The sequence below is a fragment of the Mesorhizobium sp. WSM4935 genome (assembly GCF_029625735.1).
GTDB lineage: Bacteria > Pseudomonadota > Alphaproteobacteria > Rhizobiales > Rhizobiaceae > Mesorhizobium.
On sequence record NZ_JARTVR010000001.1, the window covers coordinates 157142 to 213504 of the forward strand.

Annotated in this window: 52 protein-coding genes and 2 pseudogenes (1 of these 54 cut by a window edge); 34 read left to right on the forward strand and 20 right to left on the reverse strand. The window is 63.7% G+C overall.

Annotation, left to right across the window (positions count from 1 at the left end):
• From P9273_RS00715 to P9273_RS00745, 7 genes and pseudogenes are all read left to right on the forward strand, one after another.
• Positions 1-960, forward strand: partial view of a mandelate racemase/muconate lactonizing enzyme family protein gene (locus P9273_RS00715; protein WP_278047190.1) — the 3' portion only. Its footprint begins 153 nt before the window's first position; 960 of the gene's 1113 nt are visible here — the last part of the coding sequence; the start codon falls outside the window, past its left edge; it ends in the stop codon at positions 958-960.
• An 11-nt stretch (positions 961-971) separates the two neighbouring features.
• Positions 972-1301 (forward strand): L-rhamnose mutarotase, encoded by a 330-nt coding sequence (locus tag P9273_RS00720; protein ID WP_040994407.1) that lies wholly within the window; start codon positions 972-974, stop codon positions 1299-1301.
• Positions 1294-2367: a Gfo/Idh/MocA family protein gene (locus P9273_RS00725; RefSeq protein WP_278047191.1), complete on the forward strand. Its 1074-nt coding sequence runs from the start codon at positions 1294-1296 to the stop codon at positions 2365-2367. The genes P9273_RS00720 and P9273_RS00725 overlap by 8 nt, the downstream gene beginning before the upstream one ends.
• 8 nt (positions 2368-2375) lie before the next feature.
• A complete protein-coding gene (locus P9273_RS00730) occupies positions 2376-2822 on the forward strand; it encodes a MaoC/PaaZ C-terminal domain-containing protein (RefSeq protein WP_040993608.1) in 447 nt (148 codons plus the stop codon).
• A gap of 16 nt (positions 2823-2838) precedes the next feature.
• Positions 2839-3570: an SDR family oxidoreductase gene (locus tag P9273_RS00735; protein WP_278047192.1), complete on the forward strand. Its 732-nt coding sequence runs from the start codon at positions 2839-2841 to the stop codon at positions 3568-3570.
• A 65-nt stretch (positions 3571-3635) separates the two neighbouring features.
• Positions 3636-3848 (forward strand): annotated as a pseudogene (locus tag P9273_RS00740) (fuconate dehydratase); the annotation flags it as partial.
• Positions 3849-3925: 77 nt separating this feature from the next.
• On the forward strand, positions 3926-4585 hold the full coding sequence (locus tag P9273_RS00745; RefSeq protein WP_278047193.1) for a DUF2161 domain-containing phosphodiesterase: 660 nt from the start codon (positions 3926-3928) through the stop codon (positions 4583-4585).
• Between the two features lie 279 nt (positions 4586-4864).
• Here P9273_RS00745 and P9273_RS00750 read toward each other — a convergent pair whose 3' ends face one another.
• Entirely contained in the window at positions 4865-5812 is a 948-nt protein-coding gene (locus tag P9273_RS00750; protein ID WP_278047194.1) for a GlxA family transcriptional regulator, read from the reverse strand.
• A gap of 88 nt (positions 5813-5900) precedes the next feature.
• On the opposite strand from P9273_RS00750, the gene P9273_RS00755 reads away from it, so the two are divergent.
• The 10 genes from P9273_RS00755 (at position 5901) to P9273_RS00800 (ending at position 15891) form a co-directional block, all read left to right on the forward strand.
• Complete coding sequence (locus P9273_RS00755) at positions 5901-6605, forward strand: DJ-1/PfpI family protein (RefSeq protein ID WP_278047195.1); 705 nt, start codon at positions 5901-5903, stop codon at positions 6603-6605.
• Positions 6606-6725: 120 nt separating this feature from the next.
• Positions 6726-7457: a FadR/GntR family transcriptional regulator gene (locus tag P9273_RS00760; RefSeq protein ID WP_040993618.1), complete on the forward strand. Its 732-nt coding sequence runs from the start codon at positions 6726-6728 to the stop codon at positions 7455-7457.
• On the forward strand, positions 7454-8656 hold the full coding sequence (locus P9273_RS00765) for a PLP-dependent transferase (RefSeq protein WP_278047196.1): 1203 nt from the start codon (positions 7454-7456) through the stop codon (positions 8654-8656). Before P9273_RS00760 ends, P9273_RS00765 begins: the two co-directional genes overlap by 4 nt.
• A 25-nt stretch (positions 8657-8681) precedes the next feature.
• Positions 8682-9959: an ABC transporter substrate-binding protein gene (locus tag P9273_RS00770; RefSeq protein WP_278047197.1), complete on the forward strand. Its 1278-nt coding sequence runs from the start codon at positions 8682-8684 to the stop codon at positions 9957-9959.
• 282 nt (positions 9960-10241) lie between these two features.
• Positions 10242-11165 (forward strand): carbohydrate ABC transporter permease, encoded by a 924-nt coding sequence (locus P9273_RS00775; RefSeq protein ID WP_278047198.1) that lies wholly within the window; start codon positions 10242-10244, stop codon positions 11163-11165.
• Positions 11165-12013: a carbohydrate ABC transporter permease gene (locus P9273_RS00780; protein ID WP_040993624.1), complete on the forward strand. Its 849-nt coding sequence runs from the start codon at positions 11165-11167 to the stop codon at positions 12011-12013. The genes P9273_RS00775 and P9273_RS00780 overlap by 1 nt, the downstream gene beginning before the upstream one ends.
• 3 nt (positions 12014-12016) lie before the next feature.
• Entirely contained in the window at positions 12017-13084 is a 1068-nt protein-coding gene (locus tag P9273_RS00785; RefSeq protein WP_278047199.1) for an ABC transporter ATP-binding protein, read from the forward strand.
• A gap of 68 nt (positions 13085-13152) precedes the next feature.
• The gene (locus P9273_RS00790; protein WP_278047200.1) at positions 13153-13638 is read left to right on the forward strand and encodes a hypothetical protein; all 486 of its coding nucleotides are present in this window, start codon (positions 13153-13155) and stop codon (positions 13636-13638) included.
• A gap of 217 nt (positions 13639-13855) precedes the next feature.
• Positions 13856-15295, forward strand: a complete 1440-nt coding sequence (locus tag P9273_RS00795) for an aldehyde dehydrogenase family protein (protein ID WP_278047201.1) — start codon at positions 13856-13858, stop codon at positions 15293-15295.
• Between the two features lie 20 nt (positions 15296-15315).
• Entirely contained in the window at positions 15316-15891 is a 576-nt protein-coding gene (locus P9273_RS00800) for a DUF1349 domain-containing protein (RefSeq protein WP_278047202.1), read from the forward strand.
• Positions 15892-15896: 5 nt separating this feature from the next.
• On the opposite strand, the gene P9273_RS00805 is transcribed toward P9273_RS00800, so the two are convergent.
• Positions 15897-16658: a helix-turn-helix domain-containing protein gene (locus P9273_RS00805; protein ID WP_278047203.1), complete on the reverse strand. Its 762-nt coding sequence runs from the start codon at positions 16656-16658 to the stop codon at positions 15897-15899.
• Between P9273_RS00805 and P9273_RS00810 the strand changes: the two are divergent.
• Positions 16657-16905: pseudogene (locus P9273_RS00810) on the forward strand (ABC transporter permease); the annotation flags it as partial. The gene P9273_RS00805 and the pseudogene P9273_RS00810 sit on opposite strands and share 2 nt — an antisense overlap.
• On the opposite strand, the gene P9273_RS00815 reads toward P9273_RS00810, so the two are convergent.
• The 4 genes from P9273_RS00815 to P9273_RS00830 all read right to left on the reverse strand — a co-directional run bounded on the left by P9273_RS00815 (position 16906) and on the right by P9273_RS00830 (position 21591).
• Positions 16906-18189: an O-antigen ligase family protein gene (locus tag P9273_RS00815; protein ID WP_278047204.1), complete on the reverse strand. Its 1284-nt coding sequence runs from the start codon at positions 18187-18189 to the stop codon at positions 16906-16908.
• 42 nt (positions 18190-18231) lie between these two features.
• On the reverse strand, positions 18232-19323 hold the full coding sequence (locus P9273_RS00820; protein ID WP_278047205.1) for an acyltransferase family protein: 1092 nt from the start codon (positions 19321-19323) through the stop codon (positions 18232-18234).
• A gap of 225 nt (positions 19324-19548) precedes the next feature.
• Positions 19549-20727 carry a polysaccharide biosynthesis/export family protein gene (locus tag P9273_RS00825; protein ID WP_040994414.1) on the reverse strand — a complete coding sequence of 393 codons (1179 nt, stop codon included), beginning with the start codon at positions 20725-20727 and terminating at the stop codon, positions 19549-19551.
• A gap of 186 nt (positions 20728-20913) precedes the next feature.
• On the reverse strand, positions 20914-21591 hold the full coding sequence (locus P9273_RS00830; protein ID WP_040993636.1) for a sugar transferase: 678 nt from the start codon (positions 21589-21591) through the stop codon (positions 20914-20916).
• Positions 21592-22198: 607 nt separating this feature from the next.
• On the opposite strand from P9273_RS00830, the gene P9273_RS00835 reads away from it, so the two are divergent.
• On the forward strand, positions 22199-22471 hold the full coding sequence (locus P9273_RS00835) for an exopolysaccharide production repressor exox (protein WP_278047206.1): 273 nt from the start codon (positions 22199-22201) through the stop codon (positions 22469-22471).
• Here P9273_RS00835 and P9273_RS00840 read toward each other — a convergent pair.
• The 7 genes from P9273_RS00840 to P9273_RS00870 form a co-directional block, all read right to left on the reverse strand.
• Complete coding sequence (locus P9273_RS00840; RefSeq protein ID WP_278047207.1) at positions 22445-24340, reverse strand: ABC transporter ATP-binding protein; 1896 nt, start codon at positions 24338-24340, stop codon at positions 22445-22447. The genes P9273_RS00835 and P9273_RS00840 overlap by 27 nt on opposite strands.
• A gap of 8 nt (positions 24341-24348) precedes the next feature.
• Positions 24349-25329 carry a serine kinase gene (locus P9273_RS00845; RefSeq protein WP_278047208.1) on the reverse strand — a complete coding sequence of 327 codons (981 nt, stop codon included), beginning with the start codon at positions 25327-25329 and terminating at the stop codon, positions 24349-24351.
• Positions 25326-27239: a lasso peptide isopeptide bond-forming cyclase gene (locus tag P9273_RS00850; protein WP_278047209.1), complete on the reverse strand. Its 1914-nt coding sequence runs from the start codon at positions 27237-27239 to the stop codon at positions 25326-25328. Before P9273_RS00850 ends, P9273_RS00845 begins: the two co-directional genes overlap by 4 nt.
• 3 nt (positions 27240-27242) lie before the next feature.
• Positions 27243-27659: a lasso peptide biosynthesis B2 protein gene (locus P9273_RS00855; RefSeq protein ID WP_278047210.1), complete on the reverse strand. Its 417-nt coding sequence runs from the start codon at positions 27657-27659 to the stop codon at positions 27243-27245.
• On the reverse strand, positions 27643-27942 hold the full coding sequence (locus P9273_RS00860) for a PqqD family protein (protein ID WP_278047211.1): 300 nt from the start codon (positions 27940-27942) through the stop codon (positions 27643-27645). The genes P9273_RS00855 and P9273_RS00860 overlap by 17 nt, the downstream gene beginning before the upstream one ends.
• A 153-nt stretch (positions 27943-28095) precedes the next feature.
• Positions 28096-28248, reverse strand: coding sequence for a lasso RiPP family leader peptide-containing protein (locus P9273_RS00865; RefSeq protein WP_278047212.1), 153 nt, complete (start codon positions 28246-28248; stop codon positions 28096-28098).
• A gap of 104 nt (positions 28249-28352) precedes the next feature.
• Positions 28353-28565: a hypothetical protein gene (locus P9273_RS00870; RefSeq protein WP_278047213.1), complete on the reverse strand. Its 213-nt coding sequence runs from the start codon at positions 28563-28565 to the stop codon at positions 28353-28355.
• 183 nt (positions 28566-28748) lie between these two features.
• On the opposite strand from P9273_RS00870, the gene P9273_RS00875 reads away from it, so the two are divergent.
• The 9 genes from P9273_RS00875 (at position 28749) to P9273_RS00915 (ending at position 38459) form a co-directional block, all read left to right on the forward strand.
• On the forward strand, positions 28749-29999 hold the full coding sequence (locus P9273_RS00875; protein ID WP_278047214.1) for a nucleotidyltransferase family protein: 1251 nt from the start codon (positions 28749-28751) through the stop codon (positions 29997-29999).
• Positions 29983-31044 carry a glycosyltransferase family 2 protein gene (locus P9273_RS00880; RefSeq protein ID WP_442920176.1) on the forward strand — a complete coding sequence of 354 codons (1062 nt, stop codon included), beginning with the start codon at positions 29983-29985 and terminating at the stop codon, positions 31042-31044. The genes P9273_RS00875 and P9273_RS00880 overlap by 17 nt, the downstream gene beginning before the upstream one ends.
• Before the next feature lie 124 nt (positions 31045-31168).
• Positions 31169-31546, forward strand: coding sequence for a hypothetical protein (locus P9273_RS00885; protein ID WP_278047215.1), 378 nt, complete (start codon positions 31169-31171; stop codon positions 31544-31546).
• A gap of 127 nt (positions 31547-31673) precedes the next feature.
• A complete protein-coding gene (locus P9273_RS00890; protein WP_278047216.1) occupies positions 31674-32558 on the forward strand; it encodes a family 16 glycosylhydrolase in 885 nt (294 codons plus the stop codon).
• Positions 32559-32690: 132 nt separating this feature from the next.
• Positions 32691-34022, forward strand: coding sequence for a UDP-glucose dehydrogenase family protein (locus P9273_RS00895; protein WP_278047217.1), 1332 nt, complete (start codon positions 32691-32693; stop codon positions 34020-34022).
• 90 nt (positions 34023-34112) lie between these two features.
• The gene (locus P9273_RS00900) at positions 34113-35561 is read left to right on the forward strand and encodes a GMC family oxidoreductase (protein WP_336619359.1); all 1449 of its coding nucleotides are present in this window, start codon (positions 34113-34115) and stop codon (positions 35559-35561) included.
• An 11-nt stretch (positions 35562-35572) separates the two neighbouring features.
• Positions 35573-36016 (forward strand): hypothetical protein, encoded by a 444-nt coding sequence (locus P9273_RS00905; protein ID WP_278047219.1) that lies wholly within the window; start codon positions 35573-35575, stop codon positions 36014-36016.
• Positions 36017-36109: 93 nt separating this feature from the next.
• On the forward strand, positions 36110-37330 hold the full coding sequence (locus tag P9273_RS00910; protein WP_278047220.1) for a glycosyltransferase family 2 protein: 1221 nt from the start codon (positions 36110-36112) through the stop codon (positions 37328-37330).
• A gap of 49 nt (positions 37331-37379) precedes the next feature.
• Entirely contained in the window at positions 37380-38459 is a 1080-nt protein-coding gene (locus P9273_RS00915; protein ID WP_278047221.1) for a glycosyltransferase, read from the forward strand.
• A 168-nt stretch (positions 38460-38627) separates the two neighbouring features.
• On the opposite strand, the gene P9273_RS00920 is transcribed toward P9273_RS00915, so the two are convergent.
• The 4 genes from P9273_RS00920 to P9273_RS00935 all read right to left on the reverse strand — a co-directional run bounded on the left by P9273_RS00920 (position 38628) and on the right by P9273_RS00935 (position 43583).
• On the reverse strand, positions 38628-39422 hold the full coding sequence (locus P9273_RS00920) for a family 16 glycosylhydrolase (protein WP_278047222.1): 795 nt from the start codon (positions 39420-39422) through the stop codon (positions 38628-38630).
• Positions 39423-39539: 117 nt separating this feature from the next.
• The gene (locus P9273_RS00925; RefSeq protein WP_278047223.1) at positions 39540-40562 is read right to left on the reverse strand and encodes a phosphoribosyltransferase; all 1023 of its coding nucleotides are present in this window, start codon (positions 40560-40562) and stop codon (positions 39540-39542) included.
• Between the two features lie 38 nt (positions 40563-40600).
• Positions 40601-42097: a lipopolysaccharide biosynthesis protein gene (locus P9273_RS00930; RefSeq protein WP_278047224.1), complete on the reverse strand. Its 1497-nt coding sequence runs from the start codon at positions 42095-42097 to the stop codon at positions 40601-40603.
• Positions 42098-42338: 241 nt separating this feature from the next.
• On the reverse strand, positions 42339-43583 hold the full coding sequence (locus P9273_RS00935) for a glycosyltransferase family 4 protein (RefSeq protein ID WP_278047225.1): 1245 nt from the start codon (positions 43581-43583) through the stop codon (positions 42339-42341).
• A 395-nt stretch (positions 43584-43978) separates the two neighbouring features.
• Between P9273_RS00935 and P9273_RS00940 the strand changes: the two genes are divergently transcribed.
• From P9273_RS00940 to P9273_RS00965, 6 genes are all read left to right on the forward strand, one after another.
• Complete coding sequence (locus tag P9273_RS00940; RefSeq protein WP_278047226.1) at positions 43979-45151, forward strand: glycosyl transferase family 1; 1173 nt, start codon at positions 43979-43981, stop codon at positions 45149-45151.
• A complete protein-coding gene (locus P9273_RS00945) occupies positions 45151-46164 on the forward strand; it encodes a glycosyltransferase family 2 protein (protein ID WP_278047772.1) in 1014 nt (337 codons plus the stop codon). Before P9273_RS00940 ends, P9273_RS00945 begins: the two co-directional genes overlap by 1 nt.
• Positions 46164-47102 (forward strand): glycosyltransferase, encoded by a 939-nt coding sequence (locus tag P9273_RS00950; protein WP_278047227.1) that lies wholly within the window; start codon positions 46164-46166, stop codon positions 47100-47102. Before P9273_RS00945 ends, P9273_RS00950 begins: the two co-directional genes overlap by 1 nt.
• A complete protein-coding gene (locus tag P9273_RS00955; protein ID WP_278047228.1) occupies positions 47092-48078 on the forward strand; it encodes a glycosyltransferase family 2 protein in 987 nt (328 codons plus the stop codon). Before P9273_RS00950 ends, P9273_RS00955 begins: the two co-directional genes overlap by 11 nt.
• Positions 48079-48107: 29 nt before the next feature.
• The gene (gene galU, locus P9273_RS00960; RefSeq protein WP_278047229.1) at positions 48108-49004 is read left to right on the forward strand and encodes a UTP--glucose-1-phosphate uridylyltransferase GalU; all 897 of its coding nucleotides are present in this window, start codon (positions 48108-48110) and stop codon (positions 49002-49004) included.
• Positions 49005-49170: 166 nt separating this feature from the next.
• Positions 49171-51552: a polysaccharide biosynthesis tyrosine autokinase gene (locus P9273_RS00965; RefSeq protein ID WP_278047230.1), complete on the forward strand. Its 2382-nt coding sequence runs from the start codon at positions 49171-49173 to the stop codon at positions 51550-51552.
• Between the two features lie 436 nt (positions 51553-51988).
• On the opposite strand, the gene P9273_RS00970 is transcribed toward P9273_RS00965, so the two are convergent.
• The 3 genes from P9273_RS00970 to P9273_RS00980 form a co-directional block, all read right to left on the reverse strand.
• Positions 51989-52702, reverse strand: coding sequence for a metallophosphoesterase (locus P9273_RS00970; protein ID WP_278047231.1), 714 nt, complete (start codon positions 52700-52702; stop codon positions 51989-51991).
• A 150-nt stretch (positions 52703-52852) separates the two neighbouring features.
• Positions 52853-53932 (reverse strand): acyltransferase family protein, encoded by a 1080-nt coding sequence (locus P9273_RS00975; RefSeq protein WP_278047232.1) that lies wholly within the window; start codon positions 53930-53932, stop codon positions 52853-52855.
• 122 nt (positions 53933-54054) lie between these two features.
• Entirely contained in the window at positions 54055-55914 is a 1860-nt protein-coding gene (locus tag P9273_RS00980) for a propionyl-CoA synthetase (RefSeq protein WP_442920183.1), read from the reverse strand.
• Positions 55915-56363: the final 449 nt, after the last annotated feature.

A 56363-nucleotide genomic window follows, 5' to 3' on the forward strand; every position in this document is an offset into this window, starting at 1 on the left:
ATCGGCACCGGCGGTTCCTCGGTGATGCGGCTTCTGGCCGACCATCTCGCGCCGCGCCTGATCGGCCGCGACCCCGACCAGATCGAGGCGATTTGGCACGAGCTCGAATTCGCTACCCACGCCACCACCATCGGCGCCATCACGGCGATCGCGCTGGCCGCGATCGACACCGCCCTTTGGGATCTGCGGGCGAGGAAACAGAACCTGCCGCTCTGGAAGCTCGCCGGCGGCGCAAAGGACCGTTGTCCGCTCTACACGACAGAGGGCGGCTGGCTGCATATCGAGACGGCCGCACTTGTCGACGACGCGCTGGAAGCGAAGGCCAAGGGCTTTACCGGCTCGAAGGTCAAGATCGGCAAACCGCATGGATCGGAGGATTTTTCGCGGCTGTCGGCGGTGCGCAAGGCGGTCGGCGACGGCTATGAGATAATGACCGACTGCAACCAGGGTTTTTCCGTCGACGAAGCGATCCGACGCGCCGAGCGGCTGCGCGATCTCGATCTCGCCTGGATCGAGGAACCGCTGCCGGCCGACGACATCGACGGCCATGTGCGGCTGTCGAACTCGACCGCGACGCCGATCGCGGTCGGCGAGTCGCTCTATTCGATAAGGCATTTTCGCGAGTACATGCAGAAAGGCGGCTGCAACATCGTCCAGGTCGATGTCGGCCGCATCGGCGGCATCACGCCCTGGCTGAAAGTCGCCCATGCGGCGGAAGCCTTCGACATGCCGGTCTGTCCGCATTTCCTGATGGAGTTGCATGTCAGCTTGGTCTGCGCCATCCAGAACGGCAAATATGTCGAATATATTCCGCAGCTCGACGAGTTGACGGGTGACAAAATGCGCATCGAGAATGGTCATGCGCTGGCGCCCAGCGAGCCGGGCATCGGCATCGACTGGGACTGGGACGCGGTCAAGGCGAGAAGCATCGCCGAGTTCACCACGGCGATCGTGAAATAGGGAGGCGAATGATGCAGCGCATGGGAATGGTGCTGGGCTTGAAGCCCGAGAAGGTCGAGGAATATGTCCGCCTCCACGCCGCCGTCTGGCCGGACGTGCTGACCATGATCTCGGCCTGCAACATCAAGAACTATTCGATCTACCTGAAGCGGCCGGAGAACCTCCTGTTCTCCTATTTCGAATATCACGGCACAGACTTCGCCGCCGACATGGCCAAAATGGCCGCCGACCCGAAGACGCAGGAATGGTGGTCGGTCTGCATGCCTTGCCAGGAGCCGCTGGAAACGCGCAAGGAAGGCGAGTGGTGGGCAACGATGGACGAGGTCTTCCACCATGACTGACGCCTTCGATCCGGCATCGCTGGCGCAGTCCTGGCCAAAACCTTCGAAGCCGCGCCCGATCGTCACCTTCGGCGCCGGCTCGATCGTCGGCGACGCGCACTTTCCCGCTTACAGCAAGGCCGGGTTCCCGATTTCCGGCCTCTACGATCCGGATCAGGCCAAGGCGCAAAGGCTCGCCGGCAAATGGGGCGTGACGGCGTTCGGCTCGGTAGAGGAGGCGGCAGCCGTCAAGGACGCAATCTTCGATCTGGCGACGCCGCCGGGCCGTCATGCCGAGGTGCTGAAGGGGCTGCCCGATGGCGCCGTCGCGCTGATCCAGAAGCCGATGGGTAACTATCTCGGCGAAGCGACCGAGATCCTGGAAATCTGCCGCGCCAAGCAACTCAAGGCGGCGGTCAATTTCCAGCTTCGCTTCGCGCCGATGATGCTGGCGCTGAAGGATGCCATCGCCAAGGGCTGGCTGGGCGAGGTCGTGGATTTCGACGCGCTTCTGGCGCTCGACACACCCTGGCAGCTCTGGGAATTCCTGCTCAAGGCGCCGCGCGTCGAGATCGCCATGCATTCGATCCATTATCTCGACCTGATCCGCCAGCTTCTCGGCAATCCGCTTGGGGTGCACGCCAAGACGCTCGGCCATCCCAACCACCAAGTCGCGCAGACCCGCACCAGCGCCATCCTCGACTATGGCGACACGGTGCGCTGCGGGCTGTCGATCAACCACGACCATAAATTCGGGCGCCGCCACCAGGCCTGCGAGTTCCGCATCTGCGGCACCGAGGGCGCGGCCTATGTCAAGCTCGGCCTTAACCTCGACTATCCGCGCGGCGAGCCGGATATTCTGGAAATCTATCCGAAAGGCGGCTCGCAATGGGTCGCCGTCCCGCTCGCCGGCGAATGGTTCCCCGATGCCTTTGTCGGCCGCATGGCCAATGTCCAGCGCTTCGCGTCCGGCGAGGACGCCGAGCTGGTGAGCTCCGTTGAGGATGCCTGGCACACCATGGCGCTGGTCGAGGCCGCCTACAAATCGAGCGCCGCGCCGGCAACGCCGCTGGCCGAAAAGCCCTAAGACAGGACATGGAACAGACCACCTATTTCGAGGACTATGAGATCGGCTCGTCGCGCCTCACCAGCGGCCGCACGATCACCGAGACCGATTTCGTCGTCCACGCCGGCCACACCGGCGATTTCTTCCCGCATCACATGGATGCCGAGTTCATGAAGACCACGCCTTTCGGCCAGCGCATCGCGCATGGCACGCTGGTCTTCTCGGTCGGCGTCGGCTTGACGGCGAGCGTCATAAACCCCGTCGCCTTCTCCTACGGCTATGACCGGCTGCGCTTCATCAAGCCGGTCTTCATCGGCGACACCATCCGCACGCGCACCACCATCGCCGCCAAGGAGGACGACCCGAAACGGCCGAACGCCGGACGCGTCATCGAGCGCGTCGAGGTTTTGAACCAGCGCGACGAGGTCGTGCTGGCGGCGGATCACATCTATATCGTCGAGCGACGGCCCGGCTGAAAGACGGAGACAAAGAATGGCTGATATCACAGGCAAGGTCGTGGTCGTCACGGCGGCCGCGCAGGGCATCGGACGGGCAAGCGCGCTGGCTTTCGCCAAGGCCGGCGCCATCGTCCACGCCACCGACATCAACGAGACGGCCCTTGCCGAATTGGGCAAGACACCCGGCATTACGACGCGAAAACTCGATGTGTTGAATGACGAGGCGGTGAAATCCGCCTTCGCCGAGATCGGCCGCGTCGACGTGCTGTTCAATTGCGCCGGCTTCGTCCATGCCGGCTCGATCCTGGAGATGAAGGACGAGGATCTCGACTTTGCCTTCAACCTCAATGTGCGCGCCATGATCCGCACCATCCGCGCCGTGCTGCCCGGCATGCTGCAACGCGGCGATGGATCGATCATCAACATGGCCTCCGTCGCCGGCGCCCCGAAGGGCGTGCCGAACCGCTTCGCCTATGGCGTGACCAAGGCGGCCGTGGTCGGCCTGACCAAGTCGATCGCCGCCGATTATGTCGCCAAGGGAATACGCTGCAACGCCATCTGCCCGGGCACTGTCGAGAGCCCCTCGCTTCAGGGTCGCATGCAGGCGCAGGGCGACTATGAGGCGGCGCGCGCGGCTTTCATCGCCCGCCAGCCGATGGGCAGGATCGGCACGCCGGAAGAGATCGCCGACCTCGCCGTCTATCTCGCAGGCGCGACTTATACGACCGGGCAGGCCTATAATATCGACGGCGGCTGGTCGATCTGAGGCTGTTCCGGCAGGCAGTCGAGCGGCGGCGATCGAATAACGAGGCGGGCCAGTACGAGGCAGCAATGACGAAAATCACGGACCTCAGAACCTTCGACCTGCGCTTCCCGACATCGCAAAGCCTCGACGGTTCCGACGCGATGAATCCCGACCCGGACTATTCGGCCGCCTATGTCATCCTCGAGACCGATGTTCCGTCGCTGAAGGGCCACGGGCTCACCTTCACCATCGGCCGCGGCAACGAGATATGCTGCGCGGCGATCGAGGACTATCTGCATCGGCCCTGAAAGCTGTCGCTGCAAACCGGACCGCGGCCCGCGGTGCCGCACCGCCGCGAATCGGCTATGCCTCCCGCATGCAGGAGACTTCCCTCTACGAGCCGGTGAAGCGGTTCCTCGAGAGCATGGATTTCGCGGTCAAAGGCGAGATCGGCGGCTGCGATGTGGTCGGCGTACGCGCCGGCGAGCCGCCGGTTGTCGTCATCTGCGAGCTGAAGCTGCAGTTCAACCTCGAGCTCGTCCTGCAAGCCGTCGACCGCGCGTCCGCATGCGACGAGGTCTGGCTGGCTGCTCTGATGTCCGCGCGCGGCAAGGGCCGCGAGCACGACCGCCGTTTTCGCGCGCTCTGCCGCCGTCTCGGCTTCGGCCTGTTGGGCGTCGGCAAGAAGGGCGAGGTGGAGCTGCTGCTCAGTCCGGCCGCCTTGCCGCCGCGCCGTGATCCCAGGCGGCGCTCGCGCCTGGTCGAGGAGCATCACCGCCGCAAAGGCGATCCGTCCATCGGCGGCAGCACGCGCAAGAAGCCGATCATGACCGCCTACCGGCAGGAAGCGCTGGCCTGCGCCGCCGCCATGGCCGACGGTCCGAAGCGGCCGCGCGATCTCAAGGCCCTTTCGCCGCGCGCCGCCAGCATTCTTTTGCACAATTATTACGGCTGGTTCGCTCGGGCCGAGCGCGGCGTCTACGCGCTGACCGAAGCCGGCCTCGCGGCGATTGGGCCGCTTCCGGCAGCGCTATAAGCCATCGCGCCCGCGGAATCCTCGCCGGCTTACCACACGGCGCCGGTTACCACTCGGCGAACTAACCGTCCTTGTGGCGCCAGACCGGTTGCGCCAGCGATGACAAGAATGTCTCGCAATATATCAATGACTTCCGCATTTTCTAAGCCTGCCGGCTGCGCAGGGAACCGACATGTCGGTGACGGCGGCGATGCGAATCCGGCGCCCAGACGAATCGAATTTCCGCGAGTTCCGCCGCGTCACAGCGATCACCCTGTCGTCCGGCTCGGACAATCGCGATCAGAATCGCTCGCGGTAGTCGCGCGGGTTGGTGCCGAGCACCCGTAGGAAGCCGCGCCGCATCGTTTCCTCCGAGCCGAAGCCGCAGCGCCTCGCCGTTTGGCTGACCGTCTGCCCCCGCTCCAGCATCCGCCGCGCCGCTTCGATGCGGATCTCCTCGACGGCACGCGCGGGTGTCCGCCCCGTCGCCTCCTGATAGCGCCGCGAGAAGCTGCGCCGGCTCATATTGGCGTGCTCGGCCAACTGTTCCAGCGAAAGGTCGCCGCTCAGATTGTCCAGGATCCAGCCATGCAGCCGGTCGAAGCGCCCGTCGCCCTCCTGCAGCTTGAGGGTCTGGCTGAACTGCGCCTGGCCGCCGGGACGTTTCAGGAAGACGACCAGTTCGCGCGCCACGGCGAGCGCCATGCGCCGGCCGAGGTCGGCCTCGACGAAGGAAAGCGCGAGGTCGATGCCCGCCGTCACGCCGGCCGAGGTCCACACATTGCCGTCGCGAATGAAGATCGGGTCGGGCTCGAGCCTTACCGCCGGAAAGCGCCGGGCGAACTCCTCGCAACGGCCCCAGTGGGTAACCGCGCGGCGACCGTCGAGCAGGCCTGCCTGCGCCAGCAGCATGGCGCCGCTGCAGACGGAGGCCGTTCGCGTGGCATCGCGCGAGCGGCCGATAATCCACTGGACCAGCTCAGCCTCCTCGCAGGCCGCGTTCACGCCCCAGCCGCCGGGCACGATCAGTGTGTCGATCTCGCTCCCGTGCGCCGGCAGCGCCGCTGCCTCCAGCACCAAACCGGACGATGTCCTGATCCGCGGCGAGGCGGCGACGACGATGACCTCATAGGCGGCCGCTTCGCCGGCCTGCATCCTGAAGTCATTGGCACTGGCGAAAACCTGCAGAGGTCCGCTGACATCGAGGAGCTGGATGTCGGGATAGGCGAGGATTTCGATTCGGCGCATGGCTTTGGCCCGAAACGAGGGGTGAATGGCAATCGTGCCAAAGCATGATCCCTTAGATTGCCGGAAGTCAACCTCAAAGGAGATCTCCATGAGCCTTCGTTTCGGCATTCTCGTATTCCCCAACGTCCAGCAGCTCGACCTCACCGGGCCTTATGAGGTTATGGCGACGGCCAAGGGCGCGGAGGTGGAACTGATCTGGAAGAATCGCAATCCGGTGACGTCCTCGACGCGCCTTTCCCTCACGCCGACCGCGACCTTCGACGACTGCCCGCCTCTCGACGTGCTGTGCATTCCGGGTGGTGGCGGCGTCAATGCGCTGCTCGAGGACAAGGCGGTTCTCGACTTCGTCTGGGAGCGCGCCGCGCAGGCGCGCTACATCACCTCGGTCTGCAGCGGCGCCCTGGTGCTTGGCGCGGCCGGGCTGCTCAAGGGCAAGCGCGCCACCACCCATTGGTATGCGCATGATTTTCTTGAGGAGTTCGGCGCGATCCCTATCGATGCACGGATCGTCGAGGACGGCAAGCTGATCACCGCCGGCGGCGTCACCTCCGGCATCGATTTCGGTTTGGCACTGGTCGCAAGGCTGCTCGGCCAGGCCGAAGCGGAAATCGTGCAGCTCTCGCTCGAATATGCGCCGGCGCCTCCTTTCCGGTCAGGCACGCCCGCCGAAGCTTCGCCCGCCGTCCTGGCGGAGGCGAAGGAGCGGCTTTCGGGTTCGCGGCGGGCCCGCGAGGAAATGTTCGCGCGCTGGCGCCACGAGCGTGCGGCCGTACCGGCGCGCATCCGCGCCTGAAACGCCGGGCTGGATGGCGCATATCCGCGCTGTTCAGCCCAGCCCATTTCGGCTGTTGACTCACCTTTCCGCCTGTGCAGAAATTGGTTGGACCATTGAACCACTTTAGGCGCGGCTGGCGTGACCGATTTCCTGCCCCCCATCCAGACGACAGCCCGCGACGACGCGGTGCTGAAGGCTTTGGCGGGATTCGTGCGGCAGGAGGCTCTTGGCCCAGGCGAAAAACTGCCGACCGAACGCATCCTCGCCGAACGTCTCAAGGTCAGCCGCAACACGGTGCGCGAGGCCCTGACCCGCTGGGAGGGCCTCGGCCTCGTTGAACGGCGGCAGGGCTCGGGCACCTATCTCAAGGCCGTAGTCTCGCCCGACATGCTGCACATGCCGCTGACACTCTCCGGCGGCAACGATTTCGCCGGCCTGATGCGGACGCTGGAGATCCGCAGGGCGCTGGAGGCGGAAGCCGCCGCCCTTTGCGCCATCCGCGCCGGCAAGGCCGAGATCGCCGAGATCGAGCGCAAGCTCGACATCATGGAAGATGCTTTCAAGACCCGCGCCGGCATGTCCTCGGAAGAGGACTGGGAATTCCATCAGGCGGTCTATCGCGCCTCCGGCAATCCGCTGTTCGAGCAGATCATCAGCGCCATGCATGAGCTCTTCCATCGCTTCTGGGAGCATCCGCTCGGCGTGCGCGACTTCGGTCATGCCAGTTTCCCCTATCACCGCACCATCTTCGACCGCATCGCCGCGCATGACCCGGAAGGCGCCCGCGCCGAAGCGCTGAAGCTCATCGCCACCGTCGAGGACGATCTGAAGCGCGGCGCCGCCAACCTCAAGCTTTTGGACCGCAGATGAACGAGCAGCCCAACACTTTCGATCCGGCCTCTTTGGCCAGCGATTATCTCGGCGAGGCGGCGACGCTTCTGGCGCATGACGATCCGTTCCCGGGCGGCGCGGTGGTGCCGCCGATCTACCAGACGTCGCTCTTCACCTTCGCCAATTACGCCGATATGGCCGACACCTTCGCCGGCCGGAGAAAGCAGCCGATCTACTCGCGCGGGGACAATCCAACGGTGATGGAGTTCGAGGCGCGTGTCGCGGCGCTCGAAGGTGCTGAAGCTGCGCGCGGCTTCTCGAGTGGCATGGCTGCGATCAGCGCGACCGTGCTCGCCTTCGTCGGCGCCGGCGAGCGCATGGTTGCCGTGCGCAATTGCTATGGCGACGCCTATCGGCTGTTCGAGCGGCTGTTCCCGCGCCTTCACATCAAGGTCGACTATGTCGACGGCTCGGACCCCGACGCGGTTGCGGCGGCCCTTCCCGGCGCCAAGCTGCTCTACCTCGAAAGCCCGACCTCGATGATGTTCGAGCTGCAGGATCTGGAGCATCTGACGCGACTGGCGAAGGAGCAGGGCATCGTTACGACCATCGACAATTCCTGGGCCACCCCCGTCTTCCAGAAGCCGATCTCGCATGGCGTCGACCTGGTGCTGCATTCGGCCTCGAAATATCTGAGCGGCCACAGCGACACCGTTGCCGGCGTGGTGGCGGGCTCGGCCGCCCACATCAAGCACATCAACGAGCAGACCTATTCGCAGCTTGGCGGCAAGCTGTCGCCCTTCGAAGGCTGGCTGCTGTTGCGCGGCCTGCGCACGCTCCCGCTGCGCCTTCCGCATCACATGAAGAGCGGGCTCGACCTGGCCGAGCGGCTGAAGGCCCACGGCCAGGTCGAGCGGGTCAACCATCCCGCCTATTCCAACCATCCCGGCAAGAAGACCTTAGCCGGCTATGCCGGCCTGTTCTCCTTCGAGGTCACGGAGGATGTCGACATCCCGGCCTTCGTCGATGCGCTGAAATTCTTCCGCATCGGCGTCAGCTGGGGCGGCCATGAAAGCCTGGTCGTGCCGGCAAAAGCTTCGCTCGAGCAGACGCCGGGCATCAATTCGATGGCGCGCTTCGGCGTCAGCCCCCGAACCATCCGCTTCAATGTCGGATTGGAAAATGTCGAGGACCTCTGGGCCGACATCGCCCAGGCCTTCGATAGGTCAAAAAAATAAACGGATCAAAATGGGAGTCCTGAAGATGAAAAAACTGACCTTCATGTTTGCCGCCGTCGCCGGCCTGGCGATTTCCGCCAGCGGCGCACTGGCCGATACCACCATCAAGCTGGTCGAAGTCATCACCAGCCCGCCGCGCACCGAATTCCTGAAGAAGCAGATCGCCGAATTCGAAAGCGCCAATCCGGGTATCAAGGTCGAGGTGGTTTCGCTGCCCTGGGGCCAGGCCTTCGAAAAATTTTTGACTATGGTGCAGGCCGGCGACACGCCCGATGTGGTCGAAATGCCGGAACGCTGGATGGGCCTCTACGCCAATAACGGCCAGCTCGAGGACCTCGGCCCCTATATGGCCAAGTGGCCCGACGCCAAGACGCTGGGCGACCGCGCCAAGCAGTTCGGCTCGACCGTCAACAACACGCAGTTCATGATCCCCTATGGCTATTATGTGAACGCGCTGTTCTGGAACAAGAAACTGTTCAAGGAAGCCGGCCTCGATCGGCCGCCGGAAAACCTCGACGAGTTCGTCTCCTTCTCCAAGAAGATCTCCGCCATCCCCGGTAAATACGGCTACTGCCTGCGCGGCGGCCCGGGCGCTTTCAACGGCCTGCACATGTTCATGAACATCGCCGACGGCAAGGGCGGCTATTTCACTGACGACGGTGTCTCGACCATCAATGACGAGGGCTCGGTGAAGGGTCTGCAGATGCTGGCCGACATGTACAAGAACGGCCTGGCGCCGAAAGATTCCGTGAGCTGGGGCTTCAACGAGACGGTGACCGGCTTCTATTCCGGCACCTGCGCCATGCTCAACCAGGATCCGGACGCGCTGCTTGGCATTGCCGACAAGATGAGTGCCGACGACTTCACCGTCGCGCCGCTTCCTGTGGGTCCGAGCGGCAAGTCCTATCCGACGCTGGGCTATGCCGGCTGGGCGATGTTCGCCAAGTCCCAGCACAAGGACGAAGCCTGGAAGCTGATGTCGACGCTTTTGTCACCCAAGGACAATCTGGAATGGGCGAAGGAAGTAGGCGTGGTCCCGATCCATAACGGCGCCGATCAGGACGCCCACTTCAAGACCGAGCAGTTCAAGGGCTGGTTCACCGAGCTTAACGACAGCTCCAAATATGAAATGGTGACGCCGCCGACGCATCTGGAGAACCTCGGCAACTTCGTCGACCAGGTGGCGATCAAGAACTTCCAGGAGGTGCTGCTCGGCCAGAAGCAGGCCAAGGAAGTGGCCGACGAATGGGCCAAGTTCCTGACCAAGGAGCAGCAGGACTGGCTGGCGAAAAACAAGAAGTAGGCGCAGGCCCCTCCTTCTCCCCGTCACCGGGAGAAGGTGGCACGCGATGCATGTCGCCCAAAAGTGCGAAGCGGTTTTGGGATAACGACATGCACAAAAATGCCCGGATGAGGGGCGGCGCCGAGTTCGGATAGGCTGGCTCCGCCCCTCATTTGCCTGCCCTCCTTCGCAGCAGCTGCACCGCTGCTACGGAGGGCGAACCGGCATCTTCTCCCCATGAATGGGGAGAAGGACGCTGTTGCCGTCCCCGGCATCCACCCATCACCCGTAGAGCCAAAACTTATGACCTACGCCGTGTCCGAAATCCGATCCGCCGCCCGGCCGCGCAGGAAGCGGCTGAGCAAGGCCGCGATCGAGCCGTGGCTCTATCTTTCGCCGGCCATCGTCCTGCTGGTCCTCGTGCTTCTGGTGCCGCTGATCATCGGCATCAGCTATTCCTTCCGCAAATTCTCGGCCTTCAAATCGGAATATGTCGGCCTCGTGCAATATCAGGCGATGCTCTCCGATCAGGTGCTCGGCCAGGCGCTGATCAACACGCTCTGGTGGACGGTCGCCAGCCTGTTCTTCCAGTTCTTCCTTGGACTGGGCCTCGCGCTGCTGCTCGACAAGCCGTTCTACGGCCGCAGGATCGTGCAGGCGGTGGTGTTCCTGCCCTGGGCGGTGCCGTCTTTTCTTTCCGGCCTCACCTGGGCCTGGCTGTTCAACCCAATCATTGGTCCGCTGCCGCACTGGCTCTTCGCGCTCGGGCTGAAGGCCGAGCCGACCAATGTGCTCTCCGATCCCGCCACCGCCATGTGGGGACCGATCGTCGCCAACATCTGGTTCGGCATTCCCTTCTTCGCCATCACGCTGCTGGCGGCGCTGAAGTCGATCCCGTCCGAACTCCATGAGGCGGCGGCAATCGACGGCGCCTCGCCCTGGCAGCGCTTCACCAAAGTGACGCTTCCCTTCCTGGCGCCGACCATCGTCATCACCGTCATGCTGCGCACGATCTGGATCGCCACTTTCGCCGACCTGATTTTCGTCATGACCGAGGGCGGACCGGCCGGCTCGACCAGCACGGTGCCGGTCTACATCTATGTCAGCGCCTTCAAGTCGCTCGACAAGGGCTACGCTTCGGCGGTGGCGGTGCTGCTTCTGGTGCTGCTGATCGCCTACGCCATCGGCCTGATCGCCATCCGCCGCACGCTGGTGAGGCACGTCTGATGATCGCCGGTCGCTCCACCTCCTCGCGTATCTTCGGCGGCATCGGGCTCTATGCAGCCATCGCGGCCTACGTGATCTTCGCGCTGTTCCCGATCTTCTGGACGCTGAAGATCTCGGTGACGCCCGAGCGCCTGCTCTATTCCGAAGGCATCACCTTCTGGCCGTCCGAGATGACGCTCAAGAACTTCGACACCGTGCTCGAAGCCTCCGATTTCCCGCGTTATTTTCTCAACAGTGTCATCGTCTCGGTGTCGACCGCCGCGTTTGTCACCGTCATCGCCACGCTGGCCGGCTATGCCATGTCACGCTTCACCTTCCGCGGCAAGGCGACTTTGGCGATCCTGCTGCTGCTCACTCAGACCTTCCCGCTGGTCATGGTCATTCCGCCGATCTACCGCATCATGGGCGATCTGGGTCTCACCAACAGCCTGATCGGCCTGATCATCATCTACACGGCCTTCAACACCGCCTTCGCCACTTTCCTCATGCAGTCCTTTTTCGACGGCATCCCGAAGGACCTGGAGGAAGCGGCGATGATCGACGGCTGCACCCGGGCTCAGGCGATGCGCCGGGTGATCGTGCCGCTGACCTTGCCCGGCATGGGCGCGACGCTCGGCTTCGTCTTCACCGCCGCCTGGAGCGAATTGCTGTTTGCGCTGATGCTGATCTCCAGCGACGAGCAGAAGACCTTCGCCGTCGGCCTGCTCACCTTCATCGGCAAGTTCGCCGTCGACTGGGGGCAGATGATGGCGGCGTCCATCCTGGCGCTCATCCCGGTCTGCGTCTTTTTCGCCTTCCTGCAACGCTATCTTGTCACCGGCCTCACCGCCGGCGCGGTCAAAGGATAAACGATGGCTTCCGTCACGCTGCAAAATGTCGAGAAGGACTATGGCGCGCTGCGCATCCTGCACGGCGTCGATCTCGAGATTGCCGACGGCGAGTTCGTCGTGCTGGTCGGCCCGTCGGGCTGCGGCAAGTCCACGCTTTTGCGCATGATCGCCGGCCTGGAAGAGGTCACCGGTGGCGAGATCCGTATCGGCGAGCGCCTGGTCAACGACATCGCGCCCAAGGACCGCGACATCGCCATGGTGTTCCAATCCTACGCGCTCTATCCGCATATGGATGTCTCCTCGAACATGGGCTTCAGCCTGATGCTGAAGAAGGCCGAGAAGACGACGATCGACGGGCGCGTGGGCGCCGCCGCCAAGCGGCTCGGCCTCGAGACGTATCTCGGCCGCCTGCCGCGCCAGCTTTCCGGCGGCCAGCGCCAGCGCGTCGCCATGGGCCGCGCCATCGTGCGCGACCCGAAAGTGTTCCTGTTCGACGAGCCGCTGTCGAACCTCGACGCCAAATTGCGCGTCCATATGCGCGCCGAGATCAAGGCGCTGCACCAGCAGCTCAAGACCACGTCGGTCTATGTCACCCACGACCAGGTCGAGGCCATGACCATGGCCGATCGCATCGTCGTCATGCATGACGGCTATGTCCAGCAGGTCGGCCGTCCGCTGGAGCTTTACGATCGGCCAGCCAACACCTTCGTCGCCGGCTTCATCGGCTCGCCGGGCATGAATTTCTTGCCGGCTAAGGTCGCCAAGAGCGGCAAGGTCGATGCCGTGCTCGCCGACGGCCAGAAGCTCAGATTGCCCGACGGCCTGCCGCTCGGCGACGGTGATAACCTCACCATCGGACTGCGGCCCGAGCACATCAAGCCGGTCGACGATGGCGCGCTGAAGGCCGAGGTCGAGGTGGTCGAGCCGCTCGGCCTGTCGACGCAGTTCTATGTCAGGCTGGCCAACCAGCAGATCTGCGTCTTCGTCATGGGCCGCAGCGACGTGAAGCCCGGCGACACCATCCGCCTTGCCGCCGATCCGGCGGCGCTGCATCTGTTCGATCCGGCGAGCGGAAACCGGATCGGCTAGACGTCGATGCAGGTCGGAAGACCGTAGGCTAGAATCGTTTCCGTTGATTCGCCTCGACAGGAAACGGCATGAGCAAGGCCCTCGGCACATTCGCACTGATCACCGTTCTGAGTGCCCTGCTGATGGCGCTGTCACTGGCCGTGGCGAGGCACGGCTATCCCTACGGCGCGTTCGGCGTGAAGCGCCTCGACGGCATTGCCGACGCCGGCTCCTTCCTTGCGATTGCCGCCGTCTATTTCTTCGGCGCGATGCTGATGATGATCCTGCCGATCCGCGCGGCCGGCATCGTGCTGACCCATGCCGCCGACGCGATCTTCTGGGCGACGATCATGCTGTTCGCAACGATTGTCGGCTCGCTGCTCGCCAGATGGGCCTTCGGCCAGCATGAGGTGCTTTGGGCGCTCTTCAACTGGCGTTTCTTGTTCGTGGCAGTGATTGTGGCCGCGCACCTCGCCATGAACGAGCTCCGCCGCAACATCCTGCTCAGAAGCCTGTCCTTCGTCGCCTTCGGTGCGGTGACGCTCGCCTGCCTGTTCTGGTCGTTCTCGACCTGACGTGATGCGGCTTCAGAGCAAGTCCAGGAAAATGTGAGCGGTTTTCCGTCCGGAATTGCGTCAAACAAGGGGCTAGGGCGTTTCGCCGTTTCCCTGAACGGTGAACGCTCTAGGTTTAAGATCGCGGGTAGACCTCCTGCGGGACAATGACTATACCATTTGTCTGACAATTGACCCGGCCGAAGGCCGCCGCGACCAAAACCCAAGGAAAAACAAGATGACCGTGCTGCGCAAGAATCTGATCGATGGCGAGTGGCTTGGCGAAGCCGGCTCGCGCAACATCAATCCCTCGAACACCAACGATGTCGTCGGCGAATACGCTTCGGCCGGGGCGGAGGAGGCAAAGCAGGCCATCGCGGCCGCCAAGGCCGCTTTTCCGGCCTGGTCGCGCTCCGGCCCGCTGGCCCGCCACGCCGTGCTGAAGAAGACCTCTGACGAGATCATGGCGCGCAAGGACGAGATCGGCCGGTCGCTCGCGCGTGAAGAAGGCAAGACCTTGGCGGAGGGCGTCGGCGAGACCATCCGCGCGGCGCAGATCTTCGATTTCTTCGCCGGCGAGACGCTGCGTCTGTCGGGCGAGATGGTGCCGAGCGTCAGGCCGGGCGTCGGCGTCGAGATGACCCGCGAAGGCGTCGGCGTCGTCGGCATCATCACGCCGTGGAATTTCCCCATCGCCATTCCCGCCTGGAAGATCGCCCCGGCGCTCGCCTACGGCAACACCATTGTCTTCAAGCCGGCCGAGCTGGTGCCCGAAAGCGCCTGGACCATCGTCGATATCCTGCACCGCGCCGGCCTGCCCAAAGGCGTGCTCAATCTTGTCATGGGCAAGGGCTCGGTGGTCGGCCAGGCGATGCTCGACAGCCCCGACGTCAACGCCATCTCTTTCACCGGCTCCGTCGGCACGGGCAAGCGCGTCGCCGCGGCGAGTGTCGAGCATATGCGCAAGTTCCAGCTGGAAATGGGCGGCAAGAACCCGCTCGTCGTGCTCGACGACGCCGATCTCGCGGTGGCGGTCGATTGCGCCGTCAACGGCGCCTATTTCTCGACCGGACAGCGCTGCACGGCCTCCTCGCGCCTGATCGTCACCGAACGCATCCACGACCGTTTCGTCGATGCGGTGAAGGAGCGGCTGGACAAGCTGGTCATCGGCGATGCGCTCGATGCCAAGACCCAGATCGGCCCGGTCGTCGACCAGACGCAGCTCAAGCAGGACGAGGATTATATCGCCATCGGCCGCCAGGAAGGCGCCGAGCTCGCTTTCGGCGGTGAGCGGCTGGAGCGCGAGACGCCTGGTTTTTACCTGCGGCCGGCGCTGTTCCTCGGTGCCACCAACGAAATGCGCATCTCGCGCGAAGAGATCTTCGGGCCGGTCGCCAACGTCATCCGCGTCAAGGACTATGACGAGGCGCTCAGCGTCGCCAACGACACGCCGTTCGGCCTCACTTCCGGCATCTGCACCACCAGCCTCAAGCATGCGACGCACTTCAAGCGCAATTCCGAAGCCGGCATGGTGATGGTCAACCTGCCGACCGCCGGCGTCGATTTCCACGTGCCGTTCGGCGGCCGCAAGGGCTCCAGCTACGGCCCGCGCGAGCAGGGCCGTTACGCGATGGAGTTCTACACCACGGTGAAGACCGCCTATACATTCGCCGGCTGATCCGATTCGGGAGGAGATCGATGAGCGTGGCCGACATGACATGGCTCAACCCGCCGCCGCACCACACGGTCGGCGACGGCACGCTCACCGTTCGCACCGGCAAGGACACCGATTTCTGGCGCGAGACCTTCTATGGCTTCTGGCGCGACAACGGTCACTTCTTCTACCGTTCCGTCGAAGGTGACTTCAGTGCGGAGGTCACCGTCAAGGGCGACTACAAGGTGCTCTACGATCAGGCTGGCCTGATGCTGCGCCTCAGCGAAACGCATTGGATCAAGGCCGGCATCGAATACACCGACGGGCTGGCCTACTTCTCCGTCGTGGTCACCAACGACACCTCCGACTGGTCGCTGGTCGCCATAGCCGCCGGCAAGGACGGCGTCAGGATCCGCCTGACCCGCCACGCCGAGGCGATCCGCATCCAATATCTGGATGCCTCGGATGGCCATTGGAAGCCGGTGCGGCTGGCCTATTTCCCGATCTCGAAAAAGGTCGATGTCGGCATGATGTGCTGCTCGCCGCAGCGCGAAGGTTTCGAGGCGACCTTTTCCGGCTTCACCATCGGGCCGCCGATTTCAAGGGACCTGCACGACTGACGCTGCTAGTTCTCCATCCGGTGCTGGAAGAACTGCAGGAACAATTCGCGCTCGGTGGTGATGTCGAGCTTTTCATAGATGCGGCGGCGGTGGTTCTTCACCGTGCCGACGGTGATACCGAGCCGCTCGGCGATATTGGCGGTCGGATGGCCGGCGAGGATCAGCTCCACCAGCTCGCGCTCGCGCGATGAAAGCTCCGGCCACAGGCTTTCCGGAATTCTGGGCTTTTGTTGCGGCGAGGCGCCGGGGCCGCTCGGCGTCGAGGTGCGCAAAAAGTCTGAGCCGCGTGCCTTGATGTCCAGCGCATGCAGCGCCTCGAATACCGGCAGCCGCTCGGTCAGCAGCGCGATCTCGCTGTCCTTGAACGACACGGTCGAGCGGTCGAGGAAGATGCCGAGGCACCAGTCGCCGCCATCCGCCAGCATGATGCCGACCTCGTCGCAGATTTCCGACTGCGCCAGGAAGCCGGCTATGTACTGGCCGCGCTTGGCCTCCTCGTCGGCCAGACCTTTCAGCGGCATGATGCCGAGCCGGCGCTGGCTGCGCCACGAGGCATAGAAGGGGTCGAAGACGTAGTAATTGTCGAGATAGCGCCGCACCATCTCGTCGGAGAAGCGCCGGTGCTTGACGAATTCCGGCGTTCTGGTCGCTGAATAACGCGTCACCGTCACCAGGTCATGCCCGATGTCGGCGCCGATCAAATCGATCAGGCAGTCGACATGCCTCTCCGTGCCGGCGGCGCCGATGCAGACCTTGCTGCAGGCCAAGCTGCCGCTGGCTTTGCCGGTCGTCATGCTCGGTCTCAACCAGACCATCATGGCGGCGCTGTCGATGCTGGCCATCGCCGCCCTTGTCGGCACCCGCGATCTTGGCCAGGCGGTCTATGTCGCGCTCGGCAAGGCCGATGCCGGCATGGGCCTGATCGCCGGCCTGTCGATTGCCTTCCTGGCGATCCTGGCCGACCGGCTCATCCAGGCAGCGGTCGCGCGCTCCCCGGCTGCTGCCTCGCTCTGATCAGACCGGCGCCGGCATGCGGCCATTGGCATGTCTTTCGTCCTCGGCTGGAACGGCCATCCTGCGGCGCCGGAAAGCCGGCAGCGGGGTCAGCGTGAACAGGCCGTAATAGACGATGAAGGACGCCATGAAGTAGGGGCCGAGCATCTCGACCTCGAAGAAGGAGCGGATCAGCATCAGTCCGATCGCGCCGGCGAGCACCACCGAATCGGCGTTCCATTCGCCGAACACCACTTTCGACACGTGCCCGTAGAAAGAGCGCAGGATGACCAGCGCCAGCAACGTCACGCCGATGAAGCCGATCTCGACCAGCGTCTCGACATAGGTGTTGTGGAAGTGAAAGCCGGAGCGGGTCGAGATGTAGAATTCAGCCCACAGCCGTTCCGGATCGGCAAAGCCCTGCACCCAATAGGCGGCATAGCCATAGCCGAGCAGCGGATGCTGCTGCGCCGCCTCCCAGCCCTGCTCCCAGAGATAGGTGCGGCCGGTAAGCGTCGAATCCTTGCCGAAGATGCCGAGCACGACATCCAGCAGGCCGAGATTGAGCGCCGCAACCACGCCCGTCACCAGCGCGCCGGCGCCGACGATGAACAGCACGCGGCGATAGCGCAGCGACAGCACCTTGGTCATGGTGAGCAGCATCACGATGCCGATCACCGCCGGCAGCGAGGCCACCGACGTCGCCGAATGGGCGATGGCCAGCATGTAGACCGACAGAAGCATGATCGGCGCGGTCCAGAGGAAGCCCAGCCAGTTGCGCCGGTAAAAGACCAGGAAGGCAAGGCAGAAGAAGATGCCGAGCGAGGAGAAGAAGCCGATCTGGTTCTTGGAGCCGAAGGCGCCGACGAAATTGACCGTGCCGTCGATCGTGTCGAGCGCGTAGGCGCCGACTTTCAGGGAATAGAGCAGAACGACGAAGATGCCGATCAGCGAGCCCACCACCAGCGTGCGCACGCTGATGGTTCGCGCCGCGACATAGGCGCAGACGATATGCGAGGCATATTGCACGGCCGCCCGCGCGCTGATGCCCGCCGCCTGGGACCAGAACACCGAGAACAACACATAGGTCGCAAGCAGTATGGGCAGCCAGGCGCCGGACAGTTTCCAGGTGAAGCGCCGGTAATCGACGAGGAGCAGCGGCAGCCAGACGGCGTAGTAGGCCAGGATCAGGATCTGGCCGAAATTGGGCGAGTAGGCGAAAGCGACCATGGAGATCGCGACGGCGAAGGCGCCGTAGGTCTCGTTGCGGTCGGGATCGATAAGAATGGATTTGGGAATCTTCATGCCGGATTTTGTCCGTTGAGCCCTTTTTCAGTCTGCGCCGGACTAAGCCACGGCTCGCGCGCGCTGCATCTGCCGCTGCAGGAAGCGCCGCACCGGCTCGTCATAGACGCGCGTGGCGATGTCGGCGATGACGACGACCGAGACCGCCATCACGATGCCGAACCAGGGATGATGCGCGAACGGATCGATCGAGAAGGCCTTGCCGGCTCCAGCGATGATCATCAGCATCGGCGTGTGGATGATGTAGATCGGATAGGAAATCCGCCCGAGCCAGCCATAGAAGCCGGACAGAAGCGGCGCGGTCGGCGCCACCGCGCCGGTCATCACCATGATCGGGAAGACGACGACGATCGCGGCGAGGTCGTAGGCAACGCGCGCGCCGCCGCCAGGTGCGATGGCGAAGATGGCAAGGGTGAGCAGGATCGCGCCCTCGACCCAGAGCCCGCGCCGCAGGAAGCCGAGGCTGCCCTGCCAGCGTGCCATCGACCGGCAGAGCAGCACGCCGAGGAAGAACGAGAATGTCACGCGCGGCAGTCCGCTGAGGATTGTCTTACCGGTCATGCCGAAATCCAGCGTGCCGGCGAGGATAGAGGCGACAGCGAGCAGCACGAGGCTGACAGCGACGATCCCCGTCAGCACGCGCCGCGACAAAAGCACGAAGACCGCGACATAGGCGAAGTTGACGATGAGCTCGAAAAATAGCGACCACGAGGCCGGATTGAGCGGAAAGATCGTGTGATAGGCATCGCTGACCAGCGGGACGAAGAGCATACCGGTCGTCAGCTGCATGCCGATCTCGGACAACGGCATGTATTCGGCCGGCATCAGCCTGTTCTTGACCAGAAGGTAGAAGAAGCCGAGCAGCGTGCCGGCGAGGTAGAGCGGATAGAGCCGGATCAAGCGGATCGCCACGAAGGAGCCGAAGCCCATGCCGTTCTCGATCTTGCGGTCATAGGCATGCGCGATGACGAAGCCGCTGAGCAGGAAGAACAGATCGACCGCAAGATAGCTCGACGGCAGCACCTTGCCGTCGGCCAGGAACGGCGAGAAGTGGTAGAGCATGACGCTGATCGCCGCCACACCGCGGATGGCGTCGAGATTGAGATACACATGACGCGGGGCTGCGGGCTGCATGTTGTGCCTTCAAGCGGTCCAAACAGATAGCCCGGCCGCGCCTGGAGCATGATGTCGAAAAGTGTGAAGCGGGTTTTCGGATGACATCATGCTCTATCTCTTTGAGTTAGAGCCGGATGATTTCAGGTAATCGACCTGAAATCATCCGGCTCGACGCGAACGAGCCTGGCTTGTCCCTCCCGCCTCCGTTCCCAAGTTTGCGTTGAGCAAGCCCGGGTGGCGGCGCTACTGGCTGGCCGTCGGTGCCAGCTTGACCTTGATCACATCGCCCGGCAGGACAGGTGTGTCTTCCTTGGCCTCGACTTCGCTTGTCTTGCCGTTGGCCACACGCACGAGCGAATAGAGCAGGGCAGGCTCCTGGTCGCCGGTCATGCTGGCCGCCGTCGCGGGGTCCGACGCCTGCGCGATCAGGCCCTTCTGCATGCCGGCCTTCAACGTCGCCTCGTTCAGGTCGGCCTCGGCCTGCTGACGGTTGGCGGTAAGGGTGGAGTTGAGCGAGTTCCGCGCGTCGATGGCGTCCTGCTCGGCCTTGCTGATCGACTGCTTGGCGGTGAGGATGGCTGTCTCATAATCGAGGATCTTGCCCTGCAGGTCGGTGACCGACTGTTGCGAGGAGAGCAGCCGCGCATTGGCGACCAGACCTTTCTGCGCCAGCGGGCCGATGCTCTCGGCCTGCTTCTCGGCCAGGTCGACCTGCTTCTGCTGGTTGGTGATCTTCTTCTGCAGCGATTCGATTTCCGCCTGAAGCACGCCCTTCAAATCGTCGAGCGCATCGAGCTTCAGCTTCAGCGATTTCTGGTCCGAGACCAGGATCGCCATTTCGTCGGCGACGATGGGCGGCAGTCTCGGATCGCCCTCGATCTCCTTCGGCACCTCGAAACTCGTCTTCCCGGCAAGGTCGGCATCGATCCTGGCCCGCTTGACGAGCAGGCGGATACGCTGGTCGTCATAGATGTCATAGCTGCCTTTAGCGGTGACCAGATCCTTGCCGAGTTGGGGACCGTAGTCGGCATTGCGCCTTATGCCGCCGGCAATGCTGATTGCTTTGAGCACGGTCAGATCGGGCACGAAGGGAAACTGGCCGGGGTTCTGAACCTCGCCCGAAATGTAGAACGGCCGGAACTGCGCCATCTCGACGGAGGCTTCCGGCTTGTCGGGAAGCGCCAGCTTACGCTGCAGCGCGAGCCCGATCGCCGAAGCGACTTCCGCCGTCGTCTTGCCGGCGGCCTGCATGTCGCCGACGAACGGCACCGAGAGCGTCCCGCCCGGGCCGATCGAATACTCGCCGTTGATGGCCGACCAGTCGCGGAACGTGCCGTCGACCGTCTGCCATTCGGCGACGCGGATGTTGAGCTTGTCCAGAGGACCAAGCTGATAATCGCCGGCGGCAGCCAATTGCGGCATGGCCAGCGACGCCGCAAGCAAGAAGCCCGCGACGCGGGCTGGTGTCCGGGATGTGAGACTGCAGGCGAGAGACAGTCCGAAGAGGTTTTTTGTCAAATGAACGTTTCCGATTCGCTTTGGCCCCATCCGCCCGATTGAGATCATTTTCGGATGCCTGCCCCGAGTTCGGCGGGGCAGGCCTGTCGGTCAATAGCTGCCGCGCGACATCCACACGGCAGGAACCGTCTTGAAGATGATGCGAATGTCTTCGAACAACGACCAGTTCTCGACATAGTGACGATCGAAGGCGACGCGCGTGTCGTAGGATACGTCGTTGCGGCCGCTCACCTGCCACAGCCCGGTGAGACCCGGGCGCGACTTCAGGTAATAGACCGCGGCGCTGCCGTAGATTTCCAATTCGTCGCGCACGACCGGGCGCGGACCGACAAGGCTCATGTCGCCCTGCAGGATGTTGAGGATTTGCGGCAGCTCGTCGAGGCTGAGCTTGCGAAGCACCGCGCCGACGCGGGTGACGCGCGGATCGTTCTTCAGCTTGCGCGTCGCGATCCACTCGGCGTTGGCTTCCGGATTGGCCGCCAGATAGGCGGCGAGCACGCGCTCGCCGTCCGGAACCATGGTGCGGAATTTGAGGCAGGAGAAAATCCTGCCGCCGCGGCCGATCCGCTTATGGCCATAAAAGATCGGACCGTTGTCCGAAAGCTTGACCAGCAGGGCCACCATCAGGAAAAGCGGGCTGAGCAGAACCAGCCCTGCCAGGGAACCGACGATGTCGAAGCTGCGTTTGATTAGACCGCCGATGGGGGGTGGAAAATCAACGCCGACCTGCGCAAAACCCGCATTAGCCGACTTGGCGACGTCCCTCATGCAGAAGCTCCATACGTTGAACGGATGGTTTACGGCAAGATATCAAAAAAATGCTGCAGCGCAACACACAATTTCCCGTAGCGGTGAAACGTTCACGTCATGAATTGACTAAATAATAAACCTGACCTGCCCAAATTTTCACCTTTGTGGCACGTTTATGACAAGGTGGCAGAAAGCCAGGAAAATGTAGTCCGCCTTTTGGGCCATTTTTGGACAGTTCATTCTTTGCTGCAGCAGAAACACGGTTGCACGCCGTCGAAAACACTCGCCAAGGTAAGTTATTCGGATAAAATACTAATTAAAGTGGCTGGTTTTACTGAAGCGAAAGACGGGCCATTGAAATAGCTGTCGGGGCCATAGTGTGCGACGCACCATGGCAGAGTCGATCTCGTAAAATCCTTGGAAACCATACCTGTGGGGCCTTGCTCCAATCGGCCTGCCTTAATAGAGTCGCAAATTGTTCCTGTCATTGTCGGCATGGGTAAGGAAGGCCGGAAGCAACCGGCCGGATTGGGCAGCCAGAAAGAGTTCTTTGGCGCAACGGGGAGTTACGCGGGTGGGTAAGTCGCAGCGTCTGCATGCTCGTCTCGGTTGAAGGCCGGCGAACATGTCTCTGCCAAAATTCATCATCGGCATGATGTTCGCGCTCGCGATCATCATCGGCTGGTCCTATCTCGATGATGCACCGGCGGGCACCATCCTCTTGCGTGCTATCGTCTGCGCCGTGATCATCCAGGCAGGCTATTTCCTTCTGGTCTTCGCCATGATCGGCCGGGCCACACCGACATCGGCAGGCAAGGTCCGTGAAGCCGACCGCGGCACGATCCTCGACAAGGTCGCCGAAAGCGAAAAGCTAAGCGCCAGGCGCAGCCTCCGTTGATCGCTCGACCGACGCCGGGACCAGTCCGGCCTCGACCGCGGGCGTGGTTTCACGCTCGGCCTGCTCGCCTGACAGCATCCTCGCAAGACGGCTGCCGGCTTTTGCTTTCAGCCGCCGATATTGTCCGACCTCGACGATCCGCCCGTTCTCGATGGCCACGACCCAGTCGGCGAAGGCGATCATCGACGGCCGGTGCGCGATGGTCAGAATCGTCATTTGGCCGCGCAGCGCCTCGATCGATTGCGCGATCAGCGACTGGTTCTGCCAGTCGAGCGCGCTCGTCGCCTCGTCGAGGATAAGCAGCGAGGGCTTGCGCAGCAGCGCCCGCGCCAGGGCGATGCGCTGCCGCTCGCCGCCGGAGAGCCGCACACCGCGGTCGCCCACCACCGTCTCGAGCCGCAATGCCAGCCGCTCGACAAAATCGGCCGCATGGGCGTTGCGCAGTGCTGCCCAGAGCTCGTCGTCGCTCGCCTCAGGCGCGGCAAGGCGCAGATTGGCGGCGATCGTGTCGTGCAGCAGGAACACGTCCTGCGGCACATAGGCGACCTGATCGCGCCAGGCCCTGCGGTTCTGGGCGGTGATCTCCACGCCGTCGGCCAGGATCCGGCCGCTGGTTGGTTCGAGCAGGCCGAGCAGCATGTCGGCGATCGTGCTCTTGCCGGAGCCGGAAGGGCCGATCAGCGCCGTCACCTTGCCGGCCGGCAGGCCGAAGCTGATATCGCTGACGACCGGTTTCCCGTCGCCTTCGCCATAGACGAAAGAAACATCGCGGATGTTGAGGCCCGTATCGAGCGTGAGTTTCGCGCCCTGCTCGCCCGCGTTCTCTTCCGGCTCCCGCTCGGCATCGAAACGGGCCTGGAGGCTTCGCATCGAAGCATAGGCCGGCAGGTTGATCAGCACCTGCTGCGTCTGAAGCTGCATGTCCATGAAGCGCGGCGCCACGCGCATGAAGACCAGGAGCAGCACGACGATCTCGGCAAGCGACAAATGGAAGCCGACCAGCGCTATGTAGATGAAGAGGCTGAGCCCGATCACGCTGGTAACCTGGAACAGCGCGGTGCCGAGCGAGGAGTTGCGGACGAAGGCGATGTTGTCGGCCTTCATCCTGTCCAACGTCGCGCCGAGCTCGGCGAAATAGCCCGCCTCGACATTCAGGCTCTTGGCCACCTTGATGCCGCCGAGAAACTCCGAGACCGTGCGGTACTGGTCCTGGCGATTGCCGGTCAGCGCGCGGCCATAGGCACTGGCGCGCGCCCTGAACGGTCGCAGGGCGATCAGCAGCACCAGGCCGATGAAAATGGCGAAACATGTCATCACCGGCGAGATGAAGAGCGAGACCACGAGATAGCCGGTGAGAAGCAGCGTCGCCTGGGTAAGCATGAGCAGCGAGAAGGCGGCGACCTGCACCCGGTCGACATCGCCGTTCAGCGCATGGTCGAGATCGGAGCTGCGGATGCGGGTGAAGACGCCCCATCGCGCCTTGCCGACGCTCTCGAACAGGTTCATGCGCACGCGGTTGACGAAGTCGTAGAGCAGCCGCGCCATGTAGACGGACTTGAAGCGGTTGAAAATCGCTTGCAGCGCCACCAGCGCGACGAGCAGCGAGAGCACGGTGGCAAGCGACAGCGTTCCGCCGGGCACCAGCCAACGCAAAGCCTCCGGCACCCCGACCGCATAATCCTGCTCGGCCTTGCCGATCAGGCGCAGCAGCGGAACGAGAAGCAGGATCGAGATGCCTTCGGTGAGGCTCCCCAGGATCAGGAAGGCAAGCGCCGTCGCCGTGCGTCGCCCGCCGACATGCGCCATCATGGCGCCGAAGCCGGCGACATCCCGGAAAAACGACACGCGAAGCTTGGAGGACCAGCCCATGCCTTGGCTCACCTTGTCCCGGCCGCCAGGTCGGTTTCGATCGCGGCGACCGCCTCGTCTATCCGGGCAAGTCCGGCCGGCACTTCGAGGCGGCTGACGCCCACCCGTCCGGCGACCTGTGCGCATTGGCCGAGATGGACCGAGGCGGAATCACCCGGCAGCGCCTGCCGGCCGAACCGCGTGACATAGGAGAATTTGATGATCGCCGGCAGCGCGGCGGCCCCGGCCAGCGGCGAAATCGCCGCCCGCCCGCCGCGCTCGAGCACATAGATGCGCGATACCGGCACTGCTTCACCGGCAAATCCCTCACGCAGCCGGTGCTGCGCCTTGTCGATTTGCGGATGCACCTGCGGACGCACCTCTGCCTGCTCGAGGCGAATGGCGCCCGCGGCGTCCGCGGCGAGCTTGAGCTGCGGAAATCCGGGCAGGATCATCGGCCGGCCCGGGTCGGACAGATCCAGCGCCAGGACGTCGTCGGTGAGCAGCCGATGGCCGGCGCGGATCATCGCGCCAGCCGTCGTCGACTTGCCGGCGCCCTTGTCGCCCATGAAGATCACGCTCTTGCCGCCGACGGCAATGGCGCTGGCATGCAGCACGAGCAGCCCGCGCTGGTGAAGAGCGAGCGCCATCACCGGCCCGAGCAGCGGAAAGGCAAGCAGCGGATCGTCGATCCCCGGCGCCGGATCGACGTCGATTCGCATGCCGCCGCTGATCATGAAGGTGCCTACCGCCTGCCAGGAAAGATATTGGCGCGCCGGCTCGAACCGGAACGCCGTGGCGCCCGCCGATACGCCGTCCGGAAAATCGACCGGCCCGACTGCGATCTCCAGGTCCGGCGTCGCCGGCCCCGTCGGGTCCAGTTCCGGCAAGCTCACTTCCGAGCGCACGATCAGCCCGTAGGCCTTGTAGAAATGACGGATCCGTTCGCCCGGCGCCGGCGTCTCGGTGGCGGTTTCGGGCCGCGCAAGGGAAGCGATCGGAAGGTTCATGCCGGGCTTCCTTGGACTTGCCGCAGCCACAGCGACAGCGAAACCGAGCGCCAGACATGCTGGACGTCCGGCAGCGTCGCCTGGTCGGGCTGGCTGAGCAGGCGCTCATAGACCGCGTTCACTTCGGGCAGGTTGACATAGGGCGCGATCCGCTCGCTGTCCGAAATCAGCAGCCTGTCCAGAAGCTCGCGATGGTTGCCGAGCATGCCCTTGACCAGATTGGCGGTGAAATCGATCTTGTCGCGCCGCCACTGCACCGCCGGCGGCAGGACGCCTTGCATGGCCCGGCGCAGCACATGGCGACCGAAGCCGTCCCTGAGCTTTTCCTCGCCGGGCAGCGCCAGGCAGAATTCGACGAGCGGCTTGTCCCAGAACGGATAGCGGGGCTCGACGCCGAAATTGGCGGCGGCCTTGTCGAGCACCTCAAAGGCGTGCGGCACCAGCCCGTTGGACAAAAGCCAGCGATGCGTCAGCGCTTCGCTGGCCGTAACGGCTGCTGGCATGTAGCCGCTGCGGTGGAAACGCTCGGCAAGATCGGTGCGCCTGGCAAGCTCCGGGTTGACCAGGCCCGCCCAGGCGGCGCGTGCCGCTGGCGCCGGCCTGCCCCGCACCTTGCCGACAAAACGTCTGGCCATCGATCTCATCCTGGCGATCCGCCACGCCGGCCCGTAGATGGTCAGGAACTTGAAGTAGAGCGAGAGCATCCCCTCGCCATAGGTGTTGGCGGCGCTGCGCAATTCGCACCACAGCTCCAGCCACCTGCCGGCATTGGCGAGTTCGTGAAGGTGCCCATGGCCCTGCGAGACGACCTCGTCGCCGCCATGCCCGTCGAGAAGCACTTTGACGCCGTTGACGCCGGCGGTGCGGTAAAGGTCGCGCGTCAGTGACAGGCCAGGCGCCAGGAACGTGCCTTCCTGCTCCTCCAGCATGCGCTCGAATTCGGCGAAAGGCGCGTAGTTGCCGACCGCGATCAGCGTGGCGTCGAGCGGATTGTCGGCGACGACCGCATCGATGAACGGCTTCTCGTCCATGGACGAGCCCTTATCGAACACCAGCGAGAAGGTCTTGAGCTTCGGGTTGCGCTTCGCCGCCGCCCTGAGGCCCGCGAGACAGGCGATCGAGGAGGAATCGAGCCCGCCGCTCAGCATGGCGCCCACGGCCGGCGTGCCACGCATGCGGTTCTCCACCGATTGCGCGAAGAGATGCCGGAATTCCTCGGCCGCGTCCAACCGCGGCGGCCGCTGCGACGGCTCGATCTGCCAGTAGCGCCGCAGCATTACCTGACGGTCCGCGACCATCATGCTGTGCCGTGCCGGCAGGCGGAAGATTTCTGCATAGGGCGTAGCCTGCGGATCGTCCGGCAGGCCGGCGAGGAAACCGGAGATCTGGTGTTCGCTGAGCCGTCTGCCGACGCCGTCCAGCGCCAGGATCGGCCCGATCTCCGAGGCGAACGCAAAACGCCTGCCGGTCGAATGATAGTAGAAAGGTTTGACGCCGAAATGGTCGCGCGCGCAAAACAGCGCCTGCCTCTCGCCATCCCATATCGCGAAGGCGAAATCGCCCTGCAGATAGGTCGGGCAGGCCTCGCCCCATTTGAGGTAGGCGCGCATGATGAGCATCGCGTCGGCCATCGCCCGATCGCGCAGGCCGAGCCGCGCCAGAAGCTCGTCGCGATTGTCCAGCCGGCAGTCGGCGGTGATGGCGAGCTTGCCGCCGGCCATCGTCAGCGGACCGGGGCCGTCCTCACCGGTCGTGTCGAGCCAGGCGTGGCCGAGCGCCACGCTGCCCTCCGTCCACCAGGAACTGCCGTCGCGGGCGCGGTGGCGCATGCGCGAAAGCATCTCCTGGACATCGCCGGCCCCGGCGGGCCGGCCATTGTCGCCATGCACGATTCCGGCCACGCCGCTCATCGCTCACGATCCATGATCGACCAGATGGGCAAATCCATTGATCGAGCCGCCGAGCACGATGTGGTTGCCGCTCATCAGCCAGGCATGCGCCTTGAGCTCGCTGCCCGTTCCTTTTTCGATGCCGATGCTGATCTTCGATGCATTGCCCTGGCGAGCGAGCAGATATTGCCCGGCCAGCGCCTGGGTGAGGCAAGTGGCGCCCGGCACGAGCCGCGCCGCGGCGGCAACGCCCCAGGCAACCCGCCGCAGGTCGCCGATGCCGGCGTCACGCCTGGCATCCAGCCGTGTGACCATACCACGGACGCGATTGTAGGAGGACAGCGTCAGCGCGAACCGCACCGCGCCCACCACCATCAGGCAGCGCGCCAGAAACAGTATCTCGCGGCCGCTCAGCGAGCGGAGCCTAGACCAGTTCCTCACGGTGGAGCCTCGCAAGCCCTGCTTCAGTGAGCCCCTTGAGCAAGCCCTCGACATCGGCCTTGCAGCGCTCGGCATCGACATTGTAGCGCGCGAGCACGGCGCTGCGGATATCGAGGATCGATCGCGGCTCCTGGATCTGCTCCCAGATGAACGCGCCGACGCCGTTCAGGCTGTAATAGACGTTGGATTTGAGGTGAAGCAGCGCCAGCCCGGCGCCGAATTCACATGCGACCGCCTCGCCGGTCGCGACCACGCGGTCATGGTCCGAGGGGTCCCAGTCCATCCTAAAACCTCGTTGCTGGCCACCGCGCCCTTGGGCCTTTTCGCCGTGGATCGGTTGCCGGCGATCCTCGGCAGCAAGCCGGGGGACAAAGCCCCCCGGCTCACCTGATGGAGATCCGGAGCCCCAACCTAGACACCCGGATGCCTGTAAGCTTTAAGAGAAAGTCAGCTCGCCGACCGGCGTGTGCGCGGGAAAGCTCGCGTCAAGCGCCGTCGTGCCAGCACCGCCCTGCGTGATGGATTCAATCGAACCGTGAATCGTCAGGCTGGGGGTCTCGTACTCATGCTTTTCAACATTCTGTTCCATTCTACTCTCCAATTAAGGACTGGAAGCGGCTGCAGAATGCCGCCAGCATATGGCTATGCTGCAATGCGATTGCTGCACGGCAACATCTATGAGTCAAGCCTGATTTACCGAGCATTAATCAATTCTCGGTTGCGCTCGCCTTCGTTAATGATCAAGCCCTGGACGCCATTATCGTAAACCTCGACTGCCCCAGGATTCAACCGCAGGTCTTCGCCGTTTAGATAAGCACCTGATTTATTTGTGGTAATTTTCGCGACGCGAAAATCTGTTTCACAGATGCGAAGAAGTTGCTGCAAAAAATGCCGAATTTCGGCCACGACCGGATGTCCCTGCGTTGTCTTTAAAAGTGATCAAACGTTTGACCATGTTAACGCTTGGGTTGCAGCGATGAAACGGCTCCAGCCAGGCTGAGGGGCAATCGCGTTAATTTTCCCGGTGCTTTTCTTCGCAGTTGCGGTATAAACCGCCCGGGCGGTATTTTGCGGAGAACGACATCGGCCATGGCGGTGCAGGATGGCTCCTATGAAAGGCTGCGCGCAGCCGGTTGCGCCGACGAAGTCGCCTATGTGCAGGCCTGCCTGAGGCTGTTTTTCGCGCCGCGAGCCAACATTACGGACGGCCGAGCCGATGTCCCAGCGCCGACGGTCTCGGCCGCGACTCCAATCACGGTCTCCCCAATCTCAGCGACCCCAATCTCAGCGACAAAGGTCGCCGACATCGCCAGGCTGAACAAGGTCGCCGTGATCCTGCTCAGGGCGCTCAAGCATGCTCCCGCAGGTGCCGCGCCCGCGGAATTGCCTGGATGGCTCGATGGCTATCGTCGGCGCACGATGTCGATGAACGCCGCCTGCATCGGCGACTCGATAGCCATCGATCGCGCGCTGCGCGAGAGGCAGGTCGATTTCGTCTTCCTCAAGGGGCCGCTCCAGCAGCATCTGCTCTATGGCGACCATTTCATGAAGCCTTCCGGCGATGTCGACATACTGGTTTCGCCGGCGCGCTTTGGCCAAGCGCGCGAGGCGTTGCGGGCGATAGGCTACGAGGTCGCCGGGAAATCCCGCTCCGTCTGGTGGGTTCGCTTCCTTGGCGAGCAGCACATGGTTCGCGAAGATGGCGCGAGGACTTCGACGGTCGACCTCCATCACCGGCTGCAGCAGCCGGGATCGCCGAGCCCGCGCGACGTCGACGGCTTCCTGCGCCGCAAACGCGAAGTCGAGGTGGCCGGAGCCGTCATGCCGGTGATCTCGGCGGCCGACACGCTGCTTTTGTCCTCGATCAGCGTCGCCAAGGCCTTTTTCAACCGCGAGCCCTGCGCCGGCTATGTCTGCGACGTCAGGGCCAGCGCCAGCCGCCTGAACGACGCCGAGCAGCAGAGGGTGCTCGATCACGCCGCCGGACAGGGCCTGGCGGATACGCTGCTCCTCGGCCTGCGCGCGGCCGACGTGCTGCTTGGCGCCACAGGTACCCTGCTTTCGGAGCGCGCCACCCGCATTCTGGCCCGCATCGGCAATGCCGATCTCTTCCACATGGTCATGGCGCCGTGGCTCGCGTCGCTCCGCTGGCCGCAGCGCCGCCATGTGCTTTGGGAGCTCTGCGGCCGCGAGCCGGTCCGTTACCTTGCTGAAGCCGGCTGGGCGGCCTCCGCCGACCTCAGCAGGCGCATCTTCGAGCGCCCGGCCACGGTCCAGTCGCCGCCGAGCGAAATGATCAAAATCGTGGGCGGGGCGGCCAATCATGCAAGCGAAAGGTAAGTCCATGCCCGTGACGACGCCCATCACGACCCCCGTGACGACCTTGGGGGTCTGCGTCATCATCGCCGCGCGCAATGCGGCGCGCACCATTCCCGGCGCCATCGCTTCGGCGCTGCGCGAAACGGAAGTCGCCGAAGTCATCGTGGTCGACGACGCCTCCACCGACGACACCCGGGACGTGGCTTTGGCCGCCGACGACGGCAGCGGCCGGCTTGCCGTCATCCGCTTCGACGTCAATCGGGGTCCTTCCGCCGCGCGCAACGCCGCCATCCAGGCCTCCAAATCGCCCTTCATCAGCATTCTCGATGCCGACGATTTCTTCCTCGAAGGCCGTTTTCGCCGGCTTTTCGCCAGCACCGACTGGGATTTCGCCGCCGACAACATCATGCTGATCCGTGACGATGCCGCGACCGACCCCGCCAAGGTCGCAGCGCCGCCTTTCGCTGCCGAGCCGGAATTTCTCGATTTCGAGCGCTTCATCGAGGGCAACATCTCGCGCCGCCGTGTGCGGCGTGGCGAGCTCGGCTTCCTCAAGCCGGTGATCAGCCGGGCTTTCCTGGAGCGACATGGACTGAGCTATGACGAGAACCTCAGGCTTGGCGAGGACTACGAGCTTTACGCGCGCGCTGTCGCCTGCGGCGCTCGGTTCAAGGTCATCAAGTCATGCGGCTATGGCGCGATCGTGCGCGCCGATTCGCTCAGCGGCCGCCACAGGACGCAGGATTTGAAGCGCCTTGCCGATGCCGATCTGGCGCTGCTCCAGATCGACAGCCTTCCGGAGCGCTCGAAGGCCGCGTTGCGGCGCCATGAGCGCCATGTCCGCGACAAATACCGGCTGCGCAACTTTCTTGACGTGAAAGCCGAGCGCGGCCTGGCATCAGCCGCGGCCTACGCCTTCGCAAGCCAGTCGAATCTGATCCCGATCGTCTGCGGCGTCGCCACGGATAAGCTCGACGCGCTGTTCCGCCGCACCGGGATTGCTGCGCGGCAGCAAATACCGCCGATGCGCTTCCTGATGGCGGCAACCAGCACGGCGAGCGAGTGATCCTGCATTGCCCCGGAAGCTGCCGCCCCTCAAAAAATCCGCATTCCGAAAACTATGATGTTGCCTAGTCGCTGCCGGAATGGCAGTCTATGTTGCAATGCAGCAATTTCGAAAGGCCGATAGGATGGCTTCGATTTTTGGCTTCAGATCCCGGGATCCGGCGCGCGACCGGCAGACCGATCTCCAGCGTTTCGACCGGCTGTCGAAGCTGTTCGACCAGATCGCGGCGGAGATCGAGGCGGAGAAAACCGGGCTGGAGAACCGTTACAAGTCGACGGCCGCCAACGCGGCCTTCCTGGTCGAGGCGATGGAGAACGGATCGGCGTCGGCCAGCAAGGGATCGGACGTCAGCGCGATGACCAGCTCGATCCTGAATTGCGAGCGGCGCATTGCCGAGCTCGCTCGCCAAAAAAGTTTGATGAGGGAACTGCGTCATTCGCTCGACGCGATGGTCGAGGATGGTTCCGACCGGCCTGCTGCGCAGGCGGCGGCAAGAGGCTGATGGCGCGTCAGGCGCCGTCATCGGTACGAGGCATTAGAGGAGTTCAAAGGGCGGAGGATCAGAAGCGGCTCGCTCATGCGAACCGAGGATGACTTGGGTTGGGCGGACAACACAAGGTGAGTTTGTTATGAACGCAGATCCGGACAAAACCTCCACCGTGGCGGCTTGCGCGATGTCGCATGCGCCAGGGAGGGGATTAACCAGCCTGCGGCTCGGCGTGGCCGGCGCCCTGTTTGCGGTTGCAGCGGCCCTTGCGGCGGGCCTGCATCCCGCGCACGCGCAAGAGGCGCAGCAAGAGCCGCAAAGCGCGCCGTCCTTCGTCGACAATTTCTCGAATTTCAACCAGTCCCGCTGGTTTGTCTCGGACGGCTGGACCAATGGCGCCCATCAGAACTGCACCTGGTCGAAGGATCTCGTGCGGCTTTCCGACGGCGTGCTATCGCTAGGCTTCGAAAAGCGTAAGCTGAAGGACCGCGAGTTCGCCTGCGCCGAGATCCAGACCAAGCAGCGCTACGGCTACGGCGTCTACGAGGCGCGCATGAAGACCGGCACCGGCTCCGGCCTCAACGCCGCCTTCTTCTCCTATATCGGCCCGCAGGACAAACAGCCTTGGGACGAGATCGACTTCGAGGTCCTCACCAAGGATCCGTCGAAAGTGCAGGTCAACAGCTACATCCAGGGCAAGCCGAAGAACGGCAAGCTGGTCGACGTCGAGGGCGGCGCCGACAAGGGTTTCAACGATTACGGCTTCGTCTGGGAGAAGGACCGGCTGCGCTGGTACATCAACGGCAAGCTCGTCCATGAGGTGACCAACCCGGACGAGCTGCCGACGCATTCGCAGAAAATCTTCTTCAGCCTCTGGGGCAGCGACAAGCTGACCAACTGGATGGGCGCCTTCACCGATCCCGGCAGCAAGGTGACCATGCAGGTCAAGCGCGCCGCTTTCACCGCTTTGGGCCAGCCATGCCAGTTTCCGGAATCGCTGGCATGCAGCATAAGTAATTCCAATTAGGCATGATCCCCAAAAGTGGGGAACCGGTTTTGGGGTAAGATCATGCCGAACCAGCTAGGCCGTTGGGCCTGGGGGACATCTGAACCGGCCGGACCGCTTTTGTGGCCCGGCCTTTGACAGGAATAGAACCAAATGAATTTGACGGTGTTTGGGATTGGCTATGTCGGTCTCGTCCAGGCCGCAGTGCTTGCCGAGGTCGGCCATGAGGTGGTGTGCGTCGATGTTGACGAGAAGAAGGTGGAGCGGCTCAACCAGGGTTTGATCCCGATTTTCGAACCGGGCCTCGAAAACCTTGTCAAGGAAAACCATGCTGCGGGGCGCATCCGCTTCACCACGGACGCCGCAGCGGCGGTCAGGCATGGCCAGATCCAGATGATCGCGGTCGGCACGCCGCCCGGCGAGGACGGCTCCGCCGACCTGAAATATGTGCTGGCCGTCGCCGAGACCATCGGCCGGGAGATGGACAGCCCCAAGATCGTCGTCGGCAAGTCGACCGTGCCGGTCGGTACTTGCGAAAAGGTGAAGGCCAGGATCGCCGAGACGCTGAAGAAGCGCGGCCGCGAGGATCTGAGCTTCGACGTCGCCTCGAATCCCGAATTCCTCAAGGAGGGCTCGGCGGTCGCCGATTGCATGAAGCCGGACCGCATCATCGTCGGCACCTCCAGCGAGGATACCGAGATGGTGATGCGCGAACTCTACGCGCCGTTCAACCGCAACCACGAGAAGATGATCGTGATGGATGTGCGCAGCGCCGAGTTCACCAAATACGCCGCCAATTGCATGCTGGCGACCAAGATCAGCTTCATGAACGAGATGGCCAATCTCGCCGAGCAGCTGGGCGCCGACATCGAGGAGGTGCGCAAGGGCATCGGCTCGGATCCGCGCATCGGCTACCACTTCATCTACCCCGGCCTCGGCTATGGCGGTTCTTGCTTCCCGAAGGATGTTCGCGCGCTGATCAAGACCGCCGAGGGCGTCAAGTTCGACCCCAAATTGCTGCGCGCCGTCGAGGAGCGCAACAATGCGCAAAAGTCGGTCCTGTTCGACAAGGTCAACCACTATTTCAAGGGCGCGCTCAGGGGCAGGACCTTTGCGGTCTGGGGGCTCGCCTTCAAGCCCAACACCGACGACATGCGCGAGGCGCCGTCGCGCACGCTGATGGAGGCGCTGTGGGCAGCCGGCGCCAAGGTGCAGGCCTACGATCCCGAGGCGATGCAGGAGTGCCAGTCGATCTACGGCCTGCGCGAGGATCTGCTTTTGTGCGGCACCAAGGAAGCGGCGCTGCGCGGCGCCGACGCGCTGTTGATCTGCACCGAATGGAAGAGCTTCCGCGCGCCGTCCTTCGACGCGCTCAAGGATGCGCTGACGACGCCGGTCATCTTCGACGGCCGCAATCTCTACGATCCCAAGGTGATCGCGCGCTACGGCATCGAATATTTCTCGATCGGCAGGATGGCCGCATGACGATGGCTGCTTGCCTCAAGAAAAACGATGGCCGCCAACGGCAACGGGGCCGACAATGACCATGCGCGTGAAGCAGGAGGGTTCGATCTGATGGTGCTCGACGTTCGGCCCGAACAAATCGCCAACGAGCATTTCGATCTCGTCGTCATCGGATCCGGCTTCGGGTCGTCCTTCTTCCTGCACGAGTTCCTGAAGCGGCGCAAAGCCCGCGTCCTGGTACTGGAATGGGGCCGTCACAACACACATGAATGGCAGCTCAGCCAGAACGCCAACACCGACATAGACGACGAAAGCACCTACAAGACCGACAACGCCGACAAGCCGTGGAACTACACGATCGGTCTTGGCGGCGGCACCAATTGCTGGTTCGCGCAGACGCCGCGTTTCCATCCCAACGACTTCAAGCTGAAGAGCACCTACGGCGTCGGCAACGACTGGCCGATCAGCTATGACGAGCTCGAGCCGTTCTACGGCGACGCCGAGGAGATCATGTCGATCTCGGGCGATCCCGACATGGCGCGGATGTTGCCGCGCTCGCGGCCGTTTCCGCAGCCGCCGCATCGCATGTCGACGCCCGACCGCATGATGAAAGCGGCGCAGCCGGACCAGCACTTCGTCATGCCGACCGCCCGGGCGCGTGTGGCGACGTCGCAGCGCTCCTCCTGCTGCGCCAATCTCAGGTGCTGGCTGTGTCCGGCGGACGCCAAGTTCACCGTCAACAACGGCCTGATGCACGTCTTCCAGCATCCGGACGTCTCGGTTTGCCTCGGAGCCGAGGTGCGCCGGTTCGACCATGCCGGCGCCGCGGTCCGCTCCGTCGCATTCGTGCGGGACGATAAGGAATATTCAGTCAGCGGCGATCTCTTCGTCCTTGGCGCCAATGCCATACAGAGCCCGGCGATCATGCTGCGCTCCGGACTTGGCGGCGAGTTCGTCGGCTTGGGCCTGCATGAATCCTATGGCTGGAACTACGAGGCCTATCTCGGCGGCGTCGACAATTTCGACGGCTCGACCATCACCACCGGCCTGAATTTCGGCCTCTATGACGGGCCGCACCGGGCCGAGCATGCGGCGGCGCTCGTCTATTTCGAAAATCGCTGGCAGCACGGCATGCGCGCCGAGAAGGGCAGGCTGCGGCAGGTGCTGCCGCTGGTCGTCGTCACCGAGAACCTGCTCGACCCCGAAAACCGGGTGGTCCTCGACAAGGACGAGAACGCGTTCGTGAGCTTCAAGGGCGCGTCGGACTATGCCACCAAGGGCATGGCGAAAGCGCTGGAAAGGCTGCCGGAGCTGCTCAAGCCGCTGCCCGTCGAGCAGATCTTCGATCGCGGCATAAGGCCGACCGAGTCGCATGTGCAAGGCACGCTGCGGATGGGAACAGGCCCCGCCGATTCCGTGGTCGACCGCGACATGATCCACCACCAGCTCAGGAACCTCGTGGTCGTCGGCACCAGCACCTATCCGAGCTGTTCCTGCGCCAATCCAAGCCTGACGGCGGCTGCCTTGTCCCTGCGGGCGGCGGGGAAGCTGGCGGCATGAGGGAGGGCTCGATGAAGATCACGCGCCGCACCGCACTGGCCATCGTCGCCGGCGGGGTCGCCTCCACCGGCATCGCGGCCGCAGCCGTCTCGTCCTTCTCGGACGAGGACCTGGTTCGCGTCACGCTCGAAAGATATTTCGGTCCACTTAACATGCGCGTCGAGCACCTGCAGCAATTCGTGCTCGAATTCCGGAACCGCAACCCCTGGATATTCCCCAGCGCCAAGCTGGCGGACGCGGTGACGCTGGCCGAAACGGTGAAGCTCGGCAAGGCGCGCGAGCTGCTGCCTCAGGACAAGCGACGCGATCTGCGCCATTTCGACCGCTGGGTCGTCGCCGAGTTCCACATGCTGACCGATTATGCCTGGCGCAGCTCGCCCGATGATCCGATCCGCTTCACCGGCTGGCAACCATGCACCAATCCTTTCGCCAATCTGGAACCGCAGAATGCGTAAGACAGGCGGAACAGAAGCTCTTTGTTTTCACGCAATTCCGGACGGAAAGCCGTCTCACGCTTTTCCTGGAGTTGCTCCAGCATGAGGTCGCCAATGGCTGCGCAGCGCAAACCGACGGTCACCGTCATCGTCCCCACCTTCAACCGCGAAAAATTCCTGCCCGAAGCCATCGACAGCCTGCTCCGGCAGACTGTGGTGCCGGATCAGATCCTCATCGTTGACGACGGCTCGACCGACAACACCGGCGCGGTGGCGGCCTCGTTCCCGGCGCCGGTGGAATATTACCGCAAGGAAAATGGCGGCAAGTCGACGGCGCTGAATTTCGCCCTGAAGCACTGCACGGGGGATTTCGTCTGGATATTCGACGACGACGACGTCGCGCACCCGACGGCGCTGGAACGGTTTCTCGACGCCTTCGAGCGGCAACCGGAGGCCGATTTCGCCTTCGGCGAATACGCGCGTTTCCAGCGCTCCGCCCAGATCGAGGAGCAGGATTACGAGATCGTCGCCTTCGGCCACGTCACCCAGGACAATTTCTTCCCGTCTCACCTCGAATACTGCCACGTTCACCAACCGGGCCTGCTGGTGCGCCGCAAATGTTATGAGGAGGTTGGGGGCTTCAACGAGACCCTGGTCCGGTCGCAGGACTATGAGATGATGCTGAGGCTCGCGCGCCGGTTCAAGGCAATCCGTGTCGACGGTCTGATGTTCTTCCAGCGCCAGCACGACATGGTTCGCGGCAGCACCAAGGTCGTGATTTCCTATACAGACCGGATAAAGGCCTGGGGGTCCTATGACCGCGTGATCATGGAAGAGATCTATAAGTCGGTCGATCTCCACGAATATCTCGATCGCTCGGAACAGGCCTTGCCGAAGACGGCCGATCTCGAGATGCAGGCGCTGCTGCAGCGCTCGAGCATCATGGCAAGGAAAGGCCTATGGCACCATGCGGCCGCGGACATCCGCCGCTACGCCCAGCTTGCCGAACGAGCCGGAAAGACGTCGCTCAGCGACAAGGAACGCGCCATCGTGCGGCGCACCTTCGAAGCCTATGACACGGGCCTGGCATCCGCCCCCGCCGATGAATTCGTCTCGGCGGTGAAGGGATGGAAGGCGGGTCCGTTGAAGGCCGACATCGTCAGGGAGTACATGCACTCCTTCCCGCATCATCTGGTCAGGGACCTGAAGGCGGGAAAGGTGATCCCGGCATCGAAATTATGGCGGGAGTATTCGACGCTGTCGCTTTCCGCCTCGCTCGGCCGGTTGTGCCGGGCGATGACGTCGAAGCTTCCATTGGCGCGCGGCGCAAGCTGATCAGCCGTGGGTTGCGGATGGTCGCCCGGGCCGAATTAGGAGCCGAACGATGAAAGTGCTTTTTGCAAGCGGCAACGGATACATTCCAGAGTTCACCGGCGGTGTGCAATCCAACACCCATCATCTGGTCGAACAGCTGATCGAGCACGGCCACCAGGCGTCGGTCCTCGCCTCGCTGTTCGGCGACGGCATGTTCGGCTTCAAGGCACGCGCCAAGATGAAGCTGCTGCGGCAGCCGGCGGTGGTCGACAATTTTCCCGGTTACCCGGTGATGCGCGCCTGGTTTCCCTGGGAGGCGACGGGCTTCGCCGTCAGGAAAACCAGGCCCGACGTCGCCGTCGTGCAATGCCACAAATCCGTTCAGCTCGGAAAAGCGCTCCTTGCCGAAGGCGTGCCGCTGGTCGTCTATCTGCACAATGTCGAATTCCATGAGCTTGCAGGCGACCCGCGCGAACTCGGTTCGGCCTTGTATATCGCCAATTCGGAATTCACCGCGCGCACCTACAGGGAAAAATTCGGCATCGAATCCATCGTGCTTCCGCCGACCATCAATGACGCCCTCTATTGCACGCACACGACCGGCGAATTCGTCACCATGATCAACCCCTATGAGGAGAAGGGTTTCGGTCTGGCGGTCAAGATCGCGGCTGCCTGCCCGGAGATTCCGTTCCTCTTCGTGGAGAGCTGGAAACTGGACGACGACCATCGCGCCCGCGTCGAGAAGACCATCGCGCCGTTCTCGAACATCAAGCTCGAAAACCGCACCAACGACATGAAGACGGTCTATGGCCGCACCAAAATCCTGCTTGCGCCGAGCAAATGGGAGGAAGCCTGGGGCCGCGTGGCGTCCGAGGCGCATTGCAGCGGCATCCCGGTCGTCGGCTCGAGGCGCGGCGGCCTGCCCGAAGCTATCGGTCCCGGCGGCGTGGTGCTCGACTACGATGCTCCGCTTACCGACTGGGCTTCGGCGGTGAAGCGCCTGTGGAAAGATCGCCAGGAATACGAACGGCTTTCGGCCGCGGCTCTCGCCTTCTCCAAGCGCCCGGAGCTCGATCCCGCGCGGCAATTGGTGGTGTTTCTCGATCTGCTCGAAAGGGCGGCCCGGCAGGGCGTCCGGCGTGCGGCGTAGGGCAATTCCAGGAAAGCGCAAAACGGCTTTCTGGGAGCCGCTTAGAGCAATTCCAGCAAAAGCGTGAGCGGTTAGGCTCGGCGGTTTCGCCGTAGCCTTCCGTCCGGAATTGCATAAAAAAACAAGAAGATAGAGCGGTTCACTGTTTCCGTGAAACGGTGAAATGCTCTAGGAGCCGAGATCGGTCCTCTTGTAGCCGTGTATCGTCATGACCAACTTGTCGGTGGGCGCCATCGGCTCCCATTGGCCGGCCCAGCGCGGGTCCATCACGGTTCCCGCCGCGACCCACAGGTCGAAATAGGGCCTCATGGGATTGTTCGGAAAGGCGCCGCCGGCCGTATCGGCGGGCGTCACGACGGCGGCTTCTTTCCCGTTGATCAGAAAAGTCACACGCTTGCCCGCTTCGTATTCGATGCCGAGCCGGTAACGCTTGCCGGACAGGTCTCCGAGCTCGATCCATTTGACCCAGACGCTCTTATGCTGGTTGTTCACGCTCGCCCAGACGGTAAGCTGCAGCCCTTTCGTGCCGACGATTTCGAAGTCGATTTCCTCGTGGGCCTTGTCGTTGAATGTCCAGAGCGGCGCGGCGATGAGCCCTGGCCTCATCTTCGGCAGTGTGACGTCCACTTCCCAACGCGCCGATGAGGCGTCCGACTTGCCACCGGTAATGACCTGCGCCGAGGCCTTCTCGCTGACGGTCAACTGAAGCTCACCGTTGACGATCTTGACGTTCTCACCTTTCCAGCCGTAGCCGCCAAGCTTGGGTTCGTTCCATTGCGAGGGAACGAACGGATTGCCGTATTTCCAGAGCTGGAGCTTGACCTTCGACCAGTCGGGAAGCGGGTCGAGGGCAGGCTTCGCCCCTTGCTCGGCAGCGGTTTGGGCCAAGGCGCGGCCCGCAAGTAACGGCATTGCCACGAAAACGCAAAGCGGTGGCAGGAACTTTCTGCGTGTGATGTCCATAAGCCGATCTCCTCTAGCGGCACCCCGATGGCGGTGGGCTTCTCAGGGAGCGTTCATTTTCGATGGTCTGAACTTTGCATCGCAATGGGCGTCAGGATTTGCTCCAATTGGCAGCCGTCAGGCCGGCCGCTTGACCCGGTTCTTCACCGATTCATAGCCGCGCTCGCCAAGCAGCAGCCGTGCCATTTTCTTGGCGACAGCCTTACGTCCGCCGGGTGAATTGACCTGCCGCAGCCGGGTCGGAAGGTTGCGGGCAGCCTGCTCGAGCGCCGGCAGCGACAGCGCGTTGGGGTAGCTCACGACGTTGGTTTCGACGCACAGCACCGGCTTGCCCGACAATTCGGCGATCCTCAGCGCCTGCTGGTGTTCGCTCTCGATGAACAGGATGGCGTCCGACTTGCGGTAGAACTCGGCCTTGAAGCTGCCATGCGCGCCGAGCCGCTGCCGTTCGGCCTTGTTGGGCAGGTCGAGCATGACGAGACGGTCGTATTTGATGTCGTGGGCGGCAAGCCAGGCCTCGGTCAGCTTGCGGTATTTTTCCAGACGGCTCGTCACCAGCCAGCCGATCTTGCGAGTCGGGCCGAGCAGGGGCCGCGCCTCGGTGAGGAATTTCTCGTAGGCAGGGCCGTCGTCGTTTTCCTCCTCGGTCGGATCCAGGCAAAGCACGCCGTCAATGTCGACGCAGCATTGCTCGAGGAAGACGTGATGCATGAAATTCCACTGGAACATCCTCGGATGCGGCACGGCCTCGAAGACCATGTCGGTTTCCTCATGCTGCAGTGTCAGCCCGAACACGGCGGCGAAGATGAAATCGCCCTCGATTCCGCTGGCCACGACCTTTTCGCGCGCATCGCGCATGGCGGTGCCGCCGATGATGCTGTCGTCGATCACCAGGATCTTGCGCATGTCGGAGGCCTGCCGGTCCAGGCCCGCCCAGCGCTTCGTGATACCAGACGTATAGATCCGGCCAGCCAGGAAACTGTCGAGATCGGTCATCGGGATGTTCGCCGTCAGGCTGACCAGCGTCGCGGCGAGGATGCCGCTTCTCGGCACGCCGACGACCAGGTCGATGTCGCGCGGCAACCGGTGCAGGTTGCGCACGATCGCATCGTTCATGTCTGAAATCGATCGATAGTTCATGCGGTTATCCTGTCCTGAGATCAGCGTGTCGCGCGGGCTCATTTCGCCCCGCTCGGCGCGGCGAGAAGCCCCCGTGCCGGGACCAGGCGCAACGCCTCGCGAAGCGCTTCTCGCCCCGCGCCGAAGGCGAGCGCGACGATGATAGTGACGGCATAGGAGAGCGCCGCGCCGCCGGCCAGCACGACGACGGGCGGGGCCTGCAGCAACGGTTTGGCGAGCCAGACCGCGCCGAAGGCCAGATGCGCGCCCAGCACGAAAGGCAGTGCCGCGTGAAGCACATGGCTGGCCTTGAGCGGTCCGTGCCTGCCGACATAGAGCCACAGGAAAGGCGTGCGCATATATTCGCTGACCGCGTAGGCGACGGCGACGCCGAGCGCGCCGTAAGGCAGGCCGATGGCGAAGGCCAGTACCGAGGTCACTGCGGTGACGATACCCCAGCGCATGAAGTCGCCCGAACGGCCCTGGCTGACGAACAGCCATCCCGCGGGGTTGTTGAGCGGCTGCAGCAGTCCGGCAAAGCCCAGCGCCAGGAAGATCGGCGCGCTTCCCCGCCACTGCTCGCCGAGCACGAAGGGGATGAGCATGTCCGCCATCGCGGCGGCGAAGGCGACGCCCGGAAGCGCCACCAGAAGGATCAGCGGCATGACGCGCAGATAGGCGCTGCGGTAGCGGTCCGGCTCGTCCTTCAGCCGCGAGAGCGCCGGCACCATCACCTTCGCCAGCGGGTTGGTGATCTGGCTGAGCGGGAAAAGCAGCAGCTTGTAGGCGCGGTCATAAAGGCCGAGCTGCGCCTCGCCCCAGTATTTGCCGATCAGCACATTGTCGAGGTTGCGGGCAAAGAAATTGGCGAAGTTGAAGCCGGTGATGCCGGCGCCGAAATTGATCAGCCCGCCGATGCCCTCGACCTTGCGTGGCACGCCGGGACGCCAGCGCGAGGAAGCCCAGTAGCACAGCGTCGGCAGCACGGCGCTCGCCAGCGTGCCGGCGAAAAGCGCCCAATAGGAACGGTCGATGAAGGTCCATGCGATCGAGACGGCGACGCCGATAATAGCGCTGGCGATGTCGATGACGGCCAGCCGCGTGAATTCCATGCGGCGCGTCAACAGCGCCACATGCTGGGCTCCCAGGCCATAGGCTATGATCTGGAGGCCGAAGGCGGCGACCAGGCCCGTCACGCGCGGCTCGCCATAGAAGGCGGCGACCATCGGCGCCGAAGCCGCGAGCACGCAGGCAAGCAGTGTGCTCACAGCCACGTTGATCCAGAACAGGTAATTGACTTCCTCGTGGCGAATGCCGGTCTTCTGGATCGTCGCCTGGGTCAGGCCGAAATCCTGGAACAGCGCGATGAAGGCAAGCACCGGCGCGCACATGGCCACAACGCCGAAATCCTGGGGCGACAGCAGACGGGAAAGCACGATGACGGAGATCATCTGCGTCGCCACCCGCACCCCCTGCGCCACGGCCGTTACGACGGCGCCGCGCCCGACCGATTTTCGAAGAGAGCCTTCTGGCGGATCGAATGCACTGGCTTGCAAATTCAGGATTCCTGACTTTCGCTCAATCCGGGCCCGTGTATCGGACCGTCATTGAGCACCGAAATGCCCCGTCCGCCCTCAATCATGAAGCAAGGATATGGCAATTTTTGCGACGCCGCATCAAAATTGTTGCAATGCAGCAAATTTTACTGGTCGCAGAAGGGACGGCGAACAACGACATGTTCAAACAGAGGTTCAAAGCGCGCCGGCTGTTTCCGTTTCAGCACGGCACTTCAGGCGCTCAAGCGGCCGAGGGGATTGGGGCGGAGGTGGTTTGCGAGAGGCCCGCAGCTAGCGGCGACTGCGGAGAAGATAGATCGAGCGCCGGATCGAGCCGTGCGGGTTCCCCGCTGCGCTCGAATGCCACGCGCTCGTAGAGCGCGTCGAGAAATTCACCCGCTGGCCCCGACGCGAACAGGGTCTCCGCCGTTCGGCGGGCCCCACGGCGAAGCGGTGCCATCAGATTTGGCTGCCCTATATAGACGGTCAGTCGGTCGACGGCCTCGGTGGCGAGGCGCTCGACCTCGTCGCGGAAATATTGCGCGTACCCGGGATCGCCACGCAAATCATACCCCGGATTCCACCAGTCACCGTCTTCCGTGAGCTTCACCGGCAACGAAATCCCGTTGACGCCGTCCTCCAGGAATTCCGGCAAAGCGCACACCCTGGTTCCAAGCACCGGCGTGTGCTGCGACATCGATTCGATGGCCGAGTAGCCGAACGTGTCGCCGAAGGTTGCGAGGATTGCGAAATGCGATTTGCCCAGCAGCCGCAGCACCGCGTCGTTGGGCAGCGCGCCATGGTGCTGGACGTTTTTCAAGCTGAGCAGCTTGGTATAGGGATCGAAGAAGCCGGGGCTGGTCGGGTCGGTCCACACATGGCCGCCAACAAGCAGGCTGGAGACGATATTCACCCGGATCGGCAGGTTCCGCTCGATCGCCTTTTCAGCGATCTTGACCGCCACGCACCCGCCCTTGCGGCCGAAATGCGCGCCGACGAAAGTCAACACGAGCTCTGCCGCGCCGTCGCCCGCCATGGCGTCCTCGACGGCGGGAATGACGATGTTGGGATGGCGCACGATCAGCTTATCCGAAAGCAAGCCGGCATCCGGGTTGTCGGCGTGCTGGCTCAGGAAACATCTGCGGGCAAAATGCGACAGCGCGATGATCCGGCGGCAGCCGTGGCCGGCAATCCGCGATCGCATGTAGGTCGCTATCCGACCCTCTTTGCGCAGGGCGAACTGACGCGGCAAATGGGATTCAAATGAAATGATGAACTTGGAGGAATTGAGCGGTATGCGATTGAAGGCATGCACGAGATCCACAGAGCGGTCGGGCTCGATCAGTGTGACGCCCTCCAGTTTCGTCGAGATCAGGTTGAACGGCAGGAAACGCTTGCGCACCATCGTATGTCTGGATGAGCGCGGCGTTACGAAACTTGTCGGATACCGGTCGTTGTAGACGGCAACACGAAGAGATCTGCCCATGTCACATCTCCTCCGTGCAAACCATCGGCATGGGGAGTCGTCGTAAAATTTGCCAGCGGCGCCAAGTCATCACAACCATGCACTTCCACGCCGCAACAAAGTGCAGGTGGCAGTCCCCAACGTTCAGTTCTGACGGCCTACTTTACGTTTACGAATTTAAAACCATTTCTTATTGCGCTGCAACATAATAATTGAGCGACTGCTTATGCTTCGGCGCGATCGCTTCGAATCGCGCGCGACGCACCGGGCCGATGCGAAGGTAGCCGGCGATCTACTGAAGAATTGTGCAGCGCAGCGTGAATGGTCGCGCATTTGCTACGGCGCACCAAAATTGTTGCGATGCAGCAAAAGCTGTACTAGCATCCCGACGGGTGGGCCAACAGCGGTCGAGTTACATGCTGCATGTCTTGTACCTTGTGCATGACGTATCCGATCCGGCTGTGCGCCGGAGGGTGCAGATGCTCAAGGCAGGCGGCGCCGGGGTCACCCTGGCGGGCTTCCGCCGCACGACCAGCCCGGTCGCCGAGATCGAGGGTATCGAGCCCATCGACCTCGGCGCGACGCGCGACGGCCGATTCGCGCAACGCCTGGGCGCGGTCGCCAAGGCCGCCATGTCGATCGGCGCGAAGCTGGGCGCCATGCCGACGCCCGATCTCATCATCGCGCGTAACCTCGAAATGCTGGCGCTGGCCCGCCGCGCCAATGCCACGCTCGGGGCAAACGTGCCTATTGTTTATGAATGCCTGGATATCCATCGCCTGGTGTTGCGCGACGATTTCCTCGGCAGGACGTTGCGCGGCGCCGAACGTCATCTCGCCCGCGACGTGAAGCTTCTGGTGACGAGCTCGCCGGCCTTCATCGCCAATTATTTCAAGCCTTTCGGGCAGATCGTCGCACCCGTCGAGCTGATCGAGAACAAATATTTCGAGGCGGCGTCCGTTGTCGCCGCGCATTCCTTGGGGGACGACAGCCCTGCGACGCCGCCCTGGCGCATCGGCTGGTTCGGCGCGCTGCGCTGCCGCCGTTCGCTGGAACTGCTGGCCGATTTCACCCGCCGTCAGGCAGGGCGTTTCGAGGTCGTGCTCAGGGGTCGCCCGGCGCTGTCCGAATTCCCGGACTTTCACGGTTTCGTCGAGGCCGAGCCCTGGCTTTCGTTCGGCGGGCCTTACCGCAACCCGGAGGATATGGCGGCCATCTACGGGCAAGTGCATTTCTCCTGGGCGATCGATTTCTTCGAAGCCGGCCAGAATTCCGAATGGCTGCTTCCCAACCGTCTTTATGAAGGCTGCCGCTTCGGCGCCGTGCCGATCTCGATGGCGGGCACCGAAACCGGCCGATTCCTGAAGCGGCAGGATATCGGCGTGCTTCTGTCCGAAGCGACGCCCGAGGGCATCGAAGCGATGCTCGGCGGGATGGATCAGGATCAATATCGCGGCCTGAAGTCGCGGGTGCTGGCGCGCAATCCTCGGACCTGGAGCTACGACCGCAGCGACTGCGCGGCTTTCGTTGCAAAGCTGAGCGGCCTCGCCGCCATGCCTTCAACCTTTGTGACGGAGGCGGCGGCGTGATGGGAGGTGACGTGCAAGAACCGGTGACGCAGGCTGCCCCGTCGATCCTGATCGTCGTTCCCTGCCTCAACGAGGCGACCCATATCGGCGGCCTGCTCGACCAATTGCGGCCCGCGGCGGCACGGCTCGGCGGTCGCATCGTCGTCGCCGACGGCGGCAGCTCCGACGGCACGCAAGCCATCGTCGAAAACGTCGTGGCGAAGGATCCCCGGGTGATCCTGCTCGCCAATCCGAAGCGCCTGCAGAGCGCGGCCGTCAATCTCGCGGTGGCGAGCCTCGGCGAAGGCGTCGACTACCTCATTCGCATCGACGCGCACGGCGGCTACCCGGATGACTACTGCGACCGGCTGGTCGAGGAAGCCCTTGCCACCGGCGCCGATTCGGTCGTCGTTTCGATGCTGACCGCCGGCACCGGCGCCGTGCAGAAAGCGGTCGCGGCGGCGCAGAACTCCAAGCTCGGCACCGGCGGCTCGAAGCACCGGCATATGTCCGAGGGCGAGTGGGTCGACCATGGCCACCACGCGCTGATGCGCATCGCCGCCTTCCGGCATGTCGGCGGCTATGACGAGAGCTTCAGCCACAACGAGGACGCCGAGCTCGACTACCGCCTGCGCCAGGCCGGCTGCCGCATCTGGATGAGCGGCAGGACGCAGATGGTCTATTATCCGCGCTCGACGCTGAAGAGCCTCTATTTCCAATATCTCGGCTATGGCCGCGGCCGCGCCAGGAACGTGCTGAAGCACCGCATGGTGCCGAAGGTCCGGCAGATGATTCCGCTGCTGGTTGCGCCCGTGGTGCTGCTCGCCCTGTTTTCCTTCCTCCACTGGCTGGCGGCGGTGCCATTCCTCTTGTGGGCGGCGGTGTGCCTCGGCTACGGCATCGTGACCGCGATACGCCAGCGCAATGCCGGCATAGCGCTTGCCGGCGTCTCGGCAATGGTCATGCATTTCGGCTGGTCCGTCGGGTTCTGGCAGCAGCTTTTGACCTCCCGCTCGCAGCGCAAGGTGGCGTGATGGCCGGGCGCTCGATCGACATCTGCATCTGCACCTTCCGCCGGCTGGAGCTGGCCGACACGCTGCGCTCCGTCGCCGCGCTGGAGAAGCCTAAGGGTTTGGAGATCGGCATCGTCATTGCCGACAATGACGATGAACCCAGCGCGCAGAAGGTGGTGAAGGCTTTGGCCGAAGAGCTGAACCTGCCGATCCGCTACCGCCACGCGCCGGCGCGCAACATCTCGATCGCCCGCAACGCCTGCCTCGACGCCAGCGTTTCGGACTTCGTCGCCTTCATCGACGACGACGAGACGGCGTCGCCCTCCTGGCTGGTCGAGTTGATGGCGGCGGCCGACGCAACGGGCGCCGCGGCGGTGCTCGGCCCGGTGCGGGCGCATTACCGCCAGGACGCACCGGACTGGATGCGGAAGGGCGACTTCCATTCCACCTTGCCGGTCTGGGTACGCGGCGAGATCCGCACCGGTTACACCTGCAACGTCCTGCTCAGAACGGCCGATGCGAGCCTGCGCGGCCGGCGCTTCAGCCTGGCGCGCGGCCAGACCGGCGGCGAGGACACCGAATTCTTCGACGCCATGGTCAAGGCCGGCGGACGCATCGCCTTTGCGCCTGATGCCTTCGTCGACGAGGTCGTGCCGCGCGCCAGGGCCGCGTTCGACTGGCTGCGCCGCCGCCGCTTCCGCTTCGGCCAGACGCATGGCCACCTGATCGGGCGCGGCGCCGGCGGCATGCGCCGTGCCGGCCAGGTCGGGCTTGCCTCCGCCAAGGCCGCCTACTGTTTCGGCATGGCGATTTTGACCGCGATCAGTCCGGTGCGACGGAACCGCAGCGTGTTGCGTGGCATTATGCACGTTGGCGTCGTCAGCGGTTTGGTAGGTGTCCGTGAAATCCGCCAATACGGCCTCACGTCGCCAGAACAAGGGAACAAGCGTGCAGCCTGACGTCAGCTTCGTCATCGCCGCCTACAATGCGGAGGCCACTCTCGACCGCGCCATCGCCGGCGCGATCGCCCAACTTGGCGTGACCGTCGAGGTCATCGTCGTCGACGACCAGTCGCGCGACGGCACGCTGGATGTGGCGCGCGCCTATCCGCAAGATATCGTCAGGGTGGTGGCGCTGCCCGCCAATCGCGGCCCGGGCGGCGCCCGCAATGCCGGCCTCGACCTTGCGCGTGGCCGCTGGGTGGCGGTGCTCGATTCCGACGATGCGGTTCTTCCCGACCGCCTGGCCACGATGATCTCCCGCGCCGAAGCGGCGGGCGCCCAGATTGCGGTCGACAATGTGCAGGTCGTGCGCGAGGACGGCACCCCCGACGACACCATGTTCCCGGCCGGCTATCTCGAAGGCCTGCGCGAAATCTCGCTGGCCGACTATATCGACGGCAATCTGGTCTTCGAATCGCGCTTCAATCTCGGCTATCTCAAGCCGATCTTCCAGCGCCGCTTCCTCGACGACAATAGGCTGCGCTACGACGAGAAGCTGCGCATCGGCGAGGACTACATTCTCCTGGCCAGCGCGCTGGCCAGCGGCGGCCGCTGCGTGGTCGAGCCGACCGTCGGCTATGTCTATCACATCCGCACCGGCTCGATCTCACGGGTGCTCGAATTGCATCACGTCGAGGCGATGACGCGCGCCGACGCCGCCTTCGCGGCGGCATATCCCATGGACAGCAGCGCAAAGGCGGCCTTCGCCAGGCGTGGCCGCAGCCTGCGCAAGGCGGCGTCGTTCCTGTCCCTGGTTCAGCACATCAAGGCGCGCGCGCCGCTCAAGGCGATCGGCGCGGCGCTCAGGGATCCGGCCGCGATCGGGCATATGAGCATGCCTATCGCGGTCCGGCTGAGAAGGGTTGCGGCGCAGTTTCGCCGTGGGGGCGGGGAGATGAAGCATGCGGGCGATTTGATAGCCGGCGACAGATAGAAATCTTTTTCTCGCAGAAGGAAGACCAGATGCAGAAAGTCAGGAAGGCAGTCATCCCGGTGGCGGGGCTCGGAACGCGGTTTCTGCCGGCGACCAAGTCGATGCCGAAGGAAATGCTGCCCGTCGTCGACAAGCCTGTCGTGCAATATGCCGTTGACGAGGCGTTCGAGGCCGGCATCGAGCACATCGTCTTCGTCACCGGCCGCAACAAGGCGGTCATCGAAGACTATTTCGACCTGCACCCTGAACTGATCGGCACGCTGGAGCAGACGGGCAAGAAGGCGCAGCTCGAATCGCTGGAAAGCCTGCTGCCCGTCGCCGGCGCCACCTCCTTCATTCGCCAGCAGTCGCCCCAGGGCCTCGGCCACGCCGTATGGTGCGCGCGCGACGTGATCGGCAATGAGCCCTTCGCACTGCTGCTTCCCGACATGGTGTCCTTCGGCGCGCGCGGCTGCCTTGCCGAGACGGTCGATCTCTATAAGCGTACAGGCGGCAATGTGATCGCCGTCGAGCGCTGCGATCCCTCCGAAACCAGCAAATACGGAATTGTCGGCCGCGGCGCCGAGGTGGCATCCGGCTTCGAAGTGACGGCGATGGTCGAAAAACCGGCGCCCGCCAACGCGCCATCGAATTTCTACATCAACGGCCGCTACGTCCTGCAGCCGGAGATATTTGCGCTGCTCGGCAACCAGCAACGCGGCGCCGGCAACGAGATCCAGCTCACCGACGCCATGGTGCGCCTGGCTCAGAGCCAGCCTTTCTATGCCCAGCCTTTCGATGGCCGCATGTTCGACTGCGGCTCCAAGGAGGGCTTCATCGAGGCCACCATTGCCTTCGCCTTGGCGCGCGACGACATGAAGGGCCCTGTCTTCGAGATGCTGCAGCAATTTGTCCGGTCGCATGAGCGCCGGGAAGTAGCCGCATAATGCCCATCTTTCGGGTGCATATGCGGTTTCGCGATGGCGCGACTGCCACTCAAGCGCCCGGGCCTTCCGGCCCGGCGCATCCTGGCAACAACGTTGCGCGGTCTTTTCTGGTCACGACGCCGATCTACCAGGCCGATAGCGCCTGCAACCTGGAATTGGACCGAATATGAACTATGCCAACTTTCCTCTCGACAAGAGGATGCCGTTGCCCAGCACCGACCCGGAAAAGGGTGAAGACTTCATCGATGTCGAGCGTCTGCTTGGCATGGCTGCCCGACAGGCCAAGGTCGTGGCGGTCTGCGCCATCATCGGCCTTTTCCTGGGCGTGATCTATCTGCAGACCACGCCCAAGCAATACATGTCCGTGGCGAGCGTGCTGATCGACGAGGGGCTGAACAAGGTCGTCGACGACATTTCGGCGGCGTCGCAAACCGTTCAGACTGACGCTTCCTTTCTCAGCCAGGTCGAGATTCTCACCTCCGCACGCCTGGCATCGGTGGTGGTCGACAAGCTGAAGCTTGATCAGAACGACGCCTTCATGAACCCGCCGCAATCGGCTTTGGCCAAGGGCATCGGCTTCCTGCGTGGTGTGGTCGGCTATTTCCGCGGCAGCTCGGCCGATGACATCCCCGGCATGCAGAATGTCGACGAGGCGACGCGGCAGGCCATGATCAAGACGGCGCGCCACGACTATGCCGTGCTGAAGCTGCAGAGCGAGGTGCTGGCGCAGCGCAACGGCCGCAGCTACGTGCTCTCCATCGGCTACCAGGCGCCCGATCCAGCTCTGGCCACGGCCATCACCAAGGCCTATGCCGATGCCTATCTGGCCGACCAGCTCAACGCCAGCTTCGACGCCACCGAGCGCGCGGCCTTGTGGCTGCAGGGCCGGCTCACCGAGTTGCGCGAAAGCTCGCAGCAGGCTGCGATGGCGGTCGAGAAATTCAGGGCCGAGCACGGGCTCTCCGCCAACAGCGACGGCCAGTTGCTGAGCGACAAGCAACTCGCCGACCTCAACGCGCAGCTCATCGTCGCCCAGGCCGATACAGCAAGGGCCAGCGCCCGCTACCAGCAATACAAGGCGATCGTCGACAGCGGCTCCGAAAGCGCCTTCAACGATTCGGCCATCGGCGCCGACCAGCCGAGCAGCTCGGTCATCATCGCGCTCAAGACCCGCTATCTGGCCATTGCCAAGCGCCTGCAGGACGTCGAGACCAATTTCGGTAAGGATCATCCGCAGGCGGTCGCGCTGACCAAGGAAAAGGCCGACGTCTCGGCGCAGATCTTCGGCCAGTTGAAGCAGCTCACCGAAAGCTACCGCAACGACTTCCAAGTGGCGCAGGCGCGCGAGCAGGCGCTGCGCGACAAGATCTCCACCGCCGCCGGCAAGAGCTCGATCGACAACCAGTCGCAGGTGAAGCTTAAGGAGCTCGACCAGCAGGCGCAGGCGCTGACCACGCTCTACCAGACCTTCCTCAGCCGTTACGAGGAAGCCTCGCAGCAGCAGTCCTTCCCGGTCGGCAAGGTTCGCATCATATCCGACGCGACGATGCCGCTCGCGGCCTCCAGCCCCCGCACCCTGCGCGTGCTGGCGCTGTCGCTCGTGCTTGGCCTGATGCTTGGAGCCGGCTTCGGCGGCCTCAACGAGTTCAACGAGCGTTTCTTCAGGACGGGCGAGGACGTTCGTGACCGGGTCGGTCTGAAATTCCTCGGCTATCTGCCGACCATCGGCGGTGGCAAGGCCAAGGATTCCAAGCCCGACGACCTGCCGGCCGACGGCAAGGTGGCGAGCCTTTCCGCGGCGGAGAGACGGGCGCGCATGCGTGTCAGCATCGACGCCCCGGCATCGATGTTCGCCGAGACGCTGCGCAACGCCAAGATCGCCTTCGATGTTGTGATGGAAGACCGCGGCAGTCGGGTGATCGGCGTCATTTCGGTGCTGCCCGGCGAGGGCAAATCGACGGTGGCCGCGAATCTCGCCGGCCTGCTCGCCGCCAACGGCGCCAAGACCTTGCTCATTGACGGCGACCTGCGCAATCCGGGCTTGAGCCGCAGTCTCGGCATGGAGACCGAGCAGGGTCTGATGGAAGCGGTGGTCAACGGCCAGACCTGGCAGTCGGTCGGCAAGGTCGACCGTCAGACGAAGCTGGCGATCATCCCCGCCGTGCTGCGCGGCCAGTTCTCGCACACCAGCGAGCTTTTGGGCTCGGCCGGCATGCGCCGCTTCATCGAGAACGCCAAGGAGACGTTCGAATACATCATCGTCGACTTGCCGCCGCTCGGCCCCGTCGTCGACGCCAAGGCCTTCGCGCCGCTGGTCGATGGCTTCGTGCTGGTCACCGAATGGGGCCGCACGCCGCGCAACATGGTGCGCTCGATGCTGGAATCGGAGCCCTATATCGCGAACAAGGTGATCGGCGCGGTGCTCAACAAGGTCGATCTGAAGAAGCTGGCCAAATACGGCTCGCTCGGCGGTTCGGAAAGGTTCTTCGACCGCTACTCGACCTACTATCTGGAAAAATCCGAGCAGCGCCCCAAGCAGGCAGCCTGAAGCGGGTTTCGGTCATATGAAAGGCGAACTGCTCCGCATCTTGATGCCGAGACATCCCTTAGCCGTCTGCAGGCGCTTGCGGACCTTTGTGGTTAGCCGGAAGGCCCATCCCTTCGTCATCCTCGGGCTTGACCCGAGGATCCATGCCGTGAGCGTCGCCGTAGAGTGCGAGGGTCCAGAATTCTGCGCCGCTGGCGCCGCCTCGGCGTAACGGCATGGATTCCAGGGTCTGCGCGCGTCGCTTCGCTCCTTGCTCCGCCCTGGAATGACGATCGGAGGGAAGCTGCAGCCAATCTCCAAGGCTGGCGCTTGCCTTCGTAATGACGACGTCGGCAAGGCTTAGGGCCACTCTCCAGGGTTGGCATAGTCGGCTCAACAGACGATAGGTGTCGCCCTGTCGCCATGTCTCCGACCCGCCAAGTCTTGCCGAACCGCCCTAATCTCGTGAGGACAGCAAGCGGCCGTATTTGCCGACGATCCTGAGAGCGGTCAGCCGTCCGGTTTGAAAGGCGCCGGTGTCGATGTCGAGCCGGCGTCCGTCGAGCGTCGGAGCATCGACGATCGTGTGCCCGTGCACCACCCAGCGGTCGAGGCGATGCGCAGCCTGGAAGAATTCCTCGCGGATGTTGAGCAGGTCGCCCTCGTCCTGCGCCTCGAGCGCGATGCCGGGCCGGATGCCGGCATGCACGAAGACGAATTGGTCGGAGCAGATCATCGCCGGCAGCGTGCGCAGGAAGTCGATGTGGCCGGCTGGGATGGCCTCGCGTATGCGTGCATCCGCCTCCTCGCTCGAACCGTAGAGGCTTATCAGGCGGTCAGGGTCGACGCCGTAGGAGAACAGGGTCTCGCGGCCGCCATAGCAGAGCCAGGTTTCGCGCGAGAGATGACCGTCCAGATAGAGGAGCAGCGCGACCTCATGGTTCCCCGCGAGGCAGATGCGTTGGAAGCCCTTCGGCGGCGGCGCCATCAGATGGTCGACTACGCGCCGCGAATGCGGTCCGCGGTCGATATAGTCGCCCAGCATGATGATGATCTTGCGGCCGCGGAACCGTTGGGCGTCGAGCTGGATTTTTCCTTCCAGCGCGCGCAGCTCGTCATGGCAGCCATGCACGTCGCCGATCGCGTAGACGACGGTGTCGCGCATGTCCATGACAAGGCGCTCGCGCGGCGCGGGTCGAGGGCGTCTCGATTTTTGGAAAAGGTTCACGAATTGAGGCCCGGCGGCTTGCAATGATCTGCGCCTCGATATCATGCCGAATGCAAACAATTCCACACCGGCGCGCGATCGGCAGTCGCGTGGTCAGGCGGCCTTCAACCGATAACGGAACAGCGTGTGGTCGAAGAGCAGCCGGATGCGCGGCTCGGCCTCCGCCGCAATCAGCCAACTCACCGCGATCATGGCGGCGCCGACAATGGGAATAGCGGCCAGATAGGCCATACCGGCGCGCATCAGGGCGCCGAGCATCGCCGCGCCGACGACATCGTGGATCAGATAGAGCGGATAGGTCATCAGCCCGATCCGCCGCCAGCCGCCCCAGGAAAGGTCGAGCTGCAGCGACCATGCCATCAGCGCGACAGCCGCCAGGAAAACGGCGATCGGCGTTGCGTAAGGCATGGCGGCTCCGACCTTGATGGCGTGCACGTCGACCGAGCTCGCGATCTGCAGCGCGCCCGCGAACAGGAACAGGGCCGTGAAGGCGAGGCGAGGCATGGTCAGCGCCTTGAAGCGCATCAGCCACAAAAGCACGCCGACGGCGAAGAATGCGCCGTGATGCACCAGTGTCAGCTGCAGCCAGCGGGTCTCGGCAAGACCGGCCCAGCCGAAGGCGAAATAGAGGCACCAGAACAGCGTGCTGACCAGGCCGATGACGATGGCGACCGGTTCCATCAGATCGAAGCGGCCGAGCCGCAGCAGGACCCAGACGATGGCATAGAAGGCGATCTCGATGCCGAGCGTCCAGTAGACGCTGTCCACCCATGGCTCGAAGGGCACGAACATCCCGGTGCGCACGAGGCGGATCACGGCATCCGTCGGCCAGGAGAGGCCGACCATGAACAGGACGATCGCGGAGATTGGCGCGCAGATCCAGACCGCCGGCACCAGCCGCCGGAAGCGCGCTTCGAAGAATTTCAGCGGCGTCGCGTTCTCGGCGCTGAAGGCGATAACGAAACCGCTGATGACGAAAAACACCTGCACGCCGACCCAGCCGGAGCCGGCGAAGGCCATTTCGGGATGCGGCGGGATGCCGCCGGTGGCGCGTGCCGAAATGCCGTCGGGGAAAGCCCAGACCCAGAAGCCGTAGTGATAGAACATCACCATGACGGCAGCCAGGAAACGCAGGATGTCGATGCCGCCGAATGTCGTCTTTTGCTGAGCCATGCCGTGCCTTCGGTATGGCCCCCCATGCAAACTTTAAAGTCTGTTGCTGCATTGCACAACAAACGATTGCGGTGCGGGAAAAATTGGTGAATCCGTCCTTAACGCGGCCGTCTGCCGGGCGGCTACAACCCGATGCCGCGTCCCTTCAGCGCCGCCGCGATCTCGTCGAGGATCACGGGATCGTCGATGGTCGCCGGCATCGTCCATTCCTCCTTGTCGGCGATCTTTTGCATCGTGCCGCGCAGGATCTTGCCGGAACGGGTCTTGGGCAGCCGCTTGATCGTCACCACGGTCTTGAACGCGGCGACCGGGCCGATCCGCTCGCGCACCAGCGCCACCACCTCGCTTTCGATCGCGCCGCTTTCGCGCGACACGCCGGCATTGAGCACGACGAAGCCGAGCGGCACCTGGCCCTTCATGGCATCGGCAATGCCGACGACCGCGCATTCGGCGACGTCGGGGTGGGCCGCCAGAACCTCTTCCATGGCGCCGGTCGAGAGCCGGTGACCGGCGACGTTGATGATGTCGTCGGTGCGGGCCATCACATAGAGATAGCCGTCCTCGTCCATCATGCCGGCGTCGGCTGTCTTGTAATAGCCCGGGAACTCTTCCAGATAGGCCTGGCGGAAGCGGGCATCGGCATTCCACAGCGTCGGCAGGCATCCGGCCGGCAGCGGCAGCTTCACCACGACATTGCCGAGCGTGCCGCGCGCCACCTCGTGCCCGGCATCGTCGAGGATGCGGATGTCATAGCCCGGCATCGGCACGCCGGGCGAGCCGTATTTCACCGGCAAAAGACCCAGGCCCGCCGGGTTGATCGTCATCGGCGAACCGGTCTCGGTCTGCCACCAATGGTCGATGACGGGACGGTCGAGCTTCTGCTCCGCCCATTTGATGGTTTCAGGATCGGCGCGCTCGCCGGCGAGGAACAAAGTGCGGAACTTCGACAGGTCGTATTTCGGCACGAACTCGCCCTTGGGATCCTGGCCCTTGATGGCGCGGAAGGCGGTCGGCGCGGTGAACAGCGCCACGACGCCATGCTGCGAGATCACCCGCCAGTAGGTCCCGGCATCCGGCGTGCCGATCGGCTTGCCTTCGAAGAGCACGCTCGTGCAGCCATGCAGAAGCGGTCCGTAGACGATGTAGGAATGGCCGACCACCCAGCCGACATCGGAAGCCGCCCAGAACACTTCGCCGGGCTTCACGCCGAACTCGTTGTCCATGGTCCATTTCAACGCGACCATATGGCCGCCATTGTCGCGCACGATGCCCTTCGGCTGGCCGGTCGTGCCGGAGGTGTAGATGATGTAAAGCGGGTCGGTGGCGAGCACCGGCACGCAATCGACGTTGGCGCCGGCAGCCCGCTCGCGGGCAACTGCATCCGCATAGTCGAAGTCGTAATTGTCCTTCATCTCGCAGCGCAGCTGCTCGCGTTGCAGGATCAGGCAGGCGTCGGGCTTGTGCTTCGACATCTCGATCGCCTTGTCGAGCAGCGGCTTGTAGGCGACCACGCGTCCAGGCTCCAGACCGCAGGATGCGGAGATGATCAGCTTGGGCTTGGCGTCGTCGATGCGGGTGGCAAGCTCATGCGAGGCGAAGCCGCCGAACACCACCGAATGCACGGCGCCCAGCCTCGCCGAGGCGAGCATGGCAATGGCCGCTTCCGCCACCATCGGCATGTAGATGATGACGCGGTCGCCCTTGCCGACGCCGCGATGCCTCAGCACCGAAGCCAGCGCGACGACCTCGCGCTTCAATTCGGCATAGGTGAATGTCCGGATCGTGCCGGTGATCGCGCTGTCATGGATCAGCGCCAGCTGGTCGGCGCGGCCGCCGGCGACCTGGCGGTCGATGGCGTTGTAGCAGGTGTTGCAGGAGGCCCCGACGAACCAGCGGCCATAGACGCCTTGCGTCGGGTCGAAGACCTTGTCGGCCGGCCTGTACCAATCGATCCCCTTGGCCGCCTCGGCCCAGAACCCTATGGGGTCGCGTTTCCAGTCCTCATAGACTTCGTGATAGCGTGAGGCCATGTAGTCTTCCTCCCCAGGAACGTTTTGCCGCCCTGCCATAGACTAAGCCGCCCGTGGCGGCCATGTCTTCCTGCATTTTGGTCGACATGCCGGCAAACGTTTCTGTTCGGCGCCTCCAGTGGAGACGCCGCTGTCACTGTCCGTGATCTCAGCCGGCTTAAAGCGGCAGCGCCGCCAGCATCAGCCCGACGCCGCCCGCGATCAGGATGGCCGCCGCAAGCGCCTTCCGATGGCGCTCGAACGCCGTCGGAGCCCGTTCCCAATTATAACGCATACAGATCACTCCCCAAAACCCGGCGGACTCATAGCTTACCCAAGGGCAAGAAGGCAAGGCTTCGCTAATATTCGCCTCGCGGCGGGCAGGCTTGCAGGGTCCCTTCGCCATCCATGCCGATGGACAG

Bases quoted from the DNA above. Each gene is read 5' to 3' on its own strand.
- P9273_RS00755 (WP_278047195.1), top strand. From the start codon at position 5,901: ATGAGCCTTCGTTTCGGCATTCTCGTATTCCCCAACGTCCAGCAGCTC.
- P9273_RS00865 (WP_278047212.1), bottom strand. From the start codon at position 28,248: ATGGAACAGAATGTTGAAAAGCATGAGTACGAGACCCCCAGCCTGACG.
- P9273_RS00730 (WP_040993608.1), top strand. From the start codon at position 2,376: ATGGAACAGACCACCTATTTCGAGGACTATGAGATCGGCTCGTCGCGC.
- P9273_RS00830 (WP_040993636.1), bottom strand. From the start codon at position 21,591: ATGAGGGACGTCGCCAAGTCGGCTAATGCGGGTTTTGCGCAGGTCGGC.
- P9273_RS00965 (WP_278047230.1), top strand. From the start codon at position 49,171: ATGAACTATGCCAACTTTCCTCTCGACAAGAGGATGCCGTTGCCCAGC.
- P9273_RS00745 (WP_278047193.1), top strand. From the start codon at position 3,926: ATGCAGGAGACTTCCCTCTACGAGCCGGTGAAGCGGTTCCTCGAGAGC.
- P9273_RS00785 (WP_278047199.1), top strand. From the start codon at position 12,017: ATGGCTTCCGTCACGCTGCAAAATGTCGAGAAGGACTATGGCGCGCTG.
- P9273_RS00725 (WP_278047191.1), top strand. From the start codon at position 1,294: ATGACTGACGCCTTCGATCCGGCATCGCTGGCGCAGTCCTGGCCAAAA.
- P9273_RS00945 (WP_278047772.1), top strand. From the start codon at position 45,151: ATGGGAGGTGACGTGCAAGAACCGGTGACGCAGGCTGCCCCGTCGATC.
- P9273_RS00800 (WP_278047202.1), top strand. From the start codon at position 15,316: ATGAGCGTGGCCGACATGACATGGCTCAACCCGCCGCCGCACCACACG.
- P9273_RS00820 (WP_278047205.1), bottom strand. From the start codon at position 19,323: ATGCAGCCCGCAGCCCCGCGTCATGTGTATCTCAATCTCGACGCCATC.
- P9273_RS00880 (WP_442920176.1), top strand. From the start codon at position 29,983: ATGCAAGCGAAAGGTAAGTCCATGCCCGTGACGACGCCCATCACGACC.
- P9273_RS00845 (WP_278047208.1), bottom strand. From the start codon at position 25,329: ATGAACCTTCCGATCGCTTCCCTTGCGCGGCCCGAAACCGCCACCGAG.
- P9273_RS00825 (WP_040994414.1), bottom strand. From the start codon at position 20,727: ATGCCGCAATTGGCTGCCGCCGGCGATTATCAGCTTGGTCCTCTGGAC.
- P9273_RS00775 (WP_278047198.1), top strand. From the start codon at position 10,242: ATGACCTACGCCGTGTCCGAAATCCGATCCGCCGCCCGGCCGCGCAGG.
- P9273_RS00780 (WP_040993624.1), top strand. From the start codon at position 11,165: ATGATCGCCGGTCGCTCCACCTCCTCGCGTATCTTCGGCGGCATCGGG.
- P9273_RS00835 (WP_278047206.1), top strand. From the start codon at position 22,199: ATGTCTCTGCCAAAATTCATCATCGGCATGATGTTCGCGCTCGCGATC.
- P9273_RS00840 (WP_278047207.1), bottom strand. From the start codon at position 24,340: ATGGGCTGGTCCTCCAAGCTTCGCGTGTCGTTTTTCCGGGATGTCGCC.
- P9273_RS00935 (WP_278047225.1), bottom strand. From the start codon at position 43,583: ATGGGCAGATCTCTTCGTGTTGCCGTCTACAACGACCGGTATCCGACA.
- P9273_RS00905 (WP_278047219.1), top strand. From the start codon at position 35,573: ATGAAGATCACGCGCCGCACCGCACTGGCCATCGTCGCCGGCGGGGTC.
- P9273_RS00770 (WP_278047197.1), top strand. From the start codon at position 8,682: ATGAAAAAACTGACCTTCATGTTTGCCGCCGTCGCCGGCCTGGCGATT.
- P9273_RS00875 (WP_278047214.1), top strand. From the start codon at position 28,749: ATGGCGGTGCAGGATGGCTCCTATGAAAGGCTGCGCGCAGCCGGTTGC.
- P9273_RS00915 (WP_278047221.1), top strand. From the start codon at position 37,380: ATGAAAGTGCTTTTTGCAAGCGGCAACGGATACATTCCAGAGTTCACC.
- P9273_RS00815 (WP_278047204.1), bottom strand. From the start codon at position 18,189: ATGAAGATTCCCAAATCCATTCTTATCGATCCCGACCGCAACGAGACC.
- P9273_RS00890 (WP_278047216.1), top strand. From the start codon at position 31,674: ATGAACGCAGATCCGGACAAAACCTCCACCGTGGCGGCTTGCGCGATG.
- P9273_RS00910 (WP_278047220.1), top strand. From the start codon at position 36,110: ATGGCTGCGCAGCGCAAACCGACGGTCACCGTCATCGTCCCCACCTTC.
- P9273_RS00795 (WP_278047201.1), top strand. From the start codon at position 13,856: ATGACCGTGCTGCGCAAGAATCTGATCGATGGCGAGTGGCTTGGCGAA.
- P9273_RS00850 (WP_278047209.1), bottom strand. From the start codon at position 27,239: ATGAGCGGCGTGGCCGGAATCGTGCATGGCGACAATGGCCGGCCCGCC.
- P9273_RS00765 (WP_278047196.1), top strand. From the start codon at position 7,454: ATGAACGAGCAGCCCAACACTTTCGATCCGGCCTCTTTGGCCAGCGAT.
- P9273_RS00860 (WP_278047211.1), bottom strand. From the start codon at position 27,942: ATGGACTGGGACCCCTCGGACCATGACCGCGTGGTCGCGACCGGCGAG.
- P9273_RS00900 (WP_336619359.1), top strand. From the start codon at position 34,113: ATGGTGCTCGACGTTCGGCCCGAACAAATCGCCAACGAGCATTTCGAT.
- P9273_RS00720 (WP_040994407.1), top strand. From the start codon at position 972: ATGCAGCGCATGGGAATGGTGCTGGGCTTGAAGCCCGAGAAGGTCGAG.
- P9273_RS00790 (WP_278047200.1), top strand. From the start codon at position 13,153: ATGAGCAAGGCCCTCGGCACATTCGCACTGATCACCGTTCTGAGTGCC.
- P9273_RS00950 (WP_278047227.1), top strand. From the start codon at position 46,164: ATGGCCGGGCGCTCGATCGACATCTGCATCTGCACCTTCCGCCGGCTG.
- P9273_RS00920 (WP_278047222.1), bottom strand. From the start codon at position 39,422: ATGGACATCACACGCAGAAAGTTCCTGCCACCGCTTTGCGTTTTCGTG.
- P9273_RS00975 (WP_278047232.1), bottom strand. From the start codon at position 53,932: ATGGCTCAGCAAAAGACGACATTCGGCGGCATCGACATCCTGCGTTTC.
- P9273_RS00925 (WP_278047223.1), bottom strand. From the start codon at position 40,562: ATGAACTATCGATCGATTTCAGACATGAACGATGCGATCGTGCGCAAC.
- P9273_RS00750 (WP_278047194.1), bottom strand. From the start codon at position 5,812: ATGCGCCGAATCGAAATCCTCGCCTATCCCGACATCCAGCTCCTCGAT.
- P9273_RS00885 (WP_278047215.1), top strand. From the start codon at position 31,169: ATGGCTTCGATTTTTGGCTTCAGATCCCGGGATCCGGCGCGCGACCGG.
- P9273_RS00895 (WP_278047217.1), top strand. From the start codon at position 32,691: ATGAATTTGACGGTGTTTGGGATTGGCTATGTCGGTCTCGTCCAGGCC.
- P9273_RS00735 (WP_278047192.1), top strand. From the start codon at position 2,839: ATGGCTGATATCACAGGCAAGGTCGTGGTCGTCACGGCGGCCGCGCAG.
- galU (WP_278047229.1), top strand. From the start codon at position 48,108: ATGCAGAAAGTCAGGAAGGCAGTCATCCCGGTGGCGGGGCTCGGAACG.
- P9273_RS00940 (WP_278047226.1), top strand. From the start codon at position 43,979: ATGCTGCATGTCTTGTACCTTGTGCATGACGTATCCGATCCGGCTGTG.
- P9273_RS00970 (WP_278047231.1), bottom strand. From the start codon at position 52,702: ATGGACATGCGCGACACCGTCGTCTACGCGATCGGCGACGTGCATGGC.